Below are 57,671 nucleotides of genomic sequence, written 5' to 3'. Positions count from 1 at the left end.
CTTTGACCAAGGCATCTGCATCGCTGGGCGAAAGATCAACATCAATTTTTTTCATTTCGCTCTCCTTAGCGTCCGCGCAACATTGCGAGCAGCGTTTTTGGTACCAGCGCCACCATCACAATATGTACCGCGACAAATCCCACCAACGCTGACATGGCATAAAAGTGGATGTAACGTGCCGCTTCATAACCGCCCAGCAGGTCGCGTAACAGTCCAAACTGCACCGATTTCCACAGCACTAAGCCAGACAGCACCAGCAGCAGGCAAACCACCATCACAAACAGATAAGCGGCGCGCTGTACGTTGTTGTACTGACGTAAATCTGCATGGGCTAATTTGCCTTTCAGCGCGCTGAGTGCATCATGTAAGAATCCGCGCAAACTCAGCGGCAGAAACTTCTTACCGAAGCGACCGGTAAACAGGTTCATCAGCAGATAAACCACACCATTTGCGGCGAAAATCCACATCGCGGCGAAGTGCCATTGCAACGCACCACCCAACCAACCGCCGAGAGTAATCTCACCGGGAAAGCGAAAATCAAAGAGTGGAGAAGCGTTATAAATACGCCATCCGCTCAGCGTCATAATCACAATGGCCGCAGCATTCATCCAGTGACAAACGCGTAACCACCACGGATGGATCACGGCTGAACATTTTGATTTATCATCCATCTGCATCTCCATTTAACCGGTCCCATCAATAAATTCAGGCCGCATTCTGCCGTCATTCCGCCGAGCCGTATGACAAGAAATGTCTCAATAGACGCATGAGCTCATTCTCTGTTTACCTTCCATTTGGCTTGATAACGTCAGCCACTTTCCCCGGTGCAGACGCAATAATTTCCATCCATGTCTGACCTCAATCACTCATGTCTGGATGCTATTGTGTCCAATTGTTGTTCACCAAAGCCTCACGTCGAGTTAAACAAAATGTGAAAACTCTGAGGGGTTTTAAGCGGTAATATTGATTAAATTAGCGAAGCAGGAAGGGATGATGTCTGACGCAAAAAAAGTACTTATCGTCGAAGATGACAGCGGGATTGCCGACGTTCTGCGCTTAAACTTTCAGGATGAAGGTTATGATGTAACACATGCCGCAGACGGAAATCTCGCCGTTAAGCTTCTGGAATCTCAGCATTGGGACGCCTTAATTCTCGATCTGATGTTGCCCGGTATCGATGGGCTGGAAATCTGTCGCCGGGCACGCGCCATGAAGCGCTATACGCCGATCATTATGATCAGCGCACGCTCCAGTGAAGTGCATCGCGTGTTGGGTCTTGAGTTGGGTGCAGATGATTATCTGCCGAAGCCTTTTTCGGTGCTGGAATTGGTGGCGCGACTTAAAGCGCTGTTTCGGCGTCAGGAAGCGATGAACTTAAATTCACGCATGGAGGCCGGCACCTTACAGCTGGGCGCATTAATGATTGATCCGGTGGCACGTGAAGTCTGGCTGGACAGTAAGCCAATCACCTTAACGCCTCGGGAATTTGATCTGCTCTATCACTTCGCCAAACATCCGGGAAAAGTGTTCTCCCGCCTCAACCTGCTTAATCAGGTTTGGGGCTATCAACACGATGGCTATGAACACACTGTGAATACACACATCAACCGCTTACGGTTAAAAATTGAAGATAATCCTGCTGAACCGCACTACATCCTTACGGTGTGGGGAAAAGGCTACAAATTCTCGCTACCTGCGAATTAGGTTAATAATGATGAAACGCCTGACACTCAGCCAGCGCCTGGCGCTGGTTTTCGCTTCTTTGCTGTTACTTTGCACACTGCTGTCAGGTTGGATGCAGATTCGTATTAACGCGCAATATGGTAGCGCGGTGGTGCAGCGTTTGTCCGATGGATTGGCGCGTAGCATCGCCAGCCTCAATCCCAATATGATTGGTGAAAAAGGCGTTAACTTGCCGCTAATGAAGGCACTGTTTAGCGATTTGATGGTGCTCAATCCCAGCGTGGAAGTCTATTTGCTGGACTTGCAGGGCAACATTCTCGCCGATGCGGCGCCGCCAGGTCATATCAAACGCACCCATGTAAGCCTGAAGCCCATACAGGCGCAACTGAATGGCGCGACATCGCCGGTATACGGTGATGATCCGCGTAATCTGCAGGAAAATAAAGTATTTAGCGTGGCACCGCTGGCGCGTAATGGTCAAACGGTGGGCTATCTGTATGTGATATTGCAGGGCGAGAACTATCACCAGCTGGCGCAGGAAGCACAGATTGATATTCTGATGCGCACGTCTTTCTGGTCATCTTTACTGGTGGTGTTATTTGGCCTGACGGCGGGCGCGGTGGCGTTTAGTTTGATCACGCGGCCTATGCGTCAGTTAACGCAGCGCGTTCGCCAACTCAACCGTGAAGACATGACCGAGATAAAACAACTGGCTGATCTCCCGCTGCCAAAACCTCATGAAAAAGATGAAGTGAGTTTGTTGCAAGGTGCCTTTGTCGGCATGGCGCGACGCGTCGCTTTTCAGTGGGAAAAGCTGGCTTATCAGGACCAGCTGCGCCGCGATTTTGTTGCCAATATCTCGCACGATCTGCGTACGCCGCTCACCACTTTGCATGGCTACCTCGAAACCCTGCTGTATAAATCGGACAGCCTGAAATCGGCCGAGAGTCAGCGTTATCTGCACATCGCGCTGTCGCAAAGCCAGAAAGTTAGCATGCTGGCGCAGCAGCTATTTGAGCTGGCACAGCTGGAATATGGCGTGATCAAGCCTAATCGAGAGATGTTTAGCCTCTCGGAACTGACTTACGATGTGGTACAGAAGTTTGAGTTAATGGCCAGCACGCGCAATATCCGCTTTGTGGTGGATATGCCAGAGCAGCTGCCACAGGTGAATGCCGATGTTTCGATGATCGATCGCGTGCTGACCAACCTGTTTGATAATGCGATCAAGCATACGCCGGAAGCGGGCACCATTGAGGTGACGTTACGCAGCGCCGATCGTGAGGTAGAAGTGAGCCTGAAAGATTCCGGGCCGGGCATTCCTGATAATTTACGCGCCACGCTGTTTGAGCGTCCATCTGCGTTAACGCATGCCAGCACGCGCAAAAATAGCGGGGGGTTGGGGTTGATGGTGGTGCGCCGCATCCTGCAACTGCATGAGCGTGATATCCGTCTGGATGATCAAACATCGGGCGCTTGCTTCCGTTTCTCTATCCCGCGCTGAAAACAAAAAACCCTTCCAGCAGGGAAGGGTTTTTATGTTTTTCCGTGTCGATTAGATATCGATGTTGGCGGCTTTCAGCGCATTCTCTTCAATGAAGGCGCGACGCGGTTCAACCGCATCGCCCATCAAGGTAGTGAACAGCTGATCGGCAGCAATCGCATCCTTGATGGTCACGCGCAACATGCGGCGGCTATCTGGATCCATGGTGGTTTCCCACAGCTGCTCTGGGTTCATCTCACCCAAACCTTTATAACGCTGTACTGAGAGGCCGCGACGCGACTCTTTCACCAGCCATTCAATCGCCTGCTCGAAGCTGGTGACCGGCTGACGACGTTCGCCACGTTCGATATAGGCATCTTCTTCGATCAGGCCGCGCAGCTGTTCGCCCAGCGCACAGATTTTGCGGTATTCCGGTCCATCGATGAACTCGCTATCCAGCGGATAATCAGTATCCACGCCGTGCGTACGCACTCGCAGCACCGGTTCAAACAGGTTCTGCTCATGGTTAGCGCGGACGTGCGCAAGGTAGCTGCTGCCGTGCGCTTCACGCTCGGTCAAATAGGCCACTAAACCGTCAATCCAGCCCTTCACGTCGGCTTCATTGCTGAGGTCGCTTAAGGTTGGATGGTAGATCAGGCCGCGTAGCAGAGCCGTAGGGAAACGGCGCTCCATACGTTTGATCATGCGCTGCGTGCCGTTGAAATCAGCCACCAGCGTTTCCAGCGGCTGACCGCCCAATGCCGGTGCGCTGGCATTGGTGTGCAACGTTGCGCCGTCGAGTGCGATAGAAATCTGATACTGATCCATCGCTTCGTCGTCTTTAATATACTGTTCTTGCTTGCCTTTCTTCACTTTGTACAGTGGCGGCTGAGCAATGTAGACGTGACCACGTTCGACGATTTCTGGCATCTGACGATAGAAGAAGGTCAACAGCAGCGTACGAATGTGCGAGCCGTCGACGTCCGCATCGGTCATGATGATGATGCTGTGATAACGCAGTTTGTCCGGATTGTATTCATCGCGGCCGATACCACAGCCCAGCGCGGTGATCAGCGTGGCAACTTCCTGCGAAGCGAGCATCTTGTCGAAACGCGCTTTCTCTACGTTGAGGATTTTACCTTTCAACGGCAGAATCGCCTGGTTCTTACGGTTACGGCCCTGTTTTGCTGAGCCGCCCGCTGAGTCCCCTTCCACAAGGTAGATTTCAGACAGCGCCGGATCGCGCTCCTGACAGTCGGCCAGTTTGCCCGGCAGTCCGGCCAAATCCAGCGCGCCTTTACGGCGAGTCATTTCACGTGCACGACGGGCTGCTTCACGCGCACGCGCCGCATCGATGATTTTACCGACCACAATTTTCGCGTCAGACGGGTTTTCCAGCAGGTATTCCGCCAGCAGTTCGTTCATCTGCTGCTCAACCGCCGATTTCACCTCTGAAGAGACCAGCTTATCTTTGGTCTGAGATGAGAATTTCGGATCCGGCACTTTCACGGAAACCACGGCAATCAAACCTTCACGCGCATCGTCACCGGTCGCGCTGACTTTGGCTTTTTTGCTGTAGCCTTCTTTGTCCATGTAGGCGTTTAGCGTACGCGTCATTGCCGCACGGAAGCCGGCCAGATGCGTACCGCCGTCGCGCTGTGGAATGTTGTTGGTGAAGCAGTAGATGTTTTCCTGGAAACCATCGTTCCACTGCAGCGCCACTTCTACGCCGATGCCATCTTTCTCAGTCGAGAAGTAGAACACCGTTGGATGAATTGGGGTTTTGTTCTTGTTGAGATACTCAACAAACGCCTTGATGCCACCTTCGTAGTGGAAGTGATCGTTCTTGCCGTCGCGCTTGTCTTCCAGACGAATTGAGACGCCAGAGTTGAGGAACGACAGTTCACGCAGGCGTTTTGCCAGGATTTCGTACTCAAACTCAATCACGTTGGTGAAGGTTTCGTAGCTCGGCCAGAAGCGCACGCGAGTACCGGTTGCATCGGTATCACCGGAAACCGCCAGCGGTGCCTGCGGCACGCCGTGCTGATAAACCTGCTGATGCACTTTACCTTCACGGCGAATGGTCAGCTCCAGCTTCTGCGACAGGGCATTTACGACTGAAACGCCAACGCCGTGCAGACCACCGGAAACTTTATACGAGTTATCATCAAATTTACCGCCGGCGTGTAGGACGGTCATGATCACTTCAGCAGCAGAGACGCCCTCTTCCGGGTGAATGCCGGTAGGAATACCACGGCCATCATCTTGCACTGAGACAGAGTTATCTGCATGAATAGTAACGGTAATATCACTACAGTGACCGGCGAGCGCTTCGTCGATTGCGTTATCCACGACTTCGAATACCATGTGATGCAGACCGGTGCCGTCATCCGTATCGCCGATGTACATGCCCGGGCGTTTGCGTACCGCATCAAGCCCTTTCAGGACTTTGATACTTGAGGAGTCATAAGAATTCGACATCAACGTTTCTCGCTCATTTAATCTTCAGGTTGAACCACTATTTTACCCTGTTCCACGCGGAACATCTTGCCCTTTTCATCACTCATGTCGATTACATGCTCGACACCAATGGCGCTGACAAATACTTGAGCCTGCGTGGCTTTTAGGCGTTCAGCTAACAGCCGACGACGGGTGTCATCCAGCTCTGAGGCAAAGTCATCAATCAAATACAAACAGCGTCTTCCGCTGCTGCGCGTCAGGTATTCGCCCTGCGCTAAGCGCAGCGCACACATCAGCAGTTTTAACTGGCCGCGTGAGAGTAAATCTTCCACCGGCGTACCTTCGGCACGAATACGAAAATCGGCTTTATGTGGGCCGCTGGCGGTGTACGTGAGCGCGCGGTCGCGCTCGAAATTGCGTTCCAGCAGTTCGGCGTAATCGCTCTCTTTATCCCAGCCGCGCTGGAAAGAGAACGCCAACTCAAACTCCGGTAAAAACTGCCCGCAGGTGGCGATGATCTCGCGGGAAATCGCCGCGCTGTATTCGGCGCGCCAGGCGCTAATCTGCTCGGCCAGCGGCACCAGTTCCTGATCCCACGGACGAATCTGGCTGTAGCGCGAAACCTGACGCAGCGCCGCATTGCGTTGTTTTAGCAGACGACGCAAATTGCTCCAGGCATGAAAAAATCCGGGCGAGGCGTGAAAACAGCCCCAATCGATGTAGGCACGACGGTATTTTGGACCGCCATTGAGCAGGGTAAATCCTTCCGGCGTAATCAGTTGCATCGGCAGCAGCTGCGCCAGCTCCGCCACTTTGTGGCCATCGCTGCCATCAATTCGCACTTTGCTGTCGCCAGCACGATTCTTGGTCAAACCGACCGACAATTCTCGTTCGCTGCCTTCGATGCGACCGTGCAGCACAAAGGCGTCCTGATCGTGACGAATCACGCGGCCAGCTTGCAAACTGCGAAACGCGCGACCGTGTCCCAGCGTGTAAATCGCCTCCAGCACGCTGGTTTTGCCGCTGCCGTTGGCACCGACAAGGAAATTAAAGCCCGGCGCTAAAGCCAGATCGGCCTGCTCGATGTTGCGAAAATCTTTAATCAGGAGGCGGGTTAAAGCCATAACGAATCCAGCGAGAGGGGGATTTTACCTAACATTTGAGATCCAGGCCGTCGGCGGCGCAGCCAGTCTGGTTACGGCCAGCGCGCAGAACTTGGGAGCATACTGAAGTATGTGACCAAGGGCGAGCACTGCCCGGGACCAGAATGGCAAGTAAGCCAGGCCGATATTTATAAACGCATTGGCATGACGACGTAGGCTGCAGCCGGACTGGCAACATCTTCAATCTGCACGCTCGATACGCCATCAGTCAGCAGCAAACGCACGTTCTCGCACTTCAGCGCATTCAACACATCCAGCACATAGCTGACGTTGAAACCAATTTCCAGATCGGTGCCGTTGTAAGAGACATCCAGCATCTCTTCCGCTTCTTCCTGCTCCGGGTTATTCGCCGTGATCTTGAGCTGATTTTCAGTGATATAGATGCGAACGCCGCGGAATTTCTCATTCGAGAGAATCGCCGCACGCGCAAATGCCTGCTTCAAAATATCACAGCCAGCTTCCAGCGCTTTGTCGGGATTCTTCGGCAATACGCGGCGATAATCCGGGAAACGGCCATCAACCAGCTTCGACGTAAAGATGAAGTCACCCACATGTGCGCGGATGTTGCTGCTACCGATTTGCACCTGCAATGGCGTTTCGCCGCCATCCAGCAAACGCATCAACTCAATCACACCTTTACGCGGCACGATCACCGAATGGTTGGGCAGCGCCTGACCAATCGGCATTGAGCACACCGCAAGGCGGTGACCATCGGTGGCGACGGTACGCAACTCTTCGCCTTCGGTTTCGAACAGCATACCGTTGAGGTAATAACGCACATCCTGATGCGCCATTGAGAACTGCGTGGCTTCGATCAGGCGTTTCAGCGTCGCCTGCGGCAAGGTAAATTCCACCTCGCTTTGCCAGTCATCAAGATTCGGGAAGTCGCTGGCGGGCAACGTTGACAGTGAGAAACGGCTGCGGCCAGAGCGCACCAGCATTCTGTCGCCTTCCAGCGTCAGGCTGATCTCAGCGCCTTCCGGCAAACCGCGGCAAATGTCGAGGAATTTACGCGCGGGAACCGTGGTCGCGCCCGGCTCGTGCGGCTGCGTCAGCGCAACACGGGCTACCATTTCCATTTCCAGATCGGTACCGGTCAAGCGCAGCGAGCCTTCGCTCACCTGCAGCAGTAAATTTCCCAGGATCGGCAGCGTCGGGCGTCCGCCAAGTGGACCGCTAACCTGTTGCAGTGGCTTCAGTAACTGCTCACGTTCTACAATAAATTTCATATGCGTCAGGAAGATAGTGTTCGAATGAGGTTAGAGAAATCTTCTTTGATGTCGTGGCTCTCTTCACGCAGCTGCTCGATTTTACGGCAAGCGTGAAGCACGGTGGTATGGTCGCGGCCACCAAACGCATCGCCAATTTCCGGCAAGCTGTGGTTGGTGAGCTCTTTCGCCATCGCCATCGCCATCTGGCGCGGACGCGCTACCGAACGCGAACGGCGTTTCGACAACAAATCCGCCACTTTAATTTTGTAATACTCGGCCACCGTTTTCTGAATATTATCAATGGTGACCAGTTTTTCCTGCAGCGCCAGCAGATCGCGCAGCGCTTCGCGCACGAAATCGATGGTAATGGCGCGGCCGGTAAAGTTCGCGTTGGCAATCACGCGGTTCAGCGCGCCTTCCAGCTCACGAACGTTGGAACGCAAACGCTTAGCAATAAAGAAGGCAACTTCACCCGGCAGGCGAATATCGTTTTCATCGGCTTTCTTCATCAGGATCGCGACGCGCGTCTCCAGCTCAGGCGGCTCGATCGCCACGGTTAATCCCCAACCAAAACGTGATTTCAGGCGATCTTCTACGCCATTGATCTCTTTTGGATAGCGATCCGAGGTCAGGATGATCTGTTGATTACCTTCCAGCAGCGCGTTGAAGGTATGGAAGAACTCTTCCTGCGAGCGCTCTTTATTGGCAAAGAATTGAATGTCATCGATCAGCAGCGCATCAACCGAGCGGTAATAACGCTTAAACTCTTCGATGGCGTTGTTCTGCAAGGCTTTAACCATGTCCTGCACAAAACGCTCAGAGTGCATGTACACCACTTTGGCATTGGGCTTGCGCGCAATAATGCCGTTACCCACCGCGTGCAACAGGTGAGTTTTACCCAGGCCGGTGCCGCCATAAAGGAACAGTGGGTTATAAGCGCCGCCAGGATTATCCGCCACCTGACGTGCCGCCGCGCGCGCCAGCTGGTTCGATTTACCTTCAACGAAGTTGTCGAAGTTATGACGGTTATTCACATTGGAGCGGTAAGTGACATCCGCCGGCGCAGGCACCGAATCCCAGCTTGGACGCAGGATTTGCGTCGGCGCGGGACGATTTTCAATCGGAGCAGGTGCGCTGTAACTGGAAGTGGCCATCGCCGGTTGGCTGGTTGTCACCTGTGCGGCAGGACGCGTGCCGACTTCGAAACGCAGTAACGGCACATTTGCACCGCAGAATTCGTTCAGCAGCCCATTGATACTATTGAGATATTTATCTCTAACCCAGTCGAGTACAAACCGATTTGGTGCATACAAGGTCAGCGTATTGTCGTTCAATTCAGCTTGCAGCGGACGAATCCACATGCTGAATTCGGTGGCAGGAAGCTCATCCTGCAAACGGGCAAGACACTGTTGCCAAAGCGTAAGTGACACGGCGGACTCCACTCGTACAAAATCGATAAGAATTTTAGGCGCTAATAATAAATAGAAACGTAATTTTTAGACACAGACGGTTGGAAAGCGCCTGCGACCGCTATTCGCGGTAGTCTTCCCCGGCGATCGCAGTGAGGATCGTCAGCGGAAGGGCGGATCATAACGTAAAGCCGCACAGAGATCTTCCCTTTCTACACAGTTTTGATCCAATTTATCCACAGGCTGCTGAAGCGATAATGAGTTTACGCTTTCTGCGAAAAAAGCCAGCGTTAATGTGGCTGAAAGCGGTAATTTTTCTGGCGAGCTCTCGTTTCTGCGCAACAAATCTGCAAATTGATCGCAAGAAGATCCTGCGCGATCCTTGCGCTTTAACCCACAGCCCGTATAATTCCCCACCCGGCATTATTGCGTGAAGCCTTGATGCCCGGAATCAGCGGGCTGTATCTGGGTTTCCAGGTGCCGCGACCAGCGAAGTAAATTGACTCTGGACTGTACAATTATTACAATCCCGCCTCTTTATTAAAGACACATTGAGGCGTTGGTCGATTTACTGGCCCGAAAACGCGTCACCCAGTGAAAATTTTCAAGTTTAGGTAGAAATCGCCATGAAACGCACTTTTCAACCGTCCGTACTGAAGCGCAACCGTTCACACGGTTTCCGTGCTCGTATGGCAACAAAAAATGGTCGTCAGGTTCTGGCACGTCGTCGTGCTAAAGGCCGTTCTCGTCTGACCGTTTCTAAGTAATAAAGCTAACCCTCGTGGTTAAGCTCGCATTTCCCAGGGAGTTACGTTTGTTAACTCCCACTCATTTCACTTTCGTCTTCCAGCAGCCACAACGAGCCGGTACGCCGCAAATCACCATACTCGGCCGACTTAACGCGCTGGGGCATCCCCGCATCGGTCTCACCGTCGCAAAAAAACATGTAAAACGTGCCCATGAACGCAACCGGATCAAGCGATTGACCCGCGAAAGCTTTCGTCTGCGTCAACATGAGCTCCCTGCGATGGATTTTGTGATCGTGGCTAAAAAAGGGATTGCTGACCTGGATAACCGTGCGCTGACGGAAGCGTTGGAGAAACTATGGCGTCGTCACTGTCGCCTGGCTCGCGGCTCCTGATTGCCCTGATACGCGTTTATCAACGCGCCATCAGCCCACTGCTGGGACCTCATTGCCGGTTCCATCCCACCTGTTCGCAGTATGGGATTGAGGCCTTACGCCGCTTTGGCGTTGTAAAAGGCAGTTGGTTGACGATAAAACGCGTATTAAAATGCCACCCTTTGAACCCGGGTGGTGACGATCCTGTGCCGCCAAAAACCTTTGATACCAGAGAACATTAACGATGGATTCGCAACGCAATCTCTTTCTCATCGCTTTTCTGTTCGTGTCTTTTATGATCTGGCAAGCCTGGCAGACGGACCACGCTCCGCAGCCACAGCAAACCCAGACCACGCAAAACACAAGCAGCGCAGCGGGTGATGCCGCCACTTCCGGCGTGCCGGCTAGCGGACAGGGCAAAACGATCACCGTTAAGACAGATGTCCTGTCACTCAACATCAATACGCGTGGTGGCGATATTGAGCAGGCTCAGCTGCTGACTTACCCGGACAAACTGGGTTCAGACGCACCGTTCCAGCTGCTTGAAACCACACCAGCCTTCGTTTATCAGGCGCAGAGCGGCTTAACTGGCCGTAACGGTCCGGATAACCCGAACAATGGCGCACGTCCGCTATATACCACTTCGCAAGATAGCTTCGTCATGGCGGATGGCCAGAGCGAACTGCGCGTGCCGCTGACCTGGACCGGTGAAAACGGCGTGGTTTACACCAAGACGTTCGTCTTCAAGCGCGGTGAGTATGCGGTAAACGTTGACTACAACATCAACAACACCACACAGCAGCCGCTGGAAGTGTCGATGTTTGGTCAGCTGAAGCAGACCATCGACGTGCCTAAGCACCGCGATACCGGCAGCAATAACTTTGCTCTGCACACCTTCCGTGGCGCAGCGTACTCAACCAGCGATGCGAAATACGAAAAATATAAATTCGACACCATCGCGGATAACGAGAACCTGAACACCACCACCAGCAATGGTTGGGTGGCGATGCTGCAGCAGTACTTTGCTACCGCATGGGTGCCACGCACGCAGGGTAACAACACGCTGTACACCAGCAACCTCGGCAATGGCATCGCGGCAATTGGCTACAAATCTGCACCGGTTACCGTTGGCGCAGGCGCACAGCAAGATCTCGGCGCAACACTGTGGGTCGGCCCGGAAATTCAGGACCAGATGGCAGCCATCGCGCCGCACCTGGATCTGACCGTGGATTACGGCTGGTTGTGGTTCATCTCTCAGCCGCTGTTTAAGCTGCTGAAGTTCATCCACAGCTTTATCGGTAACTGGGGCTTCTCCATTATCGTTATCACCTTCATCGTGCGTGGCATCATGTACCCGCTGACTAAAGCGCAGTACACCTCCATGGCGAAGATGCGTATGCTGCAGCCGAAGATTCAGGCGATGCGTGAACGTCTGGGCGATGATAAGCAGAAGCAGAGCCAGGAAATGATGGCGCTGTATAAGGCGGAGAAAGTGAACCCGCTGGGCGGCTGTCTGCCACTGGTTATTCAGATGCCAATCTTCCTGGCCTTGTACTACATGCTGTCAGGCTCGGTTGAACTGCGTCATGCGCCGTTTATTCTGTGGATTCATGACCTATCTGCGCAGGACCCGTACTACATTCTGCCGATCATCATGGGTATCACCATGTTCTTCATTCAGAAGATGTCACCGACCACCGTGACCGATCCGATGCAGCAGAAGATCATGACCTACATGCCGGTTATCTTTACCGTGTTCTTCCTGTGGTTCCCATCAGGTCTGGTGCTGTACTACATCGTCAGCAACCTGGTAACCATTCTCCAGCAGCAGCTGATTTATCGCGGCCTGGAAAAACGTGGTCTGCATAGCCGCGACAAGAAGAAAGCGTAACGTCTGACTGCAACCAGCAGCAGCGTATAATTAAGGGGCGGCATTTATGTCGCCCTGTTTTTTTGTTTCGAGAAAAGGTGAATCATGAGCCACAGCGACACTATCGTTGCCCAGGCGACGCCTCCTGGCCGCGGCGGCGTCGGCATTCTGCGTATCTCCGGCGCCAAAGCCGCTGAGGTGGCGCAAGCCGTGCTCGGCAAGCTGCCAAAACCGCGCTATGCCGACTATCTGCCCTTTACTGATGCCGATGGCAGCGTGCTCGATCAGGGCATTGCGCTATGGTTTCCTGGCCCGAACTCCTTTACCGGTGAAGATGTGCTGGAGCTGCAAGGCCACGGCGGCCCGGTGATTCTTGACCTGCTGCTGAAACGCATCGTGGCGCTGCCCGGCTTGCGTATTGCCCAACCAGGCGAATTCTCGGAACGCGCCTTCCTCAACGACAAGCTCGATTTAGCGCAAGCCGAAGCGATTGCCGATCTGATCGATGCCAGCTCAGAGCAAGCCGCCCGCTCGGCGGTGAACTCGTTGCAGGGCGCTTTTTCCCTGCGGATTAACGCGCTTGTGGAAGCACTTACTCACCTGCGCATCTATGTGGAAGCAGCTATCGACTTCCCGGATGAAGAGATCGATTTCCTTTCCGACGGCAAAATTGAAGCCCAGCTCAATGTGGTGATCGGCGACCTTGATGGCGTGCGTGCCGAAGCGCGTCAGGGCAGCCTGCTGCGCGAAGGGATGAAAGTGGTGATTGCCGGTCGTCCCAATGCCGGTAAATCGAGCCTGCTGAATGCCTTAGCCGGACGCGAAGCGGCTATCGTCACCGATATCGCTGGCACCACGCGCGACGTCCTGCGCGAGCATATCCATATTGACGGCATGCCGCTGCACATCATCGATACCGCCGGTTTGCGTGAAGCCAGTGACGAAGTTGAGCGCATTGGTATTGAACGCGCATGGCAGGAGATCGAACAGGCCGACCGCGTGCTGTTTATGGTCGATGGCACCACCACTGACGCGACCGAAGCCGCCGCGATCTGGCCGGATTTTGTTGCGCGTCTGCCGGAAGCGCTGCAGATTACCGTGGTGCGCAACAAAGCGGATATGACCGGCGAAGTACTGGGCCTCACTGAAGTGAACGGTCACTCACTGATTCGTCTCTCGGCGCGCACCGGTGAAGGTGTGGAAGCGCTACGCGATCACCTGAAACAGAGCATGGGATTTGCCGGCAACATGGAAGGCGGATTCCTCGCCCGCCGTCGCCATCTGCAAGCGCTGGAGTTAGCCGCAACGCATTTACAGCAAGGCAAGCATCAACTGTTAGGCGCGTGGGCCGGCGAATTACTGGCGGAAGAGTTACGCTTAGCACAGCAGGCGCTGAGCGAAATCACCGGCGAATTCACCTCCGACGATCTGCTGGGCAGAATCTTCTCCAGTTTCTGTATTGGTAAGTAATAGTCTGTTACGTGGTCGCCATGAATGGCGACCCTACGACGTTCTAATGTAGGGTGCGCAATCCCGTTAATCATGCGTCTTTGTTATTTGGCTCTCCAACGCCTTTGCAGTATAACGATCACTGCCCGGCGAACAGGTCCTGCTGGGTACATTCATTATTCATGCTATATATTGGGCGCAAGTTGCTGCCTGAACAGGAGAGAAACATGAGTACAACGCTCGACAGCGTGGCGCTGAACGCGCTGTTCAATGAAGCCCGCACCCACAGCTATTGGCAGGACAAACCGGTTTCGCAGGACGTGCTGAAACAGCTCTATAACCTGACCGCGCTAGGCCCAACCTCCGCTAACTGCTCGCCTGGCCGTTTTGTATTTGTGACCTCGCAGGAAGGCAAAGAGAAGCTGAAACCCGCGCTCTCATCGGGCAACGTCGATAAAACCATGGCCGCACCGGTAACGGTGATCGTGGCGTGGGATCCTGAATTCTACGAAGCGCTGCCAAAGCTGTTCCCGCACGGTGATGCGCGCAGCTGGTTTACCAGCAGCCCGGATCTGGCGAAAGAAACCGCGTTCCGTAACAGCAGCTTGCAAGCAGGTTATTTGATTCTGGCCGCACGTTCGCTGGGCCTGGATGCGGGCCCGATGTCCGGTTTCGATCCGTCAAAAGTGAACGATGCGTTCTTCAGCGAGAGCAAATGGCAGGTGAACTTACTGATCAATCTCGGCTATGGCGAAGCCAGCAAACTGCACGCGCGTCTGCCGCGTCTGGGCTTTGATGAAGCCAGCACCTTTGCCTGATTGAGAAAAGGCGTCGGGCTGAGTCCACGACGCCGGTTTTAAGCGGTTATCCCAGTGAATGGAAGCCGCTGTTGAAGTAGATCATCGGCTCTGCCGCTTCACCAGGCAGAGCGATCCCCACGATACGCGCCAGCAGCACGCTGTGCGTGTTCCACTCGACCACCTTCTCCAGCTGACAATCAAAGCTCACCAGCGCATCAGCTAAAATCGGCGCGCCGGTATTTAATGTCTGCCACGTACCACTTTGAAAGCGCTCGTCGCGGCGTGAGGATTGGCTGAACTGGGCACATAAATCGTCATGCTGTTCACGCAGCACGTTAACGGCAAAATGGCCGGCGGCGATAAAGGCATCATGACTGGACGCGCTGCGATTAACGCACACCAGCAGACTTGGTGGCTCAGCCGCCAGCGAACTGACCGACGTCGCAATCAGCCCCAGCTTTTCGCCCTGAAATTCGGTGGTAACCAGAGAAACACCCGCGGTTAAGCGACGCATGCCGTGACGAAACTCATCAAGCGAGATCGATTCCTGGCGAGAAATAGCGGTAACTGACATAGAAAACTCCGACGTGCATGCTTCTAAGATGCGCACGATTGGCAGATGAATGAATTGGTTAGCGCACTTCACTGTGCCTTTTTACTGTCCAAATCCTACACCACATCAGGCCGTTCGGCATCCGTTGAGACACGAATCTGCAAAAGCGTTCTATGCAAAGTTGCCAAATGGGATTGCCGCCTGGCTTCGTCCTTATCTGAAATATCGCCTATTCCATCTTAAGCCGGATGCAAACACATGAGAAAATTCTTACAATAGCACTGATGATTATTCGACCATTTTCACGGAGCGACAGATGGCTAGTCATTTTGTACGTTGGATAGGTAATCCGCCCTTTTCTTCCGGGAATATGCGGGTGCCACAGGAAGTGATAAACAGCGCTCAGCGCTTCGCTGACAAGCGTCGCGGACGCTTTCTTGCCGCGCGCGAACTGCTGGCGCAACTGATGTTACGCGTTTACGGCATTCGCGAACTCCCCGCGCTGACGACCTCCAGCAGCGGACGCCCCTGCTTTGCCGATGCCAACCTGCCCGACTTCAGCATTTCCTACGCCGGAAACACCATCGGTGTGCTGCTGGCCGAAGAAGGCGGTCGCGCCGGATTGGATATGGAAATTGTGCGCGCGCACAGCCGTCAAACGCAGGACATGCTGACGCAGGATCTCTCCTCCGGCGAAAAAGCCTGGATCAACGCGCAGCAGGATTTCATGGAAGCGCTGACGCAAATCTGGACGCTGCGCCAAAGCATTCTCAAGCTCACCGGTGAAACCGATAGCGGTATTGATTCACTGCGTTTGCATCCTGCGGCCGGTCGGCTGCGTTCCACCGTGTTCCCTGATATTCAGGCGGTGTGTGATGCTGAGCCCACGCTGGTGTGGTCGTGCGCGCTCTCGCCCGGCACCGAACGCTTACATTTGTGGGAGATTGATGGCGCGCAGCAGTGGCAAGCGCTGCGCGATGTCGAGATGAGCAAACCCAATATCGGGCCGCGTACCTTGCGCCTGACCAGTTTGGTCACGCCGCATGAGATGGGACATCCGTAATAAAAATGGCCGCATCAGCGGCCTCTTCTATTTAGTGCGCGTCAATAAAGACGATTTTCAGCACGAACAGCAGCGCAACTACCACCACGCACGGGCTGATTTCACGCCAGCGCCCGGTTCCCAACTTCATCACGCAGTAAGAGATAAAGCCCAGCGCGATACCTTCGGTGATCGAGAAGCTGAAAGGCATCATCGCCGCAGTAACGAACGCTGGCACCGCTTCGGTGAGATCGTCCCACTGCACGCGTGACAGCGACGCCGTCATCAATACGCCAACGTAAATCAGTGCACCCGCCGCCGCATAAGAAGGCACCATCGCCGCCAGCGGTGACAGGAACATCACCAGCAGGAACAGAATCCCTGTAATCACCGCCATCAGGCCGGTGCGACCGCCGATCGCCACGCCGGACGAGCTTTCAATGTAGGCGGTCACCGATGAGGTACCAATCAACGAACCAGTCACCGAACTGATGCTATCAACGTACAGCGCCTGCTTCATGCGCGGGAACGTGCCTTTCTCGTCGGTCAGCCCGGCTTTATCGGTTACGCCAATCAGCGTGCCGGATGAGTCGAACAGATTGACCAGCATAAATGAGAAGATCACACCAGCCATGCCGATGTTGAACGCGCCTTTGATGTCGACCTGGCCGACAACGGAAGTGATCGCAGGCGGCGCCGCGAACACGCCGCTGAATTTCACATCGCCAATCATCAGGCCCAGCGCGGTCGTCACCACAATCGATACCAGCACCGCCGCATGGATATTGCGTGAAGCCAGAATCGCGATGATGAAGAAACCGAGCGCCCCAAGCAGCACGCTGTGCGAGGTCAGATTGCCAACGGCAACGATGGTATCGGCGTTTGGCACGATGATACCGGCGTTTTTCAGCCCCATCATGGCGATGAACAGGCCGATACCAGCGGTGATACCCACGCGCAGGCTGAGCGGAATGTTGGCAATCATCCAGTAACGCACGCGCAGCAGCGTGAGGATCAGCAGACCCAACGCGCCCCAGAAAATCGCGCCCATGCCAATCTGCCAGGAATAACCCATGGCGCCGACCACCACAAAGGCGAAGAAGGCGTTCAGGCCCATCGCCGGCGCCAGCGCCACCGGCAGATTCGCCACCAGCCCCATCAGAATGCTGCCGAACGCGGCAATCAAGCAGGTAGTAACAAACACTGCCTGCGTATCCATGCCCGCCACACCGAGAATTTGTGGGTTAACGAAAACGATGTACACCATCGTCAGGAAAGTCGTGCAACCGGCAATCACTTCGGTGCGCACCGTGGTTCCGTGTTCCTGCAGTTTGAAGATACGCTGCAAAAGGCCCTGATTAGTCATTCCACTGTTCCGCTAAAAAATTTATCGCCGCGTATCCTATAGAGTTTAGCGCGGCAAAACACTGATTTTTCGCAACCGGTTGCTCAGGGTCGCTTTCTGCGCTCAGTGCGCTAGAGTGTCAGCTTATTGTTTAACAAAAGGATGATGTGCGATGTCGGTTGAATGTATTTTTTTTGATTGCGACGGCACGCTGGTCGACAGCGAAGTGATCTGTACGCAAGCTTACGTCAACACCTTTGCCCGCTACGGTATTGAACGCTCTCTGCAGCAGATGTTTGAGCAGTATAAAGGGGTGAAGCTCTACGACATCATCCGCGATGTGGCGGCAGAACATCAGGTTGAGTTGCCGCTCGAAGAGGTGGAAGCCGCCTATCGTGCCGAAGTGGCTAGATTGTTTGATCTCGATTTAAAGCCGATTGCCGGTGCCAAAGCGCTGGTGGAAAGTGTCAACGTGCCGATGTGCGTGGTTTCAAACGGCACGGTGAAGAAGATGCAGCATTCGCTGGGATTGACCGGCATGCTGCCGTATCTCGATGGCAAGCTTTACAGCGGTTATGACATTAACCACTGGAAGCCGGATCCAGAGCTGATGTATCACGCCGCCGAACAGATGCAGGTGCCGATTGAGAAGTGCATTCTGGTGGATGATTCCGAGGCTGGCGCGCGCGCGGGGATCGCGGCCGGGATTCCGGTGTTTTACTACTGCGCCGATGCGCACAATCCTGAATTAGATCATCCGCTGGTGACGCGCTTTGATGATATGGCGCAGTTGCCAGATCTGTGGCGTGCGCGTGGGTGGGATTTGGTAAAATAAGGTGCGGTATTCAGCCAGGTCGGCATAAATGCCGACCCTACGTTCATTCAGGTGTAGGGTCGCCATTAATGGCGACCACAAACTCAACCAATCGCCCCTAACGAATCCTCGTTGCTCTGCTTCTTCGGCAGCAGGAACAACGTGGCGGCGATATCCAGCAGATAAATTAGCGCCAGCAGCGTAATCGCGGCGGTAAAAGAGATATTGGTCGCCAGCAGGCCAATCACCAATGGACCAAATCCGCCCACGCCACGACCTAAATTAAACAACACGTTTTGCGCCGTCGCGCGTGCCTGCGGTGGGAAGGTGTCGGAAATCAGCGCGCCGTAGCCGCCAATCATGCCGTTAACAAACATCCCCATCAGCGCGCCGGTAAACAGCATCACCGTTGGATCGCGCAGCTGCGCATACACCACCACCATCACCACCGCGCCGAACTGATACAGCAGGAAGATTTTCCAGCGCGCGAAGCGATCGGCCAGCACACCAAACAGCCAGATGCCGAACGTCATGCCCACCACCGTCACTGCGGTCCACAAACCAGATTTGGTCAGGCTGAAGCCGAAGTTGGATGACAGATAGCTCGGCATCCAGATCATCAATCCGTAGTAACCAAAGTTCTGCACCGAGCAGAGAATGAAAATCCCCAGGCTGGCTTTGCTGGTGGCACGATCGGCAAACAGTAATTTAATGCGTGCGGCAAAAGAGAGCTGCGGCGTTTTCTCAATGTGACGCGTAAAGCTCTCCGGCTCGCCCATGCTGCGGCGGATGACAAAAGAGACCAGCGCTGGCAGCAAACCGACGAGGAACATGCCGCGCCAGCCAATCACGCTCAGCAGCGGCGGCGTGATAAAGGCCGCCAGCAATACACCGAGCTGCCAGCCAATGCCGACCCACGCCGAGGCGCGGTTGCGCTTCTCTTTCGGCCAGGCTTCGGCAATCAGCGCCATGCCGATACCGAATTCGCCACCCAATCCCACACCCGCCAGCGTGCGGTACGCCAGCAGATCCCAATAGCCTTGCGCCACGGCGCACAAGCCGGTGAACACCGAGAACACTAAAATGGTGACGGTGAGAATGCGGATGCGGCCATAGCGATCGCTCAGATGACCAAACACAATGCCGCCGATCACCGCGCCGATCAGCGTCCAGGTCACCAGCGAACCGGCCTGAGAGGGATCGAGCGCCAGCGAGACGCTGATCGCCGGCAACATAAAGCCAAGAATCAGCAGATCAAATCCATCCATCGCGTAGCCGCTGATCGCAGCCACCATGGCTTTCGCCGGTGTAATGGCTTGTTTTTTAGGAGTTGGGGAGGACATGTAACAGCACCTGGCAGAAAAAAGTGCGCCAAGTATAAAGAGAGGGAATCGCCGAGAACAGACAGAATTTAAGCAGGCAGCCCGTTAGCCACAGTGGCAACAGGCCGCCGACGCATCAATCAAGAGGGTTTATTGCTACCGTCGTCGCCCGACAGCAGTTCATCCAGCTTGTCGCCGCCCACATGACGGAAATCCTGACCTTTGACGAAATAGAAAATAATTTCACAGATGTTCTGGCAGCGATCGCCGATGCGCTCGATGGCGCGTGCGCAGAACAGCGCGGTCAGCACGCTTGGGATGGTGCGCGGATCTTCCATCATATAGGTCATCAACTGACGCACGATACCTTCGTACTCTTTATCTACCTTCTTATCTTCGCGGTAGATTTTTATGGCTTCGTTGAGATCCATGCGCGCAAACGCATCCAGCACGTCATGCAGCATCTGCACGGTGTGATGACCGAGCGCTTCAAGGCTCACCAGCAGCGGCAAATGCTGCTGGCTGAACTTCTCCAGCGCGGTGCGGCTGATTTTTTCCGCCACGTCGCCAATGCGTTCCAGCTCAGAAATGGTCTTGATGATTGCCATTACCAGACGTAAATCGCTGGCGGTGGGCTGGCGTTTGGCGATGATGCGCACGCAGGCTTCATCAATCTCCACTTCCATCATGTTGACCTTCTGGTCGCCGTCGATCACGTGACGCGCCAGCTCGCCATCCTGATTGTGCATCGCGGTGATGGCGTCCATCAACTGCTTCTCAACCATGCCGCCCATGATCATCACTTGCGTGCGAATGTGCTCCAGCTCCGCGTTGAACTGACCGGAGATGTGTTTGTTCAGATTTAAATTATCCATGTGCGTCTCCTGAATCAGCCGTAACGACCGGTGATGTAATCTTCGGTCTGCTTCTGTGCGGGCTTAGTGAACAAGGTATCGGTATCGCTGAACTCAATCAGCTCGCCCAGATACATGAAAGCGGTGTGGTCAGAACAACGCGCGGCCTGCTGCATGTTGTGGGTCACGATCACCACAGTGTAATCCTGCTTCAGTTCGGTGATCAGCTCTTCGATACGACCGGTTGAGATCGGATCCAGCGCTGAGCAAGGCTCATCCAGCAACAGCACTTCCGGGCGAATGGCGATGCCGCGCGCGATGCACAGACGCTGCTGCTGACCGCCGGAGAGACTGTAACCGCTCTGATGCAGCTTGTCTTTGGTTTCATTCCACAGTGCGGCTTTGGTCAGCGCCCACTGCACGCGCTCATCCATATCGGCACGCGACAGCTTTTCAAACAGACGCACGCCGAAGGCGATGTTGTCATAAATCGACATCGGGAACGGCGTTGGCTTCTGGAACACCATGCCAACGCGCGCGCGCAGCAGGGCGATATCCTGATTGGAAGCCAAAATGTTATCGCCATCCAGCAGGATGTCACCTTCTGCACGCTGCTCCGGATAGAGCGAGTACATTTTGTTGAAGGTGCGCAGCAAAGTGGATTTACCGCAGCCTGATGGGCCGATAAACGCGGTCACCTGGTTTTTGGTGATATCCAGGTTGATGTTTTTCAGCGCGTGAAACTTACCGTAATAGAAGTTCAGATTACGGACCTGAATTTTACCGGCTGATGAAGTCACGTTACTCATTCTCGTCTCTCATAAGCAGCGCCGCCGAAGCCGCGCCGGGAAATTAGTGTTTGCCCTTGGCGAAAACCACACGCGCCACAATGTTCAGCAGCAGCACGCACACGGTAATAATCAGCACACCTGCCCACGCCAGGCTTTGCCACTCGGCAAACGGGCTCATGGCGAATTTAAAGATGGTGACCGGCAGGTTCGCGATCGGCTGCATCATGTCGGTGCTCCAGAACTGGTTCGACAGCGCAGTGAACAGCAGCGGTGCGGTTTCACCGGCGATACGCGCTACGGCCAACAGCACACCGGTGATGATGCCGGAAACCGAGGCTTTCAGCGTAATCGCCGAAATCATTTTCCACTTCGGCGTACCCAGCGCATAAGCCGCTTCACGCATGCTGTCTGGTACCAGACGCAGCATGTTTTCGGAGGTACGAATTACAATCGGGATTTGCAGCAGCGCCAGCGCCACTACGCCGGCCCAACCGGAGAAGTGCTGCATCTGCGCCACCACGATGGTGTAGACGAACAGACCCACCACAATCGACGGTGCTGACAGCAGAATGTCGTTGATGAAGCGAATCACTTCCGCCAGCCAGTGTTTACGGCCATATTCCGCCAGATAAATCCCGGCCATGATGCCAAGCGGCGTTCCGACGATCGTCGACCAGAAAATCAGTAAACCACTGCCGACTAAGGCGTTCGCCAAACCACCGCCCGCGGTATTCGGCGGCGGCGTCGATTCGGTAAACAGCGACCAGCTTAAACCATCAACACCGCGCGTAATGGTGGTGAACAGAATCCACACCAGCCAGAACAGACCGAATGCCATGGTCATCAGCGACAGCGTTAGAGCAATTTTGTTTTTGGTACTGCGCCACGCCTGCATTTTGCGGCGCGAGGCTTCCAGCTCAGCGCGAGCCTGAACTTCAATAGCGGTCATGAACGGGCTCCTTCACTCTTCGCCAGACGCAGGATCATCAGTTTGGAGATCGCCAGCACGATAAAGGTAATCACGAACAGGATCAGACCCAGTTCCATCAGTGCTGCCACGTGGACACCCGATTCCGCTTCGGCGAATTCGTTGGCGAGCGCGGAAGTGATGCTGTTGCCCGGCATAAACAGCGAGGCGCTGTCGAGCTGGTAGGTGTTACCGATGATAAAGGTCACCGCCATGGTTTCACCCAACGCGCGGCCCAGGCCGAGCATCACGCCGCCAATCACACCATTTTTGGTGAACGGCAGCACGATGCGCCAGATCACTTCCCACGTGGTGCAGCCGATGCCGTAAGCCGACTCTTTCATCATCACCGGCGTTTGTTCAAACACGTCGCGCATCACCGAGGCGATGTACGGAATGATCATGATGGCGAGAATCACGCCCGCCGCCAGAATACCGATACCGAATGCCGGGCCAGAGAACAGCGTGCCGACAATCGGGATATTCGACATCACGTTGCCAACCGGCGTCTGGAAATATTCGGCGAACAGCGGAGCGAAAACAAACAGGCCCCACATGCCGTAAACGATGCTGGGGATCGCCGCCAGCAACTCAATGGCGGTGCCCAGCGGGCGACGCAGCCAGCCTGGCGCCAGTTCCGTCAGGAACAGCGCGATGCCAAAGCTCACCGGCACGGCAATGATCAAGGCAATAATCGAGGTGACGAGGGTGCCGTAAATCGGTACCAGCGCACCAAATTGTTCGTTTGGCGCATCCCAGGTTTTATTCCACAGGAAAGAGAAACCAAATTTTTGGATGCTTGGCCAGGAGGAGAAAATCAGGGAGACGATAATGCCGCCCATCAACAACAACACGATAAGCGCGGATAGCTTCACCAGCGCGCCGAAAATCATGTCGCCTTGTTTACCGGGGGCTTTGAACGTCGGCTTAGTGGCAGCCATAGAATTCTCTGTTCTCAGGGGGATGTCAGGGCGTCACGCAGGCCGCCCATTGGGGTTGGCCAACCGTCTCGGCTGGCCAGGTAAATCTGTTACTGGTACAGCGCTTTACCGGAGCTATCTTTGATGTTCGCTTTCCACGCTGCACGAATCTGGTTAGCAACGCTTTCTGGCAGCGCGGCGTAATCTAGGTCGGTTGCGGTTTTGCTGCCACCTTTGTAAGCCCAGTCGAAGAACTTCAGCACTTCGCTACCTTTCTCCGCATTCGCCTGATCTTTGTAAATCAGGATGAAAGTGGTTGAGGTGATCGGCCATGCTGCGTTGCCTTTCTGGAAGGTCAGATCCTGAGCAAAAGTTTTGCTCCAGTCTGCGCCTTTCGCGGCGTTCGCAAAGCTCTCTTCGCTTGGTGCGACCGCTTTACCGTCGGCATCAACCAGTTTGGTGTAGGTCAGATTGTTCTGCTTGGCGTAAGCGTATTCCACATAGCCAATTGAACCCGGCAGACGCTGTACGAATGCAGCCACGCCGTCGTTACCTTTACCGCCCAGACCGGTCGGCCAGTTAACGGTATTACCTTTACCGATTTTGCTGTTCCACTCTTCGTTCACTTTCGCCAGGTAGCTGGTGAAGACGAATGAAGTACCGGAACCGTCAGCGCGGCGAACCACGTTGATGTTGGAATCTGGCAGTTTCACGCCTGGGTTCAGTTTAGTGATCGCCGGGTCGTTCCACTTTTTGATGGTACCGAGGTAGATGTCGCCCACGGTTTTACCGTCGAGAGTCAGTTCACCTGATTTCACACCTGGGATGTTAACCGCCAGCACCACGCCACCGATCACGGTAGGGAACTGGAACAGGCCGTTTTTCTGCAGATCTTCTTCTTTCATTGGCGCATCAGACGCACCGAAATCGACGGTTTTAGCGATGATTTGCTTCACGCCGCCTGAAGAACCAATACCCTGATAGTTGATTTTGCTACCGGTGGCTTGCTGGTACTCGGCTGCCCACTTGGCATAAACCGGCGCCGGGAATGTCCCGCCTGCGCCCGTCAGATCGGTTGCTGCAAAAGCAGAGACCGCGCTTACTGCGAAGGTGGCGGCGAGGATTCGGGCTACGGTGCTACGCATCAGTGTCATGTTCCCTCCAGGGGATTTAAAAAAATCAGGCTCAATGCCATTTTAGTAGGAGTCGTGATTGCTGCTGGAGGGAAAATAGGACAGTTTGATGACAGTGAAATGTACGAAATATGACAGTTATATGACAGCGTGCAGAAATGAAGCGGGCCCGTTGTGGGCCCACTCTTATAGCAGTTTATTCAACGGTAACCGATTTCGCCAGGTTACGTGGTTGATCAACGTCGGTGCCTTTAATCAGCGCCACGTGATACGAGAGCAGCTGTAACGGCACGGTGTAGAAGATCGGTGCAATCACCTCTTCTACATGCGGCAGAGAGATGATTTTCATGCCATCGCTGTCGCTGAAACCGGCATCCTGATCGGCAAACACGTACAGCAAACCGCCGCGCGCGCGTACCTCTTCAATGTTGGATTTCAGCTTCTCCAGCAGTTCGTTGTTAGGCGCGACCACGATCACCGGCATATCCGCATCAATTAGCGCTAGCGGGCCGTGCTTCAGCTCGCCCGCCGCATAGGCTTCGGCGTGTATATAGGAGATCTCTTTCAGCTTCAGCGCGCCTTCCATAGCGATTGGGTACTGATCGCCACGGCCAAGGAACAGCGCGTGATGTTTGTCGGAGAAACCTTCTGCCAGATTTTCGATCACTTTGTCCTGCGCCAGCATCTGCTCGATGCGGCTCGGCAAAGCCTGCAGCGCGTGCACAATCTCGTGCTCGGTTTCGGCTTTCATGCCATGCAGACGACCGAGTTTCGCCACCAGCATCAGCAATACCGCCAGCTGTGTGGTGAAGGCTTTGGTCGAGGCAACGCCAATTTCGGTACCGGCTTTGGTCATCAGCGCCAAATCGGATTCACGCACCAGTGATGAACCGGCCACGTTACAGATCGCCAGCGAACCGAGATAACCCAGCTCTTTTGACAGGCGCAACGCCGCCAGCGTATCGGCGGTTTCACCCGATTGTGACAGCGTGATCAGCAGGCTATTTTTACGCACCGCAGATTTGCGGTAACGGAATTCCGAAGCGATTTCCACATCACAAGGCAGATTAGCCAGCGACTCAAACCAGTAGCGCGAAACCATGCCGGAGTTGTATGAAGTACCGCAGGCGATGATCTGGATATGCTCGACCTGGCTCAGCAACTTCTCAGCATCCGGGCCTAGCTCGCTGAGATCGACTTCGCCGTGATTAAAACGACCGGTGATGGTGTTTTTGATCGCGTTCGGCTGCTCGTAAATCTCTTTCTGCATGTAGTGACGATAGATGCCTTTGTCACCGGCATCGTATTGCGCGGTCGATTCGATTTCGGCGCGCTTAGCCGTTTTACCGTCACGATCGATAATGGTGACTTCGCGGCGGGTGATCTCCGCAATATCGCCCTCTTCCAGATAGATGAAGCGACGCGTCACCGGCAGCAGTGCCAGCTGATCGGAAGCAATAAAGTTTTCACCCACGCCACGGCCAATCACCAGCGGGCTACCGGAACGCGCCGCCACCAGCAGCGAAGGATCGCGGCTGTCCATGATCACCATGCCATATGCACCGCGCAGCTGCGGAATGACGCGCAGCACCACTTCACGCAGCGTGCCGCCCTGCTTCTGCTCCCAATGCACCAGATGCGCCACCACTTCGGTGTCGGTTTCTGAGGCAAAGTGATAGCCGCGCTCAAGCAACTGCGCGCGCAGCGGCTCATGGTTCTCAATGATGCCGTTGTGCACGATGATGATGTGCTCGGAAACGTGCGGATGCGCATTGGCCTCCGACGGCTCACCGTGGGTCGCCCAGCGCGTGTGTGCAATACCGGTGCCGCCAATCAGCGGTTGCTGCTCTGCGGCTTCCGCCAGGTTCTGCACTTTACCCAGACGACGCAGGCGCGTCATATGGCCCTGACGATCGACAACGGCTAATCCCGCTGAGTCATAACCGCGATACTCAAGACGACGCAAACCTTCCAGCAGAATTTCTGCAATGTCACGCTGCGCTACTGCACCAACAATTCCACACATAGTAATTTCCTGACTTCATGGCTTTCGGCCATTGCGTTGTCATACGACCTGATTTCCCCGAGCCTTGTAGAGAGTGGGGATATTTTACCCGTCATACTTCAAGTTGTAGGTGCGTTGGCTGCGAGCGCTCACCTCAGTCACTTACTTAAGTAAGCTCCTGAGGATTCACACTCTTGCCGCCTTCCTAAAACTCGAATTATTAAGGGTAATTGGCACTGCAAACAGGCCGATCGTTGTCGGCCTTTAAAATTTATTTTTTCTTAACAGGGCGCTGCCAGCCCGATTTTTGATTCTGCTCTTTACGGTTGTAGACCAGATCCGCAGCCAACACATCTTTCATAATCGTGGTGCCTGCGGCGATGGTCGCTCCGCTCGCCACGCTGACCGGCGCCACCAGCTGGGTATCCGAACCGATAAACACGTTGTCGCCAATGATGGTTTTGGATTTGTTGGCGCCATCGTAGTTACAGGTAATGGTGCCCGCGCCGATATTCACACCCGCGCCAATTTCCGCATCGCCAAGATAAGAGAGATGACCGGCTTTGGAGCCTTTGCCGAGAGTGGCTTTCTTCATCTCTACGAAGTTGCCCACGTGCGCTTCTTCCGCCAGCTCGCTGCCCGGACGCAGACGCGCAAAAGGCCCAACCGTACAGGCGGCGGCTAAGGTGGCATCTTCGATCACTGAATAGGGGCTGATTTCACAGTCGTCAGCAATCACGCTATTTTTGATGATGCAGCCGGCACCGATTTTTACGCGGTCGCCGAGCGTGACCTTGCCTTCGATGATCACGTTGGTATCGATCTCAACATCGCGGCCGTGTTGCAGCGAACCGCGTAGATCGAAACGCGCCGGATCGCGCAGCATTACACCCGCCAGTAGCAGCTTCTCTGCCTGCTCGCTTTGATAGACGCGCTCAAGCGTTGCCAGCTGCAGGCGGTTGTTGACGCCGTCGGTTTCGCTGATGCGCGCCGGATGCACCGCATTGATCACGCGGCCTTCGTGGTGTGCCATGGCGATGATATCGGTGATATAGAATTCGCCCTGCGCATTGTTGTTGTTCAGCTGCGCCAGCCAGCGCTTGAGGTCGCCGCCGTTGGCAATCAGGATGCCGGTGTTAATTTCCTGAATTTTCAGCTGTTCTGGCGAGGCATCTTTCTGCTCGATAATGCCGGTCACTGTGCCGTTTTCACGCACGATACGACCGTAACCGGTTGGGTTATCCAAAACCACGGTGAGTAAACCGATGCCGCCAGCGGGTTTCGCGTCGCGCAGACGTTGCAAGCTGGCCTGCGAAATCAGCGGCACATCGCCGTACAGCATCAGAATATCTTCGTCATCGGCAAAGAAGGGCGCGGCCTGCTGCATCGCGTGGCCGGTACCGAGTTGTTCGGCCTGCAGCACCCAGTTGAGTGCGTTATGCGCTAACGTCGATTGCAGCAAATCTCCGCCGTGGCCATAAACCAAGTGGATCTGCTGGGCGCCCAAACCGGTTGCGGCATCAATCACGTGTTGAACCATCGGTTTACCTGCAAGGGTGTGCAGAACTTTGGGCAGGTCGGAATACATTCGGGTGCCTTTGCCAGCGGCCAAGATCACCACACTCATCGCGTTCGTAGACATAACTATCCTGATTCTCTTCAACTGTCGAAAGTGTAAGGTTTAGCCCTGAGATTACTACATTTTTCTCGGGTCGAAATTAGCGGGGTTGGGGAAAGCGGATCGAGGTCGGCTGGTGGTCGCCATGAAGGGCGACGCTACGAGATGATGTTTTTTGGGCAAAAAAAATGCCAACCCAAAGGGCTGGCATTTCGTGACGCATAAAGCCTGATTACATCGCTTTTTTGGTCAGCTCGATGACACGCAGTTTCGCGATGGCTTTCGCCAGTTCCGCAGAAGCCTGAGCATAGTCCACGTCGCCGTGGCTGCTGTTCATGTGCTCTTCTGCTTTACGTTTCGCTTCCAGCGCGCGCGCTTCGTCAAGGTCTTCACCGCGAATCGCGGTGTCGGCCAGAACGGTGGTGCTGCCAGGCTGAACTTCCAGCACGCCGCCAGAGAGGTAAATAAACTCCTCTTCGCCGTGCTGTTTCACGATGTGAATCATACCAGGCTTGATGGCTGTCAGCAGCGGGGCGTGGCCAGGACGAATCCCCAACTCACCTTCGCTACCTGACACCTGGATACGCTCGACCAGACCGGAGAACATTTGTTGCTCCGCGCTGACCACGTCCAGATGATAAGTCATAGCCATACCATTCCTCCTGGGAAACCTAAATTACAGTTTCTTCGCTTTTTCTACGGCTTCTTCGATAGCGCCGACCATGTAGAACGCCTGCTCTGGCAGGTGGTCGAATTCGCCTTCCATGATGCCTTTGAAGCCACGGATGGTGTCTTTCAGGGTCACGTACTTACCTGGAGAACCGGTGAAGACTTCAGCAACGAAGAACGGCTGAGACAGGAAGCGCTGAATCTTACGCGCACGTGCCACCAACAGTTTGTCTTCTTCAGACAGCTCGTCCATACCAAGGATGGCGATGATGTCTTTCAGTTCCTGGTAACGCTGCAGCAGAGACTGCACGCCACGCGCAACGTCATAGTGCTCCTGACCCACGATCAGTGGATCCAGCTGACGGCTGGTTGAATCCAGCGGGTCAACGGCTGGGTAGATACCCAGAGAGGCGATCTGACGGCTCAGCGTAACGGTTGAGTCTAAGTGAGCAAAGGTGGTTGCTGGTGACGGGTCAGTCAAGTCATCCGCAGGAACGTAAACGGCCTGTACAGAGGTGATTGAACCAGTCTTAGTGGAGGTAATACGCTCCTGCAACACACCCATCTCTTCTGCCAGCGTTGGCTGATAACCTACCGCAGATGGCATACGACCCAGCAGTGCTGATACTTCAGTACCGGCCAGGGTGTAACGATAGATGTTGTCGATGAACAGCAGAACGTCACGGCCTTCATCACGGAATTTTTCCGCCATGGTCAAACCGGTCAGAGCTACGCGCAGACGGTTACCCGGCGGCTCGTTCATCTGGCCATACACCAGCGCTACTTTATCGATAACGTTGGAGTCAGTCATTTCGTGGTAGAAGTCGTTACCCTCACGAGTACGCTCACCCACGCCAGCAAATACCGAATAACCTGAGTGCTCAGCCGCGATGTTACGGATCAGCTCCATCATGTTTACGGTTTTACCTACACCCGCACCACCGAACAAACCGACTTTACCGCCCTTAGCGAACGGACACATCAGGTCGATAACCTTGATGCCGGTTTCCAGCAGTTCCTGCGAGTTAGACTGATCTTCATACGAAGGTGCTGCGCGGTGAATAGAGGAAACCTCTAATGCGCTGCCGTCGTCATTCTGCAGGTCGCCTTTCATGTCGATTGGCTCACCCAATACGTTCATGATACGGCCGAGGGTTGCTTTACCAACCGGAACCTGGATAGGTTTTTTCAGGTCAGTAACTTCCAGACCGCGCTTCAGGCCGTCAGAAGTACCCATGGCGATGGTACGAACCACGCCACCACCCAGCTGCTGCTGAACTTCCAGCACCAGACGAGCATCACCATTTTTCACCTCGAGAGCGCTGTATACCTGCGGTACCGCGTCCTGAGGGAATTCGACGTCAACTACGGCGCCGATAATCTGGACAATCTTTCCAGCTGCCATCTTGAATCCTCTACCTAATACGAAAATACCCAGCCGCGCTCGCGCGACAGGATATATGCCTGGTTAAACCGCGGAGGCTCCCGAGACGATCTCGGTAAGTTCCTGGGTGATGCTGGCCTGACGAGCTTTGTTGTAAACCAACTGCAGCTCTTTGATCAGGTTTCCGCCGTTATCAGTTGCAGCTTTCATCGCAACCATACGTGCGGCCTGCTCACTGGCCAGGTTTTCCACCACACCCTGATAAACCTGCGATTCGACGTAACGACGCAGCAGGGTATCCAGCAGCGCTTTCGGATCGGGTTCGTACAGGTAATCCCAGGTCTTCGCCTTCATCTCTTCTTCACCTTCCGCTGGCGGTAACGGCAGCAGTTGGGTAATGGTCGGAGTCTGAGACATGGTGTTATTAAACTTGTTGGCAACGATATACAGCTTGTCGATGCGACCTTCATCGTAGGCCTGCAACATCACTTTTACCGGGCCGATCAAATCAGACAGTGCAGGCTTATCGCCCATACCGGTGACCTGTGCCACGATGTTGCCACCTACAGAGCCGAAGAATGAATTGCCTTTCGAACCGATAACGGCCAGATCGCTCTGTACGCCTTTATCTGCCCAGCCTTTCATATCTGCCAGCAATTTTTTGAACAGGTTAATGTTCAAACCACCACAAAGCCCGCGGTCAGTCGAAACGACCAGGTAGCCGACGCGCTTAACGTCACGCTCATCCAGGTAAGGGTGCTTGTATTCCAGATTACCCAGAGCAAGGTGACCAATCACTTTGCGCATGGTATCTGCATACGGACGGCTGGCCGCCATGCGTTCCTGCGTTTTACGCATTTTGGAGGCGGCGACCATTTCCATCGCTTTGGTGATCTTCTGCGTATTTTTTACGCTTCCGATCTTACTACGTATTTCTTTTGCGCCGGCCATTAGCTTCTCCTCAAAGCCTTGCGGCCTGCCTTTTCAGACAAGCCGCCAGACATTACCAGGACTGGGTTGCTTTAAACGTTTCGAGGAGGCCTTTCAGCTTCTCTTCGATTTCGTTATTGAAGTTACCCGCTTGGTTGATTTCAGCCATCAGCTCAGCGTGATCGCGATCCGCGAACGCCAGCAGAGCGGCTTCGAAGCTGCCGACTTTCGCCAGTTCAACATCGTTCAGATAGCCGCGCTCAGCAGCAAACAGCACCAGACCCTGTTGCGCGACTGACATCGGCGCATACTGTTTCTGTTTCAGCAGCTCGGTCACTTTCTGACCGTGGCTCAGCTGTTTACGCGTTGCATCGTCCAGATCGGAAGCGAACTGAGAGAACGCAGCCAGTTCACGATACTGTGCCAGCGCGGTACGAATACCACCGGACAGTTTCTTGATGATCTTGGTCTGTGCAGCACCACCAACACGGGATACCGAGATACCCGGGTTAACGGCTGGACGAATACCGGAGTTGAACAGGTTAGATTCCAGGAAGATCTGACCATCAGTAATCGAGATTACGTTGGTCGGAACGAACGCAGAAACGTCACCCGCCTGAGTTTCGATGATTGGCAGTGCGGTCAGAGAACCGGTTTGGCCTTTCACTTCACCATTGGTGAAGCGCTCAACGTAGTCAGCGCTAACGCGTGATGCACGCTCCAGCAGACGAGAGTGGAGATAGAACACGTCGCCAGGGAATGCTTCACGACCTGGTGGACGGCGCAGCAGCAGAGAAATCTGACGGTAAGCAACAGCCTGCTTAGACAGGTCATCGTACACGATCAGTGCATCTTCACCGCGGTCACGGAAGTACTCACCCATCGCACAACCGGCGTACGGTGACAGGTACTGCAGTGCTGCAGATTCAGAAGCAGAAGCGACAACCACGATGGTGTTAGCCAGTGCGCCGTGCTCTTCCAGTTTGCGAACTACGTTAGAAATGGTTGACGCTTTCTGGCCAATCGCAACGTAGACACACTTGATGCCTGAATCGCGCTGGTTGATGATGGCGTCGATTGCCATTGCAGTTTTACCAGTCTGGCGGTCACCGATGATCAGCTCACGCTGGCCACGGCCGATTGGAATCATCGCATCGACAGATTTGTAACCGGTCTGAACAGGCTGGTCTACTGACTGACGGTCGATAACGCCCGGTGCAATCACTTCAACAGGCGAGAAGCCGTCGTTTTCGATTGCGCCTTTACCGTCGATCGGTGCACCCAGGGTGTTCACCACACGGCCCAGCAGGCCACGGCCAACTGGAACTTCTAAAATACGACCCGTACATTTTACTTTCATGCCTTCCGCGAGGTCAGCATACGGGCCCATCACTACTGCACCAACCGAGTCACGCTCGAGGTTCAGTGCGATCGCGTAACGGTTGCCCGGCAGGGCAATCATCTCACCCTGCATGACATCGGCCAGGCCGTGTACGCGGATGATACCGTCACTTACAGAAACAATAGTACCTTCGTTGTGAGCTTCACTCACGACATTGAACTGAGCAATGCGCTGCTTGATCAGTTCGCTGATTTCGGTGGAATTCAGTTGCATATGCTCCAGTCCCCTTAAGACTGCAAGACGTCTGCCAGACGATCAAGACGGCCGCGTACGCTGCCATCAATGACCAGGTCACCCGCACGGATAACCACACCTGCCATTACAGACTTATCAATTTTGCAATTCAGCTTAACTTTACGTGACAGACGTTTTTCCATCGCGGCGCTGATTTTAGTCAGCTGACTGTCACTCAGCGTGCTGGCAGAAATCACATCAACTTCGGCTGTCGCTTCATAAGCGTCACGCAGTTGAATGTACTGAGCCAGTACGGCTGGAAGCGCTGTCAAACGTCCGTTTTCGGCCATTACCTTAATCAGGTTCTGGGCGTTTTCATCAAGTTGATCGCCACAAACTGCAATGAAAGAAGCAGATAACGCTTCCGGTGCAAGCGCACCGGAAAGAAGATCTGCGATCTGTTCGTTGCGAGCCACTTCTGCGGCAAACGCCAGCATTGATTGCCAGCGATCGATGCTTTGATGCTCAACAGCAAAGTCAAAAGCTGCTTTGGCGTAGGGGCGAGCTACAGTAATCAGATCAGACATCAGCCCCTCCCTCCTTACAGTTCAGCGACCAGTTTATCAACGATGTCGCTGTTAGCAGCTTCATCCACGGAACGTTCGATGATTTTCTCGGCGCCAGCTAATGCCAGCAACGCGACTTGCTTACGCAGCTCTTCACGGGCACGCGAACGCTCGGCATCAATTTCTGCCTGCGCCTGTGCCACGATGCGGTTACGTTCAGTCTCAGCTTCGGTTTTCGCTTCGTCCAGAATCTGGGCACGGCGTTTGTTCGCCTGCTCGATAATGACCTGAGCGTCTTCTTTCGCTTTTTTCAGCTGGTCGGTCGCATTGGCCTGCGCGAGATCTAAATCTTTCTTCGCGCGCTCAGCAGAAGCAAGGCCTTCAGCAATTTCTTTCTGGCGCTTTTCGATGGCAGCCATAATCGGCGGCCATACGTACTTCATGCAGAACGCGACAAACAGAATGAACGCGATGGCCTGGCCGAGGATTGTTGCATTAATGTTCACAGCACAATGCCTCTTATTAAGTTAACTTGCTCTGCCGCTATCAGAGATAAACGGCAGAATCCGTCCCTCATCACACCAGGTGCCATGAGTGAACAAGGCTACCAGGTTTAAGCGACAGCAAACATCACGTAGAGACCCAGACCTACAGCGATCATCGGGATTGCATCCACCAGACCCATTACAACAAAGAACTGCGTACGCAGCAGAGGGATCAGATCCGGTTGACGCGCGGCGCCTTCCAGGAATTTACCTCCGAGGATGCCGATACCGATCGCAGCACCGATTGCCGCCAGGCCCATCATCACAGCGGCAGCCATGTACAGCAGATCCATATTCAGGTTTTCCATGACAGTCTCCAGTTTGTTTCAGTTAAAAGCTTAAGTGTTGAGATAAAAATCAATGTTCTTCAGATGCCATCGACAGATAGACGATCGTGAGGACCATGAAAATGAAAGCCTGCAGCGAAATGATCAGGATGTGGAAAATGGCCCAAGGCACATTCAACAACCACTGCGACCACCACGGCAGCAAGCCGGCAATCAGGATAAAGATCAACTCACCCGCATACATGTTACCGAACAGTCGCAGACCCAGTGAAACAGGCTTGGACAGCAGGCTAACACCTTCAAGAATCAGGTTAATGGGGATGAAGATCGGGTGATTAAAAGGCTGCAGCGTCAACTCTTTGGTGAAGCCGCCAATGCCTTTCATTTTGATGCTGTAGAACAGAATCAAAATAAATACGCCCAGCGCCATAGACAGCGTGATGTTCACGTCTGCAGACGGCACGACGCGCAGCGCCGGCAGGCCTAAATAGTGCTCGCCGATAAACGGCAGCAAATCGATAGGCAGCAGATCCATGAAGTTCATCAGGAAGACCCAGACGAAAATCGTCAGAGCCAGCGGGGCGATAAGTTTGCTTTTACCGTGGTACATGTCGCGCACGTTGTTATCAACGAAGCCGACAACCAGTTCGATAGCCGCTTGTAATTTCCCTGGAACACCGCTGGTAGCGCTTTTCGCCACTTTACGGAACAACACCAGGAAAATCAGTCCCAGCACCACAGAGAAAAACATGGAATCGATATTTAATACCCAGAACGTCGCGGGAGCGTCGTGCGGATTCACCAACTCGAAAGTACGCAGGTCCAACTGAAGGTTATTCAGGTGGTGACCTATGTATTCTTGCGGAGTAGAGATTTCTCCAGCAGCCATGATGCCTCTTACCCTTTGTTGTTAATTACAGCCGGAGCGACGATCTGCACCACCAGCACCGATAACCACGTGATTGCGAGTGGCCAGAAGACCGCTCCAAACACACCCAACGCCACCGCGAGGAAAATGACGGTTGTGAACACCTTCAACACTTCACCGAGGGCAAAGCTCCAGGCAACACGTCCTTTCGCAGGCGTTTGATCCTGCAGGCGCCAGGCCAAAAACATAAACAACACGTTCGGCAGCCAGGCTGCCACTCCACCCGCGAAGGCGGAGGCGCCCCAGGTAACCTCTTTCAGGGTAAAGAGCGCACCGATGATGACAAAGGTCACCAGCTGAATGATCAGCACGGCCCGGGCTAATTTCACACTGTAAAGAGACACTGACATGACGCTGAACTCTCCTGCCCCGAACGGGGTATGTCGCGTGTCGTATAAGACTGCCTTTACTCATTTGAGTCAAGCAGCAAAAGCCGTGCAAATTATACGGGCGCCACCTGCGATTTCAATCGGTAAGTAGCGAAAAGGTGAACAATTATTTAAATTTCTTTCTGAAGGGCTATTTTTCAAAACATCGTCATTAGGCAATGTCTGACTTAAATGCTGAAAATGCCCGATCGACTTGCTTTTAAAGCGTGCTTTAGATCACATAATAAACAAGGAATGCCTGACTGAATTTGTACCAGTTAAGATTTATACGATTTCAAATTCGACTAAAGCTTCTATAAATCAGTGCATTAAATTTATTTATTAGGTGTTGGACTACAATTTTCGAGAAAAACACTCTATTGACATCATGCGCTGCAATAAAAACGCAAAACTGATATTACGCACGCCAATTTATTGCAAAGTTATATTTTCCACAGTGATTATTTGGTTGGGTAAATACACGCAATAAAGTGATCTAAGTGATAATGAAATGTGAAATGTTCGTTAAATGTAACAGAGCTTTTCGGATAATTTCCGTCTGAGATGTTAACTCTCTCGCCCTGCCCTACTAAATAAAAGCTTTTACCTAAAAGTGTTCAATCGCTGCTTTTTCGTTCAGGGAAAAGACTAAGGCAAACGGCATGAACTGGCTCAAATCCATACCGTTTAAAAGGCTATTGGCGGGTAATCACCACCAGATGACGTTCACCATCCAGTTCGGGTACCTGCAGCGGTTGAATTTTCTCTACCGTAAAGCCCGCCGGTAATGCAGAAATCTCATCATCCGGACGCACGCCTTTCAGGGCATAAAAGCGACCTTCAGGGCTCGGCAGATGATGGCACCAGTTCAGCATATCTTCCAGTGATGCAAATGCACGGCTGATAACACCATCGAATGGTGGCTCAGACGGGAACTCTTCAACGCGGCTCTGCACTGGCGTGACGTTAGTAAGTCCTAACTCATGTTGTACCTGTCGCAGGAAACGCACGCGTTTGCCGAGGCTATCCAGCAAGGTGAAATGCGATTGCGGGCGCACAATGGCCAGCGGAATACCCGGTAAGCCCGGACCGGTGCCCACATCAATAAAGCGTTCGCCCTGTAGATGTGGCTCAACCACCACGCTGTCGAGAATATGGCGCACCAGCATCTGCTGCGGATCACGCACCGATGTCAGGTTATAGGCCTTATTCCACTTATGCAGCAACTCAACATAGCCAACCAACTGCTGTTTTTGTTGATCGGTAAGGGAAATGTTTGCCGCATTCAGCAGCGAGGAGAGTTTGTTGATCACGACGAGAATTCCATTAACGGGGGCGAGTTGCCTCACCCCAAAGTCTATCAGGCGCTTTTACGCAGCAGGCCCTGTTTTTTCAGGTAAATCAGCAGAATTGAAATTGCCGCAGGCGTGATACCCGAAATACGCGAAGCCTGGCCGATGGACGTCGGTTTGTGATCGTTGAGTTTGGCGATCACTTCATTCGACAAGCCATTAACCTGACGATAGTCGAGCTCAACAGGCAACAAGGTGTTTTCATTCCGCAGCTGGCGATCAATCTCTTCCTGCTGACGCGCAATGTATCCTTCGTATTTCACCTGAATCTCCACCTGCTCAGCGGCTTGCTCATCAGGCAGTGCCGGACCGTAGCTGGCGAGTGACGTCAGCAGCGGATAGGTCATCTCTGGACGACGCAGCAGATCTTCACCACTGGCTTCTTTGGTGAGCGGCGCGCTGATCACCGCGTTCACTTCAGCCACGTTATCCGATTTCGGATGCACCCACAGATCGCGCAGACGTTGACGCTCTTGCTCAATCGCTTCCAGTTTCTGGTTGTAGCGCGCCCAGCGGGCATCATCAACCAGACCGAGTTCGCGACCGGCTTCAGTCAAACGCAGATCGGCGTTATCTTCGCGCAGCATCAAACGGTACTCCGCGCGCGATGTAAACATGCGGTACGGCTCTTTCGTGCCCAGCGTGCAGAGATCGTCAACCAGCACACCGAGATAAGCCTGATCGCGGCGTGGCGCCCAGCCCTCTTTATCAGCAGAAGCGCGAGCTGCGTTCAAGCCTGCCAGCAAACCTTGCGCTGCCGCTTCTTCGTAGCCGGTGGTTCCGTTAATTTGGCCGGCAAAGAACAGGCCGTGGATAAATTTGCTTTCCAGCGTCGGTTTAAGATCGCGTGGATCGAAGAAATCATACTCGATGGCATAACCTGGACGGATGATCTTCGCGTTTTCCAGTCCTTTCATCGAACGTACGATCTGCATCTGTACGTCAAACGGCAGGCTGGTGGAGATACCATTCGGGTAGATTTCGTTGCTGGTCAGGCCTTCCGGCTCCAGGAAGATCTGGTGCGCGTTACGATCGGCAAAGCGCATCACTTTGTCTTCGATCGACGGGCAGTAACGTGGACCAATACCTTCGATGATCCCGGCATACATCGGGCTGCGATCGAGGTTATTGCGGATCACGTCATGCGTCTGTTCGTTGGTGTAGGTGATCCAGCACGGCACTTGTTGTGGATGCTGTGAAACCTTGCCCATGAACGAGAACACCGGCATCGGATTATCACCGTGCTGCGGTGTCAGCACCGAAAAATCAATCGAGCGTGCGTCGATACGTGGCGGCGTACCGGTTTTCAGACGGTTTACGCGCAGCGGCAGTGCACGCAGGCGTTTTGCCAATGGAATTGATGGCGGATCGCCTGCACGGCCACCGCTGTAATTATCCAGGCCAATGTGAATTTTGCCATCGAGGAAGGTCCCGACGGTCAGCACCACGGTTTTGGCGCGGAACTTCAAGCCCATTTGTGTCACAGCACCGACGACACGATCGTTTTCCACAATCAGATCGTCAACCGCCTGCTGGAAGATCATCAGGTTAGGCTGGTTCTCCAGCGCAGTGCGTACCGCCTGGCGATACAGTACACGGTCAGCCTGAGCACGCGTGGCACGAACGGCGGGGCCTTTGCTCGCGTTTAGTATCCTAAACTGGATACCTGCCTGGTCAATTGCCGTGGCCATCAAACCGCCTAAGGCATCCACTTCCTTCACCAGATGTCCTTTCCCGATGCCACCGATCGCGGGGTTACAGGACATTTGTCCAAGCGTATCAATGTTATGGGTGAGTAACAGGGTTTGCTGACCCATTCGGGCTGCGGCCATCGCGGCCTCTGTGCCCGCATGACCACCACCGATTACGATGACGTCAAAAGGATCTGGATAAAACATGAAGTGGGTCCTCGTTAGTGTTTCGGACAGGGATCGTTGCCCTGGGCGGTGGATTCTACTGAAATAATGTCGGCGGCGAAAGTCGCGGGATCCTGAGGTTTAAAAGAAAGGATCTTAAGTCTTTTATATGATCTCTCTGTTAGATCTACTATTAGGATCGCACCTTGCTGTTGATAACCCCGAAAAGCGCAGGCTTAACAGCAGATTAGAGAGGATCATTAGCTGTGAATGATCGGTGATCCTGATCCGTATAAGCTGGGATCAAAATAGCCACTTATACACAGCCTAAAAAAGAAACAGCAGTTGTTCTTTGGATAACTACTGGTTATACGCATGAAACAGGCCATGTTATCCACAGTCGATCGCGTGTTTAAAGTGAAAAAACAGCGCAATCAACTGGGGATCATTCTATTTTCCCGATCCCCAGCCATCGAAGATCGTTTTAAATCTGCGTTTTCCATGTGGCGACCCACACTTCAGCCGCGTCTTCCGGGATCTCATGCTCCAGCACGTCGATCTCCAGGCGATCGCCAATGCGTTTGGCGCCCAACTGGTTCAATTGCTCTTCCAGCAGCTTGATCGCGCCGCAGAAAAGATCGTATTCATGGTTACCGATGCCTACTGCGCCATAACGTAAGCCAGTGAGGTCAGGTTTTGTCTCTTGCAGTGCTTCATATAAAGGAAGCAAATTATCAGGCAGTTCACCGGCACCGTGCGTGGAGGTAACGATCAGCCAGATGCCTTCCGGTTGTAGCTCATCCAGCTCTGGGCCATGCAGCACCTCGGTTGAGAAGCCCGCTTCCTGCAGTTTTTCTTCCAGATGTTCAGCAACATATTCGGCGCTGCCAAGGGTACTTCCACTGATTAACGTAATATCGGCCATGATGCTCTCCCGCACTAAAGGCGAGCATTGTACGCTGTGATCAAGCCGTGATCCACCTGTGGAAAACAGGGTTAATCGATGAAAGCATCAGGCGACAAGTCGCGCCATACGCGCGATCTGCCGGGGATAAGTTTGTGCACAGCTTAGAGAGGGATCACGGCTTAATGGTGCGCATGATCGGGTTTTGCAGTGAGATCAGGGTTTCTGTGGATTGGATTTCGTCGATGGTCTGGATCTTGTTGATCAATACCTGTTGCAAGGCATCGATCGATCGGCACATCACTTTGATAAAGATGCTGTAGTGGCCGGTGGTATACCAGGCTTCCACCACTTCATCCAGCGCGTCGAGTTTGCTCAGCGCCGCCGGATAATCGCGCGCGCTTTTGAGGATAATGCCGATAAAGCAGCACACATCGAAGCCGAGCTGACGCGGATCGATCTCCACGCGCGTGCCCAAAATAATGCCCGCCTGACGCATCTTCTCCACCCGCACATGAATAGTGCCGGGGCTGACGTTGAACTGTTTGGCGAGCTCGGCATAGGCGGTGCGCGCATTCTGCAGCAGCGCATTGAGAATGCCGCGATCCAGGTTATCCAGCTGAAGGTGTTCCGCCATTGTCCATCCTCGTTAAGTTCTTCTTCTATGAATAGAGGAGAATGTGCAGCAAATTAGCGGTGCAGGCAAGGTGCAGACAACAGGCAGGCCGTTGTCTGCATGCTTTTTAGCGCTTACGCCAGAAGGTCACTTGCGCCTGCGTGTGCTGGAATTTGCGCGCCGTTTCGCGGATGACAAATGGCACATCCTGCGGCGGTGCCACTTCGTCAAAGGCATCACGCAACAGACGCTGCAGCGCCTGATAGGTGGTCAGCGCTTCGCCATTCTCGCGAACACCGCCCAGCCAGTTCTCTTTTGGTGTGAAATCTTCCAGCCAGGTATACGGCGATGACAGCACCAGCAAACCGCCGGAACGGATCATCGAAGTAATATCCTGCAGGAAGCGCTTTGGCTGACGCAGACGATCAATCAGGTTAGACGCCAGCACCAGATCGTAACGATCCGGCTGCGGTTTCAGGTTACAGGCATCGCCCTGCACAAACTGAATGCGCTGCGCTTGCTCTGCTTCGAGGCCAAACTCTTTCAGCCGCACCTGACGATACTCCACCAGCTCGCCTTCCTCGGGCACTACATAGCGGAAATCCTCACCGGAAGTCAGCTGCAGCGCGACATCAATAAAGCGCGCCGAGTAATCCATGCCGGTTACCGCCTCGAAGTGTCGCGCCAGTTCAAAGCTGGCACGCCCGGTAGCGCAGCCGATGTCCAGCGCCTGACCGCGCGCATGACAATGTGGCAGCAGTTTTTCCACCAGCGCCGCCGCGTAGTTAGGCACGTTGTAGTAACTCGGCCCGTACTGGAAATCGAGATACTGCGACACCATGCTGTCAGTTTCATAGGGATTGAGCGCCATGCTCTCTTCATGGGAAGAAACCACATAGCGGAAGCCGGCGTGCTGGAAGAAGTGGCGACGGAAAGCGTAGCGCGCAGATTTCAGCGCTTCGTTGCCGGTGGAAATCCAGCTGCCACCTTTAATCAGCGCATGTTTGCCATCAAAGGTCGGCGTCGAGAAGTCGTCGTACAGCGGATGCACCTTAAAGCCTTCAAAACCGTTGGTTGGCGTTGTGGTCCACTGCCAAACGTTGCCGACGATGTCGTAAAACTCACCCTGCGCGAAACGGTCGACCGGGCTGGAGGAAGCCCAATACGCCAGATTGATATTGCCCGGCGCATCAGTCCAATCCGGCTGATCGCCGCCAACCTGCTCACGCAGCTGCGCCCATTCGGCTTCGCAAGGGAGCTGAATAGATTTGCCGGTCTCTTCGGCCAGCCAGCGGCAGAACGCGGCGGCTTCCAGTTGATTCACTTCTGCTGGCCAATCCCACGGCATCGCCACTTCTTCGGCCAGCACTCGCAGTTTTAGCTGATCGGGCAGCTTTTCGTTACCGACCCAGAACGTCGGCATCTGTGCGCCGGAGAATTCACGCCAGCCCCAACCTTCGTCATCCCACCAGCGGCGATGGTTATAACCGTCCGCCGCAATGAAGCGATAAAACTCCGCATTGCTGACCAGCATTTTGCTGGCCTTGAACGGCTTGAGTTCGGTTTGCTGACTGCCGTATTCGTTATCCCAGCCATAAGTGTCGTCTTTTTTGCCCTGCTGCACGCGGCCGCCGGGCATCGCGATCAAAGAATTTTCCGGTACCGATTGACGATCGTGACGCGCCTGCGGACAAACCGGCCAGTGCGGCTGCGGCTTGACCCATTCAATCGGCAGCTGGCGCATCAGCACGCTGGAGGTTTCCAGGTGAATACGCTCGTGCTCAATGCCCATCAACACCACCCACGCCGGGCTGTCCCAGCCGATTGGCAGTTCCAGCGGCAGGGTGCGAATAAACTCACTCACCAGGCTTTTCACTTTGCCACGATAGTCGCGCACTTCTGCGATGCTCGGCCAGTCGTAATGGCTGTCGTTGAGATCGTCCCAGCTCATCTCATCCACGCCGATCGCCATCATCGCTTCGATGCGATCGTCAACGCGTTGATCGAGATAGCGGCCCGCCATCAGCTTATTAATGTAGAAGGTCGCGGTGTGGCCAAAATAGAAGATCAGTGGATGGCGCAGCGAAATCGCTTTGTTAAACCAGGCGCGCTCGTCCGCCAGGCAATCAAACAGGCTTTCATACAGTTCCCAGGTTTGGGTGAAGTACGCCAGCAGCTCGGCCCGTTTTTGTTCGGAGTTTTGGCCGGAAAGTTTTAGCGTGCGGGTCGGTGCGGGAAGTTGGGTGGTCGTCACAAGGTGCTCCAGTTTGCTATGTGCTCGAACTTATCAATATAGCAAATTAGCATTTCCGTCAGATGAATTAGCGCTGCCAGCGGCGCAGCAGACGGCTTTTCAGGCCGGTATCGAAGCGCCAGATGTGATCGAAGATGCGCAGGATGCCGGGTTTGCCATGCAGCGACATCGCCACCGCATGGAAGCGCTGTTGATGTTGGCGCTGACGCTGCTTAATGGTGTTGACGATGTCGTCCGGCAAACGTTGGGCAATAAAGTCAGAGACGATCACCGCATCCGCTTCCTGCCAGGCGCTGCCTTCCATGCGTTTCACCACCGCCGCAAGGCAGGCAGCGAGATCGGTGCCGCCGCGAAAACGCTGGCTGAGGAAACGGATCGCCTGCTCAATGCCGTTGTCAGCGGTGAGCTCATAGCCGATCACTTCATGAGCGAACAGCATGATGTAGCAGCGGCGCTTATCCGCCAGCGCCACTTTCAGTAACGCCAGGCAAAAGGCTTTGGCGCAGCGTTCGTTGAAACCGCCCATCGAACCGGACGTATCAACGCAGACGATAAACGGGCCGCGCGGTTGCTCTTCATGCTGCTGGTGGCTGACCGGACTCATGGTCACTTTTTCATGCCACGCATCGCCCTGCAGACGATAAGTCAGCAAGCGTTTTTCGACTAAGCGCCGATAAAATTCCAGCTCTAACTCGCTGATGCTCAATGCCGCCAATTCAGGCGGTAACAGACGCAGCACATCATCGCTTTGATGAATGCCGCTGACCTCTTCCGGCACGTTATCCGGTTCGCGTACCAGCTGGTGAAACTCCTCCAGCGGCGCATCCTGCGACGGCACCGATTTAGCTTCGCGGCTGCGACCCAGCTGCTGCGCTAGCTTCATCAGCTCCGGCTGCTGGGCGAGGAAATCGCCGTATTGCACGATCAGTTCGTAATCGCCGTGCTGCAGCGGCGCTTTGCTCAAATCCCATAGGCGTCCGGCGGCGGCTTCATCATCATCGGTAAGGATTGGCGCCAGCTGACCGCTGATCGCCATGCGCTGCTGCAGCTCGGCCATCAAGCGTTCGCGCTGCTCTTCGAGAATAGTTTCATTCAGCGTCAGCGTTTGCAGCGTCAGGCTGAGACGCCAGCGTTGCAGGAACAGTGTGTGTTGCGCGTTGCTGAGCTGGTCACTTTCGGCATTCAGCAGCAGTTTGCTGGCTTCTTCGATGAAGGGCGACGGCAGGCTTTTCAGCTGCGTCATGATGTTGGGTAACTGCTGGGTGAAATGTTGCGTGCTGAGCAGCTGCATCTGCTGAAAAAGCTGAAACTCCTGCGCCAGCGCTTCTGGCACCGGCGTGACTTTGATCTGCTCGGCGATCTCCGATCGCCAGCGTGGCAGATCGCGCATCATGGCTTGCTTCAGGCGGGGAAACTTCTCAAAGAACAGCGCCAGCTGCGGCGAGGCGAGCAGCGCGATAATCAGCTCTTCGATTAACTCGGTTTCGCCAATCGACAGCAGCGCACTCAGCGTCTCCAATGAGATCATTTTCTCGCCTGTTTCAGCTGTTCCGCGACATCCTGCAGGCTGGTTTCAATGCGTGCCAGCCAGTCATCACTGATGAACAGGCAGCGCTGATGCTGGCTGAACAGCGTGCGCTGCGCGCGCAACTGGGTTTCCAGCGCTTCGTATTCATCGGCGATCTCCTGCGGCATCTCGCTGCTGCTGCTGGCGCCCGGCAGCGTCAGACGCGTGGATTGCAGGCTAACATCGCGCAGCGTCAGACAATGATGCGTATCCACTAACATATCCAACGTCTGACCAAAGCCGATGCCGTTCAGCTTGCCGCGAATTTCACCGCCCTTCAGCAGCCACTGATCCAGTGCTTCACGGCCAATCAGAATGTGCGTCACCTGCATGTCGTGCAGCATTAACGGCTGTTGCAGCATCAGCGTCAGCTGCTCATCGGTAATGGCGGCGGGTAATTCGTAATGCGGTTTGCGGCTGAACATGCCGCTGTGTTTCTCCAGCGTCAGCGCTTGCGCCACGCTTTGCTGCTGTTGCAGCGCCAGACGGCGGCCTTTGATCTGCTGCAGCTTGTGCAGCAGCGCTTGCTGCTGCCACGCATGTTGCGACATCAGCGTATCGATTTCGCGATCCAGCATTTTCATCGATGCCACGTCATGCCACAGGCAATCTTTCAGCAGTACTAAGTCGATGGGCGCGATAGTCACGCGACCGCTATAAAAGGCGCTGGCCTGCAACAGATGAATGGCTTTCTTCCAGCGACGATCGGAAATGTACGGCGCGTCCGGCAGCGTTTCTAACTGCTGACGTAGCTGATAGATCAGTTCAAACACGTGATCCGGCAAACTGACCTGGCTGATGCCTTTCTGCCACTGTTCATACTCTTCATCGCTGATGCGCAGCGATTCCGCCACCGGATTGTCGTTTTCATCCTGCTGGTGGGTGAGCATGCTGCGGAAGTTCTGCTTCTCATGCACGTTATCCAGCCACAAGCGAATCAACATGCGGTCATACAGCGCTTCCAGTCCGCTATCGGCTTCCGGCAGTTCGTTGGAAGCGGTAACCAGCAAGCGCATCGGAATTTTTTCTTCGCTGTCGCCATTACGGAAGCGGCGTTCGTTGATGGCGGTCAGCAAGGTATTCAGAATCGCCGGGCCGGCTTTCCAGATTTCGTCGAGGAAGACAATTTCGGCATCTGGCAGATAACCTTTGGTCAGACGCTGATACCGCCCTTCATCTTTCAGTGCCTGAATCGACAGCGGGCCAAACACCTCTTCCGGAGTGGAAAAACGGGTCATCAGGTATTCAAAAGCGCGGGCGTGCTGGAAGGCATATTTTAATCGGCGGGCAATCAGACTCTTGGCGATGCCTGGCGGCCCGAGCAGAAACACGCTTTCGCCACTTAAGGCTGCCAGCAAACAGAGGCGGATCGCATGATGGCGTTCATACAGCCCTTTTTCCAGAGCGTTGCTCAGGCGAGAAATTCTTTCTGCCAAAAGATGGGGTTGAGCCATAATCACATCATTATCCTTTTGATCCTGGTGCCGTCATATTCTGGCGAGCGCAATACTCTACTGATTATCATGCGCGATTGCGTTGATAGCCGTCAGCTTTTTTGTTTCAGAAGGTTGATGCGAGAGAACTCGCCGCTTCCAACGGTTTTTTGGCGCTATTTTCGGCGAAAAACCGCGTCACCAACGCGATGGTGACACTTTGTAAGAGTAGGTTTTTTTGGGAATATGTGCATACTGTGCGCTTTTTGATGGCTTGAGCGGAAGGCAAGTGCCTCCGGCTCCAACAAAAGACAACTTATGAGCTCGGATAAGAAACAGTCCCTTGGGGCAGTCACGCTGGCGGCAATTGGCGTGGTGTATGGCGATATTGGTACCAGCCCGCTCTATACATTGCGTGAATGTCTCTCTGGTCAGTTTGGATTTGGCGTAGAGCGCGAAGCGGTATTTGGCTTCCTGTCGCTGATCTTCTGGCTGCTGATTCTGGTGGTGTCGCTGAAGTACATCAGCTACGTGATGCGCGCGGATAACGCCGGTGAAGGCGGGATTTTAACGCTGATGTCGCTGGCCGGACGCCATACCGGCGCCAGAGCCACGGCAATTCTGGTGATCATGGGACTGATTGGCGGCAGCTTCTTCTACGGGGAAGTGGTGATTACGCCGGCGGTTTCGGTGTTATCGGCGATTGAAGGTCTGGAAATTGCCGCGCCAAGTCTTGATGCCTACATCGTGCCGTTGGCGATTGCGGTGCTGACTTTACTGTTTGTTATCCAAAAACACGGCACCGGTATCGTCGGCAAGCTGTTCGCGCCAGTAATGCTGCTGTGGTTTTTGGTGCTGGCGGTACTGGGCGCGCGCAGCATTATCGACAATCCTGACGTCCTGCATGCGATGAACCCGTATTGGGCGGTGCACTTCTTCATCCAATATAAAACCGTTTCCTTCTTCGCCCTGGGCGCGGTGGTGCTGGCGATTACCGGCGTAGAAGCGCTGTATGCCGATATGGGCCACTTCGGTAAATTCCCGATTCGTCTTGCCTGGTTCATCGTGGTGCTGCCTTCGCTGGTGCTCAACTACTTTGGTCAGGGCGCGCTGCTGCTCAAACATCCCGAAGCGATCAAAAACCCGTTCTTCCTGCTCGCGCCGGATTGGATGCTGATCCCGATGTTGATTCTTGCGACCTTAGCCACGGTGATTGCGTCGCAGGCGGTGATTTCCGGCGTGTTCTCATTAACGCGTCAGGCGGTGCGTCTCGGCTATTTGCCACCGATGCGCATTGTGCACACCTCAGAAGAGGAGTCCGGGCAGATCTATATTCCAGTGATTAACTGGCTGCTCTATTTCTCGGTAGTGATTGTGATTGTCGGCTTCGAGCACTCCAGCAATCTGGCGGCGGCGTACGGCATTGCGGTAACCGGCACCATGGTGCTGACAGCTATTCTCTGTTCAACCGTGGCGATTCAAAACTGGCACTGGAACCGCTATCTGGTGGTGTTGATTCTGATTGCCATGTTGATCATCGACGTGTCGCTGTTCTCCGCCAACCTGATCAAGGTGTTCTCCGGTGGTTGGCTGCCGCTGACGCTGGCGTTGATGATGTTCATCATCATGACCACCTGGAAAAGCGAGCGTTTCCGCCTGCTGCGTCGTATGCATGAGCACGGCAATTCCCTCGAAGCGATGATCGCGTCGCTGGAGAAATCGCCGCCGGTACGCGTGCCGGGCACTGCGGTGTATATGTCGCGGGCGCTGAACGTGATTCCGTTTGCCATGCTGCATAACCTCAAGCACAACAAAGTGTTGCATGAGCGCGTGGTGCTGCTGACGCTGCGTACGGAAGATGCGCCTTACGTGCATAACGTCCGTCGTGTGACTATCGAACAGTTGTCGCCAACCTTCTGGCGCGTGGTAGCGAGTTACGGCTGGCGCGAAACGCCAAACGTTGAAGAGATCTTCCACCGCTGCGGTCTTGAAGGGCTGAACTGCCGCATGATGGAGACTTCGTTCTTTATGTCGCATGAATCGCTGATTATCGGCGATCGTCCGTGGTATCTGCGCCTGCGCGGCAAGCTGTTCCTCGCGCTACAACGCAATGCGCTGCGCGCGCCGGATCAGTTTGAAATCCCACCGAACCGCGTGATCGAGCTGGGAACCCAGGTCGAGATTTAACGCTGCGCGCGTCACCAACTCAAGGTGACGCGCAATCCTCCGCTGGCGCGCTGGCTGAACTGCAAGCGAATGCCGTGCAGCTGGGCAATATTCTTCACGATGGAAAGCCCCAATCCGCTGCCGGTTTGCGCCTGTCCCGGAGGTCGCCAGAAGCGTTCACCCAACCTTGCCAACTGCTCATCGCTGACCCCCGGCCCGTTATCATCAACGGTAATGGCGCGAACGTTGAGCTGCACATCAATAGTGCTGTCCGACGGCGAATAGCGCAGCGCGTTATCCAGCAGATTCCGCACCATTAATCCCAGCAATAGCGGATGACCGTTCATCACCGGTTCGGCGTAGCTGGTGAACTGCAAAGCGGTATTTTGTTGTTCCGCCTGCGGGAAATGCTCCGCCAGCAGGTTTTGCAGCAGCGGCGCCAGCGCCACCGGTTGAAACTCACTGCGCAGATCGTCAGCTTCCACGCGTGACAGTGTTAAGAGCTGATCCACCAGACGCGTGGCGCGCACAATGCCGCTATCCAGCTGCTGAATCGCCCGTTTACGCATCGCTTCATCATCATCGGCCAGCTGAATCACTTCGCTCTGCACGCGCAGCGCCGCCAGCGGGCTGCGCAGTTCATGGGCGGCATCGGAGGTAAAGCGACGTTCGCGCTGCACCAGATGCGCCATACGACTGAACAAGCCGTTGAGCGCCACCACCAGCGGCTTCACTTCTTTAGGCAGGCGCGTGTCCGGCAATGGCGTGGCATCGTCCGGCGCTCGTTGATGCAGCGAAAGCGTGAGGCGCTTCAATGGGCGCAGCTCGAACCACACCAGCGCCAGCAGCAACAGCAGCATAAAAGGCATGGCGATCAACCATGGCAGCAGGCTACTGAGCGCCAGATCGCGCGTCATATCTTCGCGGTATTCCCACTCTTGCCCAACCACCACGCGATAACGCTTATCCGCGGAAGTTAGCCACACTAAGCGCCAGCTATCTTTATCGCCGCGTAGGCGGCCATCGGTAAAGCCATCACGTTGGTAATCAAACTGTAAATCACGCCCATTTTCGCCGTCATTGAGCAGCGGCTGGCCGTCAGCGCTGAAGATGGCAAACGCCAGCGCATCGTCATCCTGATCGCCACGATGATGACGCAGGATCGACTTGGTTTTAGGCAGTTTTTCGTCCTGTAGCGAGGTGGGATCGAGCGTAATTAAACGTTTGGCGAACAGCATTTGCTGAGTATCAAACAGCTCGTCTACCGTATCGCGGGTTTGGTGCCAGGCGCTGAGGCTGGCAAGGCCGCCGCACAGCATAATCAGCAGCACAAAGCCGATGGCGAGGCGCAGAAACAGACTCATTCTTCCGTTCCCAACGTATAACCGACGCCGTGTACGGTACGAATAAACTGGCTGCCGAGTTTCTTGCGCAGATGATGAATGTGCACTTCCACCGCATTGCTGGAGACATCTTCATCCCAGCTGTAGAGCTTTTCCTCAAGCTGACTGCGCGTCAGCACGCGGCCGGGATTGCGCAGAAACAGCTCCAGCAGCGCCAGTTCGCGGCTCTTCAGGCTGACGGCTTCACCATCGCACTGCACGCTGTGGCTACCGGGCGCCATGACCACTTTGCCGTGTTTCAGTTCCGGCTGCAGTTGCCCATGACGGCGACGGATCAGCGCCTGCAAGCGAGCCGCTACTTCTGTTAGCGCAAACGGCTTGCACAGATAATCGTCAGCGCCGAGCTGCAATCCCTGAACGCGCTGATCGAGCGCATCGCGCGCGGTGAGGATCAGCACCGGCACATCCTGTCCTTGCTGGCGCCACTGACGCAGGATATCCAGACCATCACGTTCTGGCAGCGACAGATCCAGCACCACCGCGTCCCAGGGCGCAGCCGTCAACGCCTGAAATCCGGCTTCGCCGGAGACAAACCAATCCACGCTGAAACCAAGTTTGGTTAACCCGACTTTCAAACCGTCGCCAATCAGCGTGTCATCTTCTATCAGTAAAATGCGCATCAACTCTCCTTCTGTTAAGCGGAGTTATACGAAGCACAATCGCTCTTGTACAGCGAAAATCCCGGCAAATAGACTATTTTTCATGAATGTTAGCCCAACGGATTCTCTTAAGATCCTGTTAAGAACCTTATGGTGAAATAGCTTCCGTAAACCAACACATTCATGGAAAAGAGGTGAAATATGAAAAAATCTGCAGCCCTGTTAGCCATCATCGCTCTGGCCGCCACGCCGGTTCTTGCCGCTCAGCAAGGTGGCTTTGTTGATCCGAATGCGCCATCCGCTCAGGTGAAATCCGGTGGTTTCAAAGCCGATAACACCAGCGTTGTCACGGTTAAACAGGCCGAAGAGATGAAGGACGATAGCTGGATCACCGTGCGCGGTACGCTTGAGAAGCAAATCGGTGATGAGGATTATCAGTTCCGTGATGCCACCGGCACCATGAAGGTCGAGATCGATCATAAACGCTGGAACGGTTTGACCATCACGCCGAAGGATCAGGTAGAACTGACCGGCGAACTGGATAAAGATTTCAACTCCATCGAACTGGACGTGAAACAGGTACGTAAACTGCCTTAATCCCTGCTTCGGGGCCGCAGCAGCGGCTCCAACATCCCACCAAACTCAAATTCTCTCTGGCACAAGCGAAACGTTTCGATGGCGATCACATTTCCGTGATGCCGCCATTGAGTTGCCGTGCGCATTTTATACACTCCCGATCAGCGAAACGTTTCGCTGTGGAGTGGAATAAATGAAAAAAGGTCGCTTGTTAAACGCTGAAGTCTCTCATGTGATTGCTCGCCTGGGGCACACCGATACGCTGACGATTGCCGATGCAGGCTTGCCGATTCCGGCTGGTCCACAGCGCATCGATCTGGCGTTAACGCCGGGTACGCCCGAATTTTTACAGGTGGTTGAGGTTGTCACGCAGGAGATGCAGGTCGAAAGCGCCCTGATGGCGGAGGAGATTAAGCAGCACAATCCGCAGCTCCATAGCGCACTGCTCGCCGTGCTCGAAGCCTTGCAACAGCACCAGGGAAATGTCATCACCATCCGTTACACCAGCCATGAACAATTCAAACAACAAACGCAGCGTAGTCAGGCGGTCATTCGCAGCGGAGAGTGTTCTCCGTATGCGAATGTCATCCTAAGCGCCGGCGTGACCTTCTGAGGCCGCTATGCAACCGTTATTGCAACTCAAAGGGATTGAAAAGTCGTTTCCTGGCGTTAAAGCGCTGAATGGCGCATCGCTCGCCGTTTATGCGGGACGCGCAATGGCGCTGGTGGGCGAAAACGGCGCGGGCAAATCCACCATGATGAAAGTGCTGACCGGCATATACAGCATGGATGCCGGTTCTATGCAGTGGCTCGGTAAGGATGTGGCGTTCTCTGGCCCGAAAGCGTCGCAGGAAGCGGGTATTGGCATTATCCATCAGGAACTTAACCTGATTCCGCAATTGACCGTCGCCGAGAATATCTTCCTTGGCCGCGAATTTGTTAACCGCTTTGGCCGCATCGAATGGAAAAAGATGTACGCCGAGGCGGATGCGCTATTAAAGCGCCTCAATCTGCGCTTCAGCAGCCATAAGCTGGTGGGCGATTTGTCGATTGGCGATCAGCAGATGGTCGAGATCGCCAAAGTGCTCAGCTTCGAGTCGAAGGTCATCATTATGGATGAACCGACCGATGCGCTGACCGATACCGAAACGCTGTCGCTGTTCCGCGTCATCAACGAACTGAAAGCGCAGGGCTGCGGCATCGTCTATATCTCGCACCGCATGAAAGAGATCTTCGAGATTTGCGATGACGTCACCGTGTTCCGCGATGGGCAGTTTATTGCCGAGCGCGCTGTGTGCGATCTCAGCGAAGAGAGCCTGATCGAGATGATGGTCGGCCGCAAGCTGGAAGATCAATATCCACGTATCGATCAACAGCCGGGTGAGATCCGCTTAAAAGTCGAAAACCTCAGCGGTCCGGGTGTTGATGACGTCAGCTTTACGCTGCGCAAAGGGGAAATCCTTGGCGTGTCGGGCCTGATGGGCGCGGGACGTACCGAACTAATGAAAGTGCTGTACGGCGCGCTGCCGCGCAGCAAAGGTAAAGTCACGCTGAATGGCCGTGAAATCACCACTCGCTCCCCGCAAGACGGATTGGCGAACGGCATCGTTTATATCTCCGAAGATCGTAAGCGCGATGGTTTGGTGTTGGGCATGTCGGTGAAAGAGAACATGTCGCTGACCGCGCTGCGCTATTTCAGCACCGGCGCGGGCAACCTGAGACACAGCGACGAGCAGTTGGCGGTGGGCGATTTTATCCGCCTGTTCAACGTCAAAACCCCTTCAATGGAGCAGCCGATTGGCCTGCTGTCCGGCGGTAATCAGCAAAAAGTGGCGATTGCGCGTGGTCTGATGACGCGTCCTGATGTGTTGATTCTTGATGAGCCAACGCGCGGCGTCGATGTCGGGGCAAAGAAAGAAATTTATCAGTTAATTAACCAGTTTAAAGCCGAAGGGCTGAGCATCATTTTGGTGTCGTCGGAAATGCCCGAAGTTCTGGGCATGAGCGACCGCATCGTGGTGATGCATGAAGGCCATCTGAGTGGCGAATTTTCCCGTGAGCAAGCTACCCAGGAATCCCTGATGGCGGCGGCAGTCGGTAAGCAACACAGCGAGGAGTTAGTTGTATGAGCACCCAAACCTTACCCGCCAGCCGTCGTTGGTTCAGCAAAGCCTGGCTGCTGGAGCAGAAATCACTGATTGCATTGATCGTGCTGATCGCCGTGGTTGCCAGCCAGAGCCCGAACTTCTTCACGCTGGCCAACATGTTCAACATTCTGCAGCAGACGTCGGTCAACGCCATTATGGCGGTCGGCATGACGCTGGTGATTCTGACTTCGGGCATTGATCTGTCGGTGGGATCGCTGCTGGCGCTGACCGGCGCGGTGGCGGCATCGATTGTCGGATTAGAAGTCAATGCGCTGGTGGCCGTTGCGGCTTCGCTGGCGCTGGGAGCGGCAATTGGCGGTATTACCGGCGTGATTGTGGCGCGCGGCAAGGTGCAGGCTTTCATCGCTACGCTGGTGATGATGCTGCTGCTGCGCGGCGTCACCATGGTTTACACCAACGGCAGCCCGATCAATACCGGCTTCAACGATAACGCCGATCTGTTTGGCTGGTTCGGTATCGGTCGTCCGCTTGGCATCCCAACGCCGGTGTGGCTGATGGTCGCGGTGTTTGGGCTGGCGTGGTACATGCTGCATCACACGCGCCTTGGCCGTTACATCTATGCGTTGGGTGGCAACGAAGCGGCGACTCGCTTGTCGGGCATCAACGTTAATCGCGTCAAAATCATCGTTTATTCGCTGTGCGGCCTGCTGGCGGCATTGGCGGGCACCATCGAGGTGGCGCGTCTCTCTTCCGCACAACCTACCGCGGGCACCGGTTATGAACTGGATGCGATCGCGGCGGTGGTGCTGGGTGGTACCAGCCTGGCGGGCGGCAAAGGTCGCATCATGGGCACGCTGATTGGTGCGTTGATCCTCGGTTTCCTGAACAACGGCCTGAATCTGATGGGCGTATCGTCTTACTACCAAATGATTGTTAAAGCCGTCGTCATTCTGCTAGCGGTGCTGGTGGATAACAAAAGCAGTAAATAACTCTGACCTTCACACAGGATTTAAAAATGAAAAAGTTAACTGCATTGGCCGTCATTCTTGGCGCCACCCTCAGTGCTGGCGCGATGGCAAAGGACACCATTGCTCTGGTGGTTTCAACCCTGAATAATCCGTTCTTTGTGTCTCTGAAAGATGGCGCACAGAAAGAAGCTGACCAACTGGGTTATAACCTCGTGGTGCTGGATTCGCAGAACAACCCGGCGAAAGAGCTGGCGAACGTGCAGGATCTGACGGTACGTGGCACCAAGCTTTTGCTGATCAACCCAACCGATTCTGATGCGGTGGGTAACGCCGTTAAGATGGCAAACCAGGCGAATATTCCGGTGATCACGCTGGACCGCGTAGCAGCACAAGGCACCGTGGTGAGCCACGTGGCTTCTGACAACCGTTTCGGCGGCAAAATGGCCGGTGACTTCATCGCCAAAAAATTGGGCGATGGCGCGAAGATCATTGAACTGCAAGGCATTGCCGGTACGTCTGCGGCGCGTGAGCGTGGCGAAGGCTTTAAACAAGCGGCTGATGCGCACAAATTCAACATCCTGGCGAGCCAGCCTGCTGACTTCGACCGTACTAAAGGTCTGAACGTAATGCAGAACCTGTTGCAGGGACATCCGGATGTGCAGGCCGTCTTCGCTCAGAACGACGAAATGGCGCTGGGCGCGCTGCGTGCGCTGCAAACTGCCGGGAAAACCGACGTGCTGGTGGTGGGCTTTGACGGCACCGCTGACGGTGTGAAAGCTGTCGAATCAGGTAAACTGACCGCCACTGTGGCTCAGATGCCAGACAAGATTGGTGTGATTGGCGTGCAGACTGCCGATAAAGTATTGAAAGGCGAAAAGGTGCAGGCGGTTAATCCGGTTGACCTGAAGCTGGTTACCAAATAATAAGTAAAGAAAAGCAGGGCAACGCGCCACCGTCCTGGTGGCGCATCTTTCTGGATGAATCCCAATGACCACAAGCGCAAAACTGGCCGTTCTCGGCAGCATTAATGCCGATCACATCCTTAACCTCGCCCACTTTCCACGTCCGGGCGAAACGGTGATCGGGAAACAGTACCAAATTGCCTTTGGCGGCAAAGGGGCCAATCAGGCGGTGGCTGCGGGTCGTGCTGGTGCAGATATTGCCTTTATTGCCTGCGTCGGCGCTGATGATATCGGCGAGCGCATTCGTCAGCAGTTGCAGCAAGACCGCATTGATACCGCACCCGTTGAAACCGTCGCTGATGAATCGACCGGTGTAGCGATGATCTTCGTGAATGGCGAAGGCGAAAATAATATCGGCATTTATTCCGGTGCCAATGCCGCGCTGACGCCGACTCGCGTTGCGCAGCACCAGCAAGTGATTGCCGATGCCGATGCGTTGCTGATGCAGCTGGAATCTCCGCTGGAAAGCGTTCTGGCCGCCGCGAAGATTGCCCGCGCGCAGCAGACGCAAGTGATCCTGAATCCCGCGCCGGCCACCGCGCTCTCTGATGAGCTGCTCGCGCTTATCGACATCATCACGCCAAATGAAACCGAAGCTGAAATTCTCACAGGCATTGCGGTGAAGAGCGATGAAGATGCAGCGCGTGCTGCTGCGGCATTGCATGCCAAAGGTATTGATACTGTATTAATCACTTTAGGCCGTCGCGGTGTGTGGCTGAGTGAGCAAGGCAACGGCGTGCGCATTCCGGGCTTCAGCGTGCAGGCCATCGATACTATCGCGGCAGGCGATACCTTCAACGGAGCGTTTATTACCGCACGTCTGGAAGGTGTGCCAATGCACGATGCCGTGCGTTTCGCCCATGCCGCCGCCGCGATTGCGGTAACGCGTCCGGGCGCGCAGCCCTCAGTGCCGTGGCGTACTGAGATCGACGCCTTCCTGCAACAACAGGGCTAAGCGCTTGGCTACCATGAAAGATGTCGCCCGCCTGGCGGGCGTCTCAACTTCCACCGTTTCACACGTCATTAATAACAATCGCTTTGTCAGCGAGCAGGTGCGTGAAAAGGTGGATCAGGCAATTCGTGAGCTTAACTATGCGCCGTCCGCACTGGCGCGCAGCCTGAAGATCAAACAAACCCGCACCATCGGCATGCTGCTGACCGCCAGCAGTAACCCGTTCTATTCCGAAGTGGTGCGCGGCGTGGAAAACAGCTGCTACGAACGCGGCTACAGCCTGATTCTGTGTAATACCGAAGGCGATGAAGAACGCATGAATCGCAGCCTTGAGACGCTGATGCAAAAGCGCGTCGATGGTTTGTTAATGATGTGCACCGAAACCCATCTGCCTTCAGCGGAGATCCTCAATCGCTATCCGTCGGTGCCGATGGTAATGATGGACTGGGCGCCATTTGAAGGGCGCGGCGACATTATTCAGGATAATGCGCTGCTCGGTGGCGAGCTGGCAACTCAGCATCTTATCGATCGCGGCTATACGCGTATTGCCTGTATTGCCGGCCCGCAGGATAAAACGCCGGCGCGTTTGCGTCTTGAGGGCTTCCATAAGGCGATGGCGAGCAGTGGATTAGCGGTTCCGTCGGGTTATGTGGTTGATGGCGATTTTGAGTTTCAGGGCGGCTTCAATGCCATGAATCAACTTTTGACGCTGGATACGCTGCCAGAAGCGATCTTTACCAGCAACGATGCGATGGCGGTTGGCGTCTATCACGCCTTGTTCCAGGCCGGATTGCGCGTGCCGCAGGATATTGGGGTGATGGGCTATGACAACATCGAACTGGCGCGTTACCTGACGCCGCCGCTTAGCACCATTCATCAGCCGAAAGATGAGCTAGGCGAACTGGCGATTGATACCTTGATTCATCGTATGAGCGATCCCGACGCCAGTCAGCAAACGCTGGTGCTGACGCCGGAGTTGGTGGAGCGCGGTTCGGTCTAAGCCGTTTTCTTCTTTTTCTCGCGGTTGGCGATCAGATTACGACCATCGCCCGGACGTAACATCATAAAGGTAAAGGCTGACAACACCGTGACGACGCCCATCGTCAGGAAGGTGGCGTGGAATTGTGCGACGGTTGTGGCCTCGACATCCTGATAGAAACGCAGCACTGCGGCGCTCACTGCCACACCAAAGCTGATCGACAGCTGCTGCGTTACCGCCAGTACACTGTTCCCGCCGCTGGCGTTCTCATCATTTAAATCCGCCAGCGTGATGGTGTTCATCGCGGTGAACTGCGTTGACATCGCCATCCCTAAAATCAACAGTGCCGCCAGCAACATCACCACGCTGCCTCCCGGCGATTGCAGTGAGAAGGTGGCGATCAATATGCCAATGATGATGGTGATACCAACCAGCGTATGGCGATAACCGAAGCGGCGCAGCACTTGCGTCACCGTGGATTTCGCCAGCAGCGCGCCAATCGCTGTCGGTCCCATCATGCAACCGGCAATCAGCGCGGGATAACCAAAGCCCACTTGCAACATCAGCGGCATCAGGAATGGAATGCAGCCGGTTCCCAGACGCGAAGCGATGTTGCCAATGATGCCGACCGAGAAGGTGCGGGTTTTAAACATTGGCAGATTAATCAGCGGTGCCGGATGGCGGCGCGCGTGCACTATATAAAGAAGAAGCAATGCAATGCCGCTAAACAGCACCAACACCGCTTGCCACGGCAATACCACGCGCTCGCCAAACAGTTCGATGCCGACAGAGATTAACACCAGACCCAATCCAAACAGCAGGAAGCCTAAAAAGTCGAAGCGGCGTTTTGGGGTCGTGAAGTCCGGCATATATTTGCGCGCGTAAAAGATGCCGGCGATACCGATGGGAATGTTGATAAGGAATATCCAGTGCCAGCTGGCGTAGGTCACTAACAATCCGCCCAGCATCGGGCCGAGAATCGGCCCCACTAAACCCGGCATGGTAACGAAGTTCAACACCGGCAGCAGTTCACTGCGCGGATAAGCGCGTAACAGTGCCAGGCGCGCGACGGGCATCATCATCGCTCCGCCAATCCCTTGCACCACGCGCGAGACCACTAACATGCTCAGCGAGCCGGACAAGGCACAGGCCAGCGAACCGAGCGTAAATAGCGATACCGCAAGAATGAAGATTTTGCGTGTGCCGTAACGATCGGCCAACCAGCCACTCACCGGGATCAGCATTGCCACCGTTAGCGTATAACTGATGATGGCGGATTGCATGGCTAAAGGAGAACGTTCAAGGCTGGTGGCGATAGCAGGAAGCGCAGTATTCAGGATGGTGGCATCAAGTGCTTGCATGAAAAACGCCATGGCGGCGATCCAGGGCAAGCCGGCCATACTGCGCGCGGAGCGAATCATTGAAAGTCCTTCTCGAATAATTGTCAGCCTGCGACAAAGAAATTACGTTTGGTTAAAGAGAATAGCATTGGTGTTTAAGGTGATGGCGCTGATTTGTGCCGATGAAGCGGCGGTTTTGACTGATTCTTCGCCGGGAAATGTCTGTTTTTAACGCGTTCGTTTAAAAAAGAGGCGCTCAGTCATTTTTTTGCAATTAACCCTTGTCACCTCCGAATAACTCCCTATAATGCGCCACCACTGAGACGGCAAAGCGGCAACGCAGACGGCTCAGCAGGGAGTGAAGAAATTCA

54 protein-coding genes (1 of these 54 running past the window's edge) are annotated in these 57,671 nt (G+C 54.5%); 19 read left to right on the top strand and 35 right to left on the bottom strand.

All coding sequences use genetic code 11. The annotated features are described in order from the left end of the window. Window positions 1–55: the 5' end (the start) of a molybdopterin-dependent oxidoreductase gene (locus FHW71_RS19915; protein WP_008105294.1), read on the bottom strand. Its footprint begins 734 nt before the window's first position; only the first 55 of its 789 coding nucleotides appear in the window; the start codon lies at window positions 53–55; its stop codon lies beyond the left edge, outside the window. Between the two features lie 10 nt (window positions 56–65). Further along, window positions 66–671, bottom strand: coding sequence for a cytochrome b/b6 domain-containing protein (locus tag FHW71_RS19910; protein WP_179452912.1), 606 nt, complete (start codon window positions 669–671; stop codon window positions 66–68). Between the two features lie 322 nt (window positions 672–993). Here FHW71_RS19910 and FHW71_RS19905 point away from each other — a divergent pair, with 322 nt between their 5' ends. Both FHW71_RS19905 and FHW71_RS19900 read left to right on the top strand, forming a co-directional pair. Then, window positions 994–1,704 carry a response regulator transcription factor gene (locus tag FHW71_RS19905; RefSeq protein ID WP_008105296.1) on the top strand — a complete coding sequence of 237 codons (711 nt, stop codon included), beginning with the start codon at window positions 994–996 and terminating at the stop codon, window positions 1,702–1,704. A 10-nt stretch (window positions 1,705–1,714) separates the two neighbouring features. Further along, window positions 1,715–3,187 (top strand): HAMP domain-containing sensor histidine kinase, encoded by a 1,473-nt coding sequence (locus FHW71_RS19900; protein ID WP_179452913.1) that lies wholly within the window; start codon window positions 1,715–1,717, stop codon window positions 3,185–3,187. 51 nt (window positions 3,188–3,238) lie between these two features. Here the strand turns inward: FHW71_RS19900 and gyrB are convergent, their stop codons facing one another. From gyrB to dnaA, 4 genes are all read right to left on the bottom strand, one after another. After that, the gene (gyrB, locus tag FHW71_RS19895; RefSeq protein ID WP_008105298.1) at window positions 3,239–5,647 is read right to left on the bottom strand and encodes a DNA topoisomerase (ATP-hydrolyzing) subunit B; all 2,409 of its coding nucleotides are present in this window, start codon (window positions 5,645–5,647) and stop codon (window positions 3,239–3,241) included. A 17-nt stretch (window positions 5,648–5,664) separates the two neighbouring features. Next, window positions 5,665–6,750 carry a DNA replication/repair protein RecF gene (gene recF / locus FHW71_RS19890; protein WP_061719989.1) on the bottom strand — a complete coding sequence of 362 codons (1,086 nt, stop codon included), beginning with the start codon at window positions 6,748–6,750 and terminating at the stop codon, window positions 5,665–5,667. Between the two features lie 167 nt (window positions 6,751–6,917). Beyond that, window positions 6,918–8,018, bottom strand: a complete 1,101-nt coding sequence (gene dnaN / locus FHW71_RS19885) for a DNA polymerase III subunit beta (protein ID WP_008105300.1) — start codon at window positions 8,016–8,018, stop codon at window positions 6,918–6,920. A gap of 5 nt (window positions 8,019–8,023) precedes the next feature. Next, a complete protein-coding gene (gene dnaA, locus FHW71_RS19880) occupies window positions 8,024–9,430 on the bottom strand; it encodes a chromosomal replication initiator protein DnaA (RefSeq protein ID WP_008105301.1) in 1,407 nt (468 codons plus the stop codon). A 605-nt stretch (window positions 9,431–10,035) separates the two neighbouring features. On the opposite strand from dnaA, the gene rpmH reads away from it, so the two are divergent. The 6 genes from rpmH (at window position 10,036) to FHW71_RS19850 (ending at window position 14,666) form a co-directional block, all read left to right on the top strand. Then, window positions 10,036–10,176 carry a 50S ribosomal protein L34 gene (gene rpmH, locus FHW71_RS19875; RefSeq protein ID WP_003849659.1) on the top strand — a complete coding sequence of 47 codons (141 nt, stop codon included), beginning with the start codon at window positions 10,036–10,038 and terminating at the stop codon, window positions 10,174–10,176. Between the two features lie 14 nt (window positions 10,177–10,190). Further along, window positions 10,191–10,550, top strand: a complete 360-nt coding sequence (gene rnpA, locus FHW71_RS19870; protein WP_036648555.1) for a ribonuclease P protein component — start codon at window positions 10,191–10,193, stop codon at window positions 10,548–10,550. After that, a complete protein-coding gene (gene yidD, locus FHW71_RS19865; protein WP_007893564.1) occupies window positions 10,514–10,771 on the top strand; it encodes a membrane protein insertion efficiency factor YidD in 258 nt (85 codons plus the stop codon). The genes rnpA and yidD overlap by 37 nt, the downstream gene beginning before the upstream one ends. 2 nt (window positions 10,772–10,773) lie before the next feature. Continuing rightward, window positions 10,774–12,420, top strand: a complete 1,647-nt coding sequence (gene yidC / locus FHW71_RS19860) for a membrane protein insertase YidC (RefSeq protein WP_154181889.1) — start codon at window positions 10,774–10,776, stop codon at window positions 12,418–12,420. An 84-nt stretch (window positions 12,421–12,504) separates the two neighbouring features. After that, window positions 12,505–13,869, top strand: a complete 1,365-nt coding sequence (gene mnmE, locus FHW71_RS19855) for a tRNA uridine-5-carboxymethylaminomethyl(34) synthesis GTPase MnmE (protein WP_179452914.1) — start codon at window positions 12,505–12,507, stop codon at window positions 13,867–13,869. Window positions 13,870–14,075: 206 nt separating this feature from the next. Continuing rightward, window positions 14,076–14,666, top strand: coding sequence for a malonic semialdehyde reductase (locus tag FHW71_RS19850; protein ID WP_154156954.1), 591 nt, complete (start codon window positions 14,076–14,078; stop codon window positions 14,664–14,666). Window positions 14,667–14,712: 46 nt separating this feature from the next. On the opposite strand, the gene FHW71_RS19845 is transcribed toward FHW71_RS19850, so the two are convergent. Further along, on the bottom strand, window positions 14,713–15,222 hold the full coding sequence (locus FHW71_RS19845; protein WP_061719984.1) for a flavin reductase family protein: 510 nt from the start codon (window positions 15,220–15,222) through the stop codon (window positions 14,713–14,715). A gap of 295 nt (window positions 15,223–15,517) precedes the next feature. Between FHW71_RS19845 and FHW71_RS19840 the strand changes: the two genes are divergently transcribed. Beyond that, window positions 15,518–16,264, top strand: coding sequence for a 4'-phosphopantetheinyl transferase superfamily protein (locus tag FHW71_RS19840; protein ID WP_008105307.1), 747 nt, complete (start codon window positions 15,518–15,520; stop codon window positions 16,262–16,264). Between the two features lie 31 nt (window positions 16,265–16,295). Here FHW71_RS19840 and FHW71_RS19835 read toward each other — a convergent pair whose 3' ends face one another. After that, complete coding sequence (locus tag FHW71_RS19835; protein ID WP_008105308.1) at window positions 16,296–17,609, bottom strand: NCS2 family permease; 1,314 nt, start codon at window positions 17,607–17,609, stop codon at window positions 16,296–16,298. 151 nt (window positions 17,610–17,760) lie between these two features. Between FHW71_RS19835 and yieH the strand changes: the two genes are divergently transcribed. Beyond that, window positions 17,761–18,423, top strand: coding sequence for a 6-phosphogluconate phosphatase (gene yieH, locus FHW71_RS19830; RefSeq protein ID WP_008105309.1), 663 nt, complete (start codon window positions 17,761–17,763; stop codon window positions 18,421–18,423). 83 nt (window positions 18,424–18,506) lie between these two features. Here yieH and FHW71_RS19825 read toward each other — a convergent pair whose 3' ends face one another. The 24 genes from FHW71_RS19825 to ravA form a co-directional block, all read right to left on the bottom strand. Then, entirely contained in the window at window positions 18,507–19,745 is a 1,239-nt protein-coding gene (locus tag FHW71_RS19825; RefSeq protein WP_179452915.1) for an MFS transporter, read from the bottom strand. 119 nt (window positions 19,746–19,864) lie between these two features. Then, window positions 19,865–20,599, bottom strand: a complete 735-nt coding sequence (gene phoU, locus FHW71_RS19820) for a phosphate signaling complex protein PhoU (RefSeq protein ID WP_007893583.1) — start codon at window positions 20,597–20,599, stop codon at window positions 19,865–19,867. A 14-nt stretch (window positions 20,600–20,613) separates the two neighbouring features. Beyond that, entirely contained in the window at window positions 20,614–21,387 is a 774-nt protein-coding gene (gene pstB, locus FHW71_RS19815) for a phosphate ABC transporter ATP-binding protein PstB (protein ID WP_007893584.1), read from the bottom strand. 43 nt (window positions 21,388–21,430) lie between these two features. Continuing rightward, the gene (pstA, locus tag FHW71_RS19810; protein WP_061719979.1) at window positions 21,431–22,318 is read right to left on the bottom strand and encodes a phosphate ABC transporter permease PstA; all 888 of its coding nucleotides are present in this window, start codon (window positions 22,316–22,318) and stop codon (window positions 21,431–21,433) included. Continuing rightward, window positions 22,315–23,277 (bottom strand): phosphate ABC transporter permease PstC, encoded by a 963-nt coding sequence (gene pstC / locus FHW71_RS19805; RefSeq protein ID WP_061719978.1) that lies wholly within the window; start codon window positions 23,275–23,277, stop codon window positions 22,315–22,317. Before pstC ends, pstA begins: the two co-directional genes overlap by 4 nt. A gap of 89 nt (window positions 23,278–23,366) precedes the next feature. Next, window positions 23,367–24,410 (bottom strand): phosphate ABC transporter substrate-binding protein PstS, encoded by a 1,044-nt coding sequence (gene pstS, locus FHW71_RS19800; RefSeq protein ID WP_008106709.1) that lies wholly within the window; start codon window positions 24,408–24,410, stop codon window positions 23,367–23,369. Window positions 24,411–24,585: 175 nt separating this feature from the next. Beyond that, complete coding sequence (glmS, locus tag FHW71_RS19795; RefSeq protein ID WP_008106713.1) at window positions 24,586–26,415, bottom strand: glutamine--fructose-6-phosphate transaminase (isomerizing); 1,830 nt, start codon at window positions 26,413–26,415, stop codon at window positions 24,586–24,588. Between the two features lie 250 nt (window positions 26,416–26,665). Beyond that, on the bottom strand, window positions 26,666–28,036 hold the full coding sequence (gene glmU / locus FHW71_RS19790; RefSeq protein WP_008106715.1) for a bifunctional UDP-N-acetylglucosamine diphosphorylase/glucosamine-1-phosphate N-acetyltransferase GlmU: 1,371 nt from the start codon (window positions 28,034–28,036) through the stop codon (window positions 26,666–26,668). Between the two features lie 208 nt (window positions 28,037–28,244). Next, window positions 28,245–28,664, bottom strand: coding sequence for a F0F1 ATP synthase subunit epsilon (locus tag FHW71_RS19785; protein ID WP_008106717.1), 420 nt, complete (start codon window positions 28,662–28,664; stop codon window positions 28,245–28,247). Between the two features lie 24 nt (window positions 28,665–28,688). Next, window positions 28,689–30,086 (bottom strand): F0F1 ATP synthase subunit beta, encoded by a 1,398-nt coding sequence (atpD, locus tag FHW71_RS19780; RefSeq protein WP_007893594.1) that lies wholly within the window; start codon window positions 30,084–30,086, stop codon window positions 28,689–28,691. A 63-nt stretch (window positions 30,087–30,149) separates the two neighbouring features. Continuing rightward, window positions 30,150–31,016, bottom strand: coding sequence for a F0F1 ATP synthase subunit gamma (atpG, locus tag FHW71_RS19775; RefSeq protein WP_007893596.1), 867 nt, complete (start codon window positions 31,014–31,016; stop codon window positions 30,150–30,152). 52 nt (window positions 31,017–31,068) lie between these two features. Then, window positions 31,069–32,610: a F0F1 ATP synthase subunit alpha gene (gene atpA / locus FHW71_RS19770; protein WP_008106721.1), complete on the bottom strand. Its 1,542-nt coding sequence runs from the start codon at window positions 32,608–32,610 to the stop codon at window positions 31,069–31,071. 14 nt (window positions 32,611–32,624) lie between these two features. Then, entirely contained in the window at window positions 32,625–33,158 is a 534-nt protein-coding gene (gene atpH, locus FHW71_RS19765) for a F0F1 ATP synthase subunit delta (protein WP_008106723.1), read from the bottom strand. A 14-nt stretch (window positions 33,159–33,172) separates the two neighbouring features. Next, a complete protein-coding gene (gene atpF / locus FHW71_RS19760; RefSeq protein ID WP_007893603.1) occupies window positions 33,173–33,643 on the bottom strand; it encodes a F0F1 ATP synthase subunit B in 471 nt (156 codons plus the stop codon). Window positions 33,644–33,750: 107 nt separating this feature from the next. After that, complete coding sequence (atpE, locus tag FHW71_RS19755) at window positions 33,751–33,990, bottom strand: F0F1 ATP synthase subunit C (RefSeq protein WP_003849523.1); 240 nt, start codon at window positions 33,988–33,990, stop codon at window positions 33,751–33,753. A 49-nt stretch (window positions 33,991–34,039) separates the two neighbouring features. Next, window positions 34,040–34,858, bottom strand: coding sequence for a F0F1 ATP synthase subunit A (atpB, locus tag FHW71_RS19750; RefSeq protein WP_007893608.1), 819 nt, complete (start codon window positions 34,856–34,858; stop codon window positions 34,040–34,042). A gap of 8 nt (window positions 34,859–34,866) precedes the next feature. Continuing rightward, window positions 34,867–35,247: a F0F1 ATP synthase subunit I gene (gene atpI, locus FHW71_RS19745; RefSeq protein WP_008106725.1), complete on the bottom strand. Its 381-nt coding sequence runs from the start codon at window positions 35,245–35,247 to the stop codon at window positions 34,867–34,869. A gap of 713 nt (window positions 35,248–35,960) precedes the next feature. Beyond that, a complete protein-coding gene (gene rsmG / locus FHW71_RS19740) occupies window positions 35,961–36,578 on the bottom strand; it encodes a 16S rRNA (guanine(527)-N(7))-methyltransferase RsmG (RefSeq protein ID WP_008106727.1) in 618 nt (205 codons plus the stop codon). A gap of 47 nt (window positions 36,579–36,625) precedes the next feature. After that, window positions 36,626–38,515, bottom strand: a complete 1,890-nt coding sequence (gene mnmG, locus FHW71_RS19735; protein ID WP_176973320.1) for a tRNA uridine-5-carboxymethylaminomethyl(34) synthesis enzyme MnmG — start codon at window positions 38,513–38,515, stop codon at window positions 36,626–36,628. Window positions 38,516–38,957: 442 nt separating this feature from the next. Next, window positions 38,958–39,398, bottom strand: a complete 441-nt coding sequence (mioC, locus tag FHW71_RS19730) for an FMN-binding protein MioC (RefSeq protein ID WP_008106731.1) — start codon at window positions 39,396–39,398, stop codon at window positions 38,958–38,960. Between the two features lie 154 nt (window positions 39,399–39,552). Further along, window positions 39,553–40,014, bottom strand: a complete 462-nt coding sequence (gene asnC / locus FHW71_RS19725) for a transcriptional regulator AsnC (RefSeq protein WP_008106733.1) — start codon at window positions 40,012–40,014, stop codon at window positions 39,553–39,555. 106 nt (window positions 40,015–40,120) lie between these two features. Next, window positions 40,121–42,247: a 5-histidylcysteine sulfoxide synthase gene (ovoA, locus tag FHW71_RS19720; RefSeq protein WP_179452916.1), complete on the bottom strand. Its 2,127-nt coding sequence runs from the start codon at window positions 42,245–42,247 to the stop codon at window positions 40,121–40,123. Window positions 42,248–42,314: 67 nt separating this feature from the next. Next, window positions 42,315–43,775: an ATPase RavA stimulator ViaA gene (gene viaA, locus FHW71_RS19715; RefSeq protein ID WP_179452917.1), complete on the bottom strand. Its 1,461-nt coding sequence runs from the start codon at window positions 43,773–43,775 to the stop codon at window positions 42,315–42,317. After that, complete coding sequence (gene ravA / locus FHW71_RS19710) at window positions 43,772–45,268, bottom strand: ATPase RavA (protein ID WP_036648974.1); 1,497 nt, start codon at window positions 45,266–45,268, stop codon at window positions 43,772–43,774. Before ravA ends, viaA begins: the two co-directional genes overlap by 4 nt. 297 nt (window positions 45,269–45,565) lie before the next feature. Here ravA and kup point away from each other — a divergent pair, with 297 nt between their 5' ends. Next, window positions 45,566–47,434, top strand: a complete 1,869-nt coding sequence (gene kup / locus FHW71_RS19705) for a low affinity potassium transporter Kup (RefSeq protein WP_008106742.1) — start codon at window positions 45,566–45,568, stop codon at window positions 47,432–47,434. 11 nt (window positions 47,435–47,445) lie between these two features. On the opposite strand, the gene qseC is transcribed toward kup, so the two are convergent. Continuing rightward, window positions 47,446–48,777 (bottom strand): quorum sensing histidine kinase QseC, encoded by a 1,332-nt coding sequence (gene qseC / locus FHW71_RS19700; RefSeq protein ID WP_179452918.1) that lies wholly within the window; start codon window positions 48,775–48,777, stop codon window positions 47,446–47,448. Beyond that, window positions 48,774–49,436 (bottom strand): quorum sensing response regulator transcription factor QseB, encoded by a 663-nt coding sequence (qseB, locus tag FHW71_RS19695; RefSeq protein ID WP_179452919.1) that lies wholly within the window; start codon window positions 49,434–49,436, stop codon window positions 48,774–48,776. Before qseB ends, qseC begins: the two co-directional genes overlap by 4 nt. A gap of 180 nt (window positions 49,437–49,616) precedes the next feature. Here qseB and FHW71_RS19690 point away from each other — a divergent pair, with 180 nt between their 5' ends. From FHW71_RS19690 to rbsR, 7 genes are all read left to right on the top strand, one after another. Beyond that, window positions 49,617–50,012, top strand: a complete 396-nt coding sequence (locus FHW71_RS19690) for a YgiW/YdeI family stress tolerance OB fold protein (RefSeq protein WP_008106749.1) — start codon at window positions 49,617–49,619, stop codon at window positions 50,010–50,012. Between the two features lie 172 nt (window positions 50,013–50,184). Continuing rightward, on the top strand, window positions 50,185–50,604 hold the full coding sequence (rbsD, locus tag FHW71_RS19685; protein WP_008106751.1) for a D-ribose pyranase: 420 nt from the start codon (window positions 50,185–50,187) through the stop codon (window positions 50,602–50,604). Between the two features lie 7 nt (window positions 50,605–50,611). After that, window positions 50,612–52,120, top strand: coding sequence for a ribose ABC transporter ATP-binding protein RbsA (rbsA, locus tag FHW71_RS19680; RefSeq protein WP_154181876.1), 1,509 nt, complete (start codon window positions 50,612–50,614; stop codon window positions 52,118–52,120). Continuing rightward, window positions 52,117–53,088, top strand: a complete 972-nt coding sequence (gene rbsC, locus FHW71_RS19675; protein ID WP_008106756.1) for a ribose ABC transporter permease — start codon at window positions 52,117–52,119, stop codon at window positions 53,086–53,088. Before rbsA ends, rbsC begins: the two co-directional genes overlap by 4 nt. Window positions 53,089–53,114: 26 nt before the next feature. Further along, window positions 53,115–53,990: a ribose ABC transporter substrate-binding protein RbsB gene (rbsB, locus tag FHW71_RS19670; RefSeq protein ID WP_008106759.1), complete on the top strand. Its 876-nt coding sequence runs from the start codon at window positions 53,115–53,117 to the stop codon at window positions 53,988–53,990. Window positions 53,991–54,054: 64 nt separating this feature from the next. Beyond that, a complete protein-coding gene (gene rbsK, locus FHW71_RS19665; protein ID WP_179452920.1) occupies window positions 54,055–54,984 on the top strand; it encodes a ribokinase in 930 nt (309 codons plus the stop codon). Between the two features lie 13 nt (window positions 54,985–54,997). Further along, window positions 54,998–55,981, top strand: coding sequence for a ribose operon transcriptional repressor RbsR (rbsR, locus tag FHW71_RS19660; protein ID WP_179452923.1), 984 nt, complete (start codon window positions 54,998–55,000; stop codon window positions 55,979–55,981). Here the strand turns inward: rbsR and mdtD are convergent. Further along, the gene (mdtD, locus tag FHW71_RS19655; RefSeq protein WP_179452921.1) at window positions 55,978–57,381 is read right to left on the bottom strand and encodes a multidrug transporter subunit MdtD; all 1,404 of its coding nucleotides are present in this window, start codon (window positions 57,379–57,381) and stop codon (window positions 55,978–55,980) included. The two genes, rbsR and mdtD, sit on opposite strands and share 4 nt — an antisense overlap. On the opposite strand from mdtD, the gene FHW71_RS19650 reads away from it, so the two are divergent. Beyond that, a complete protein-coding gene (locus tag FHW71_RS19650) occupies window positions 57,320–57,532 on the top strand; it encodes a hypothetical protein (protein WP_179452805.1) in 213 nt (70 codons plus the stop codon). The two genes, mdtD and FHW71_RS19650, sit on opposite strands and share 62 nt — an antisense overlap. Window positions 57,533–57,671 lie beyond the last annotated feature (139 nt).

Origin of the sequence: Enterobacter sp. Sphag1F, from assembly GCF_014193275.1 — a bacterium.
Taxonomy (GTDB): Bacteria; Pseudomonadota; Gammaproteobacteria; order Enterobacterales; family Enterobacteriaceae; genus Pantoea; species Pantoea symbiotica.
The sequence above is the reverse complement of the archived record's forward strand: the minus strand, read 5'-3'. Positions and strand labels throughout refer to the sequence as shown.

What these genes read in the sequence shown, in the direction of transcription:
- rbsA (WP_154181876.1), top strand. Translation starts at nt 50,612, where the DNA reads ATGCAACCGTTATTGCAACTCAAAGGGATTGAAAAGTCGTTTCCTGGC.
- recF (WP_061719989.1), bottom strand. Translation starts at nt 6,750, where the DNA reads ATGGCTTTAACCCGCCTCCTGATTAAAGATTTTCGCAACATCGAGCAG.
- yidC (WP_154181889.1), top strand. Translation starts at nt 10,774, where the DNA reads ATGGATTCGCAACGCAATCTCTTTCTCATCGCTTTTCTGTTCGTGTCT.
- FHW71_RS19905 (WP_008105296.1), top strand. Translation starts at nt 994, where the DNA reads ATGTCTGACGCAAAAAAAGTACTTATCGTCGAAGATGACAGCGGGATT.
- mnmG (WP_176973320.1), bottom strand. Translation starts at nt 38,515, where the DNA reads ATGTTTTATCCAGATCCTTTTGACGTCATCGTAATCGGTGGTGGTCAT.
- viaA (WP_179452917.1), bottom strand. Translation starts at nt 43,775, where the DNA reads ATGATCTCATTGGAGACGCTGAGTGCGCTGCTGTCGATTGGCGAAACC.
- yidD (WP_007893564.1), top strand. Translation starts at nt 10,514, where the DNA reads ATGGCGTCGTCACTGTCGCCTGGCTCGCGGCTCCTGATTGCCCTGATA.
- atpB (WP_007893608.1), bottom strand. Translation starts at nt 34,858, where the DNA reads ATGGCTGCTGGAGAAATCTCTACTCCGCAAGAATACATAGGTCACCAC.
- rbsC (WP_008106756.1), top strand. Translation starts at nt 52,117, where the DNA reads ATGAGCACCCAAACCTTACCCGCCAGCCGTCGTTGGTTCAGCAAAGCC.
- atpE (WP_003849523.1), bottom strand. Translation starts at nt 33,990, where the DNA reads ATGGAAAACCTGAATATGGATCTGCTGTACATGGCTGCCGCTGTGATG.
- atpH (WP_008106723.1), bottom strand. Translation starts at nt 33,158, where the DNA reads ATGTCTGATCTGATTACTGTAGCTCGCCCCTACGCCAAAGCAGCTTTT.
- FHW71_RS19690 (WP_008106749.1), top strand. Translation starts at nt 49,617, where the DNA reads ATGAAAAAATCTGCAGCCCTGTTAGCCATCATCGCTCTGGCCGCCACG.
- FHW71_RS19650 (WP_179452805.1), top strand. Translation starts at nt 57,320, where the DNA reads ATGAAAAACGCCATGGCGGCGATCCAGGGCAAGCCGGCCATACTGCGC.
- rpmH (WP_003849659.1), top strand. Translation starts at nt 10,036, where the DNA reads ATGAAACGCACTTTTCAACCGTCCGTACTGAAGCGCAACCGTTCACAC.
- rbsB (WP_008106759.1), top strand. Translation starts at nt 53,115, where the DNA reads ATGAAAAAGTTAACTGCATTGGCCGTCATTCTTGGCGCCACCCTCAGT.
- rbsK (WP_179452920.1), top strand. Translation starts at nt 54,055, where the DNA reads ATGACCACAAGCGCAAAACTGGCCGTTCTCGGCAGCATTAATGCCGAT.
- FHW71_RS19845 (WP_061719984.1), bottom strand. Translation starts at nt 15,222, where the DNA reads ATGTCAGTTACCGCTATTTCTCGCCAGGAATCGATCTCGCTTGATGAG.
- phoU (WP_007893583.1), bottom strand. Translation starts at nt 20,599, where the DNA reads ATGGATAATTTAAATCTGAACAAACACATCTCCGGTCAGTTCAACGCG.
- ravA (WP_036648974.1), bottom strand. Translation starts at nt 45,268, where the DNA reads ATGGCTCAACCCCATCTTTTGGCAGAAAGAATTTCTCGCCTGAGCAAC.
- FHW71_RS19825 (WP_179452915.1), bottom strand. Translation starts at nt 19,745, where the DNA reads ATGTCCTCCCCAACTCCTAAAAAACAAGCCATTACACCGGCGAAAGCC.
- FHW71_RS19910 (WP_179452912.1), bottom strand. Translation starts at nt 671, where the DNA reads ATGGATGATAAATCAAAATGTTCAGCCGTGATCCATCCGTGGTGGTTA.
- FHW71_RS19840 (WP_008105307.1), top strand. Translation starts at nt 15,518, where the DNA reads ATGGCTAGTCATTTTGTACGTTGGATAGGTAATCCGCCCTTTTCTTCC.
- atpA (WP_008106721.1), bottom strand. Translation starts at nt 32,610, where the DNA reads ATGCAACTGAATTCCACCGAAATCAGCGAACTGATCAAGCAGCGCATT.
- mnmE (WP_179452914.1), top strand. Translation starts at nt 12,505, where the DNA reads ATGAGCCACAGCGACACTATCGTTGCCCAGGCGACGCCTCCTGGCCGC.
- rbsR (WP_179452923.1), top strand. Translation starts at nt 54,998, where the DNA reads ATGAAAGATGTCGCCCGCCTGGCGGGCGTCTCAACTTCCACCGTTTCA.
- glmS (WP_008106713.1), bottom strand. Translation starts at nt 26,415, where the DNA reads ATGTGTGGAATTGTTGGTGCAGTAGCGCAGCGTGACATTGCAGAAATT.
- qseB (WP_179452919.1), bottom strand. Translation starts at nt 49,436, where the DNA reads ATGCGCATTTTACTGATAGAAGATGACACGCTGATTGGCGACGGTTTG.
- yieH (WP_008105309.1), top strand. Translation starts at nt 17,761, where the DNA reads ATGTCGGTTGAATGTATTTTTTTTGATTGCGACGGCACGCTGGTCGAC.
- pstC (WP_061719978.1), bottom strand. Translation starts at nt 23,277, where the DNA reads ATGGCTGCCACTAAGCCGACGTTCAAAGCCCCCGGTAAACAAGGCGAC.
- FHW71_RS19835 (WP_008105308.1), bottom strand. Translation starts at nt 17,609, where the DNA reads ATGACTAATCAGGGCCTTTTGCAGCGTATCTTCAAACTGCAGGAACAC.
- dnaN (WP_008105300.1), bottom strand. Translation starts at nt 8,018, where the DNA reads ATGAAATTTATTGTAGAACGTGAGCAGTTACTGAAGCCACTGCAACAG.
- rbsD (WP_008106751.1), top strand. Translation starts at nt 50,185, where the DNA reads ATGAAAAAAGGTCGCTTGTTAAACGCTGAAGTCTCTCATGTGATTGCT.
- mioC (WP_008106731.1), bottom strand. Translation starts at nt 39,398, where the DNA reads ATGGCCGATATTACGTTAATCAGTGGAAGTACCCTTGGCAGCGCCGAA.
- pstS (WP_008106709.1), bottom strand. Translation starts at nt 24,410, where the DNA reads ATGACACTGATGCGTAGCACCGTAGCCCGAATCCTCGCCGCCACCTTC.
- mdtD (WP_179452921.1), bottom strand. Translation starts at nt 57,381, where the DNA reads ATGATTCGCTCCGCGCGCAGTATGGCCGGCTTGCCCTGGATCGCCGCC.
- kup (WP_008106742.1), top strand. Translation starts at nt 45,566, where the DNA reads ATGAGCTCGGATAAGAAACAGTCCCTTGGGGCAGTCACGCTGGCGGCA.
- FHW71_RS19900 (WP_179452913.1), top strand. Translation starts at nt 1,715, where the DNA reads ATGAAACGCCTGACACTCAGCCAGCGCCTGGCGCTGGTTTTCGCTTCT.
- atpD (WP_007893594.1), bottom strand. Translation starts at nt 30,086, where the DNA reads ATGGCAGCTGGAAAGATTGTCCAGATTATCGGCGCCGTAGTTGACGTC.
- gyrB (WP_008105298.1), bottom strand. Translation starts at nt 5,647, where the DNA reads ATGTCGAATTCTTATGACTCCTCAAGTATCAAAGTCCTGAAAGGGCTT.
- atpI (WP_008106725.1), bottom strand. Translation starts at nt 35,247, where the DNA reads ATGTCAGTGTCTCTTTACAGTGTGAAATTAGCCCGGGCCGTGCTGATC.
- atpG (WP_007893596.1), bottom strand. Translation starts at nt 31,016, where the DNA reads ATGGCCGGCGCAAAAGAAATACGTAGTAAGATCGGAAGCGTAAAAAAT.
- FHW71_RS19785 (WP_008106717.1), bottom strand. Translation starts at nt 28,664, where the DNA reads ATGGCTATGACTTATCATCTGGACGTGGTCAGCGCGGAGCAACAAATG.
- pstB (WP_007893584.1), bottom strand. Translation starts at nt 21,387, where the DNA reads ATGAGTAACGTGACTTCATCAGCCGGTAAAATTCAGGTCCGTAATCTG.
- FHW71_RS19850 (WP_154156954.1), top strand. Translation starts at nt 14,076, where the DNA reads ATGAGTACAACGCTCGACAGCGTGGCGCTGAACGCGCTGTTCAATGAA.
- qseC (WP_179452918.1), bottom strand. Translation starts at nt 48,777, where the DNA reads ATGAGTCTGTTTCTGCGCCTCGCCATCGGCTTTGTGCTGCTGATTATG.
- glmU (WP_008106715.1), bottom strand. Translation starts at nt 28,036, where the DNA reads ATGTCTACGAACGCGATGAGTGTGGTGATCTTGGCCGCTGGCAAAGGC.
- pstA (WP_061719979.1), bottom strand. Translation starts at nt 22,318, where the DNA reads ATGACCGCTATTGAAGTTCAGGCTCGCGCTGAGCTGGAAGCCTCGCGC.
- asnC (WP_008106733.1), bottom strand. Translation starts at nt 40,014, where the DNA reads ATGGCGGAACACCTTCAGCTGGATAACCTGGATCGCGGCATTCTCAAT.